At 51.2% G+C, this 57,671-nt stretch carries 50 protein-coding genes (1 of these 50 running past the window's edge); 16 read left to right on the top strand and 34 right to left on the bottom strand.

Annotated features, from left to right (window positions below):
* A protein-coding gene (locus B2067_RS04775; protein ID WP_301387635.1) for a DUF808 domain-containing protein crosses the window boundary here: on the top strand, positions 1-341 show its 3' end. 580 nt of this gene lie to the left of the window's left edge; 341 of the gene's 921 nt are visible here — the last part of the coding sequence; its start codon lies beyond the left edge, outside the window; it ends in the stop codon at positions 339-341.
* Between the two features lie 27 nt (positions 342-368).
* On the opposite strand, the gene B2067_RS04770 is transcribed toward B2067_RS04775, so the two are convergent.
* A complete protein-coding gene (locus B2067_RS04770; protein WP_301387634.1) occupies positions 369-1,130 on the bottom strand; it encodes a Nif3-like dinuclear metal center hexameric protein in 762 nt (253 codons plus the stop codon).
* Between the two features lie 69 nt (positions 1,131-1,199).
* On the opposite strand from B2067_RS04770, the gene B2067_RS04765 reads away from it, so the two are divergent.
* Entirely contained in the window at positions 1,200-2,369 is a 1,170-nt protein-coding gene (locus tag B2067_RS04765; protein WP_301387633.1) for a trypsin-like peptidase domain-containing protein, read from the top strand.
* A 26-nt stretch (positions 2,370-2,395) separates the two neighbouring features.
* Here the strand turns inward: B2067_RS04765 and hisC are convergent, their stop codons facing one another.
* The 6 genes from hisC to B2067_RS04735 form a co-directional block, all read right to left on the bottom strand.
* Positions 2,396-3,496: a histidinol-phosphate transaminase gene (hisC, locus tag B2067_RS04760; protein WP_301387632.1), complete on the bottom strand. Its 1,101-nt coding sequence runs from the start codon at positions 3,494-3,496 to the stop codon at positions 2,396-2,398.
* A 794-nt stretch (positions 3,497-4,290) separates the two neighbouring features.
* Positions 4,291-5,091, bottom strand: coding sequence for an indole-3-glycerol phosphate synthase TrpC (trpC, locus tag B2067_RS04755; RefSeq protein WP_301387631.1), 801 nt, complete (start codon positions 5,089-5,091; stop codon positions 4,291-4,293).
* 19 nt (positions 5,092-5,110) lie between these two features.
* Complete coding sequence (trpD, locus tag B2067_RS04750; RefSeq protein ID WP_301387630.1) at positions 5,111-6,157, bottom strand: anthranilate phosphoribosyltransferase; 1,047 nt, start codon at positions 6,155-6,157, stop codon at positions 5,111-5,113.
* A 12-nt stretch (positions 6,158-6,169) separates the two neighbouring features.
* Positions 6,170-6,763 (bottom strand): aminodeoxychorismate/anthranilate synthase component II, encoded by a 594-nt coding sequence (locus B2067_RS04745; RefSeq protein WP_076515397.1) that lies wholly within the window; start codon positions 6,761-6,763, stop codon positions 6,170-6,172.
* A 12-nt stretch (positions 6,764-6,775) separates the two neighbouring features.
* Complete coding sequence (trpE, locus tag B2067_RS04740) at positions 6,776-8,257, bottom strand: anthranilate synthase component I (RefSeq protein ID WP_297531210.1); 1,482 nt, start codon at positions 8,255-8,257, stop codon at positions 6,776-6,778.
* A gap of 206 nt (positions 8,258-8,463) precedes the next feature.
* Positions 8,464-9,141 (bottom strand): HAD family hydrolase, encoded by a 678-nt coding sequence (locus B2067_RS04735; protein ID WP_068439257.1) that lies wholly within the window; start codon positions 9,139-9,141, stop codon positions 8,464-8,466.
* A gap of 218 nt (positions 9,142-9,359) precedes the next feature.
* Here B2067_RS04735 and B2067_RS04730 point away from each other — a divergent pair, with 218 nt between their 5' ends.
* Entirely contained in the window at positions 9,360-9,701 is a 342-nt protein-coding gene (locus B2067_RS04730; protein WP_297531207.1) for an HPF/RaiA family ribosome-associated protein, read from the top strand.
* 86 nt (positions 9,702-9,787) lie between these two features.
* Here B2067_RS04730 and B2067_RS04725 read toward each other — a convergent pair whose 3' ends face one another.
* The 6 genes from B2067_RS04725 to bioB all read right to left on the bottom strand — a co-directional run bounded on the left by B2067_RS04725 (position 9,788) and on the right by bioB (position 16,696).
* Entirely contained in the window at positions 9,788-10,381 is a 594-nt protein-coding gene (locus B2067_RS04725) for a TetR/AcrR family transcriptional regulator (protein WP_297531205.1), read from the bottom strand.
* A gap of 155 nt (positions 10,382-10,536) precedes the next feature.
* Positions 10,537-12,327 carry an acyl-CoA dehydrogenase C-terminal domain-containing protein gene (locus B2067_RS04720; protein WP_076515407.1) on the bottom strand — a complete coding sequence of 597 codons (1,791 nt, stop codon included), beginning with the start codon at positions 12,325-12,327 and terminating at the stop codon, positions 10,537-10,539.
* Between the two features lie 122 nt (positions 12,328-12,449).
* Positions 12,450-14,255, bottom strand: coding sequence for an acyl-CoA dehydrogenase C-terminal domain-containing protein (locus B2067_RS04715; RefSeq protein ID WP_301387628.1), 1,806 nt, complete (start codon positions 14,253-14,255; stop codon positions 12,450-12,452).
* 230 nt (positions 14,256-14,485) lie between these two features.
* Complete coding sequence (locus tag B2067_RS04710) at positions 14,486-15,271, bottom strand: putative metalloprotease CJM1_0395 family protein (protein ID WP_301387627.1); 786 nt, start codon at positions 15,269-15,271, stop codon at positions 14,486-14,488.
* Between the two features lie 17 nt (positions 15,272-15,288).
* Entirely contained in the window at positions 15,289-15,540 is a 252-nt protein-coding gene (locus B2067_RS04705) for a flagellar basal body rod C-terminal domain-containing protein (RefSeq protein WP_068439164.1), read from the bottom strand.
* A 103-nt stretch (positions 15,541-15,643) separates the two neighbouring features.
* A complete protein-coding gene (bioB, locus tag B2067_RS04700) occupies positions 15,644-16,696 on the bottom strand; it encodes a biotin synthase BioB (protein ID WP_139325806.1) in 1,053 nt (350 codons plus the stop codon).
* Positions 16,697-16,735: 39 nt separating this feature from the next.
* Between bioB and B2067_RS04695 the strand changes: the two genes are divergently transcribed.
* From B2067_RS04695 to B2067_RS04685, 3 genes are read left to right on the top strand one after another with little or no spacing between them, the layout of a single operon-like run.
* Positions 16,736-17,467, top strand: coding sequence for a ComF family protein (locus tag B2067_RS04695; protein ID WP_297531196.1), 732 nt, complete (start codon positions 16,736-16,738; stop codon positions 17,465-17,467).
* Between the two features lie 54 nt (positions 17,468-17,521).
* Complete coding sequence (locus B2067_RS04690; protein WP_301387626.1) at positions 17,522-18,496, top strand: serine/threonine protein kinase; 975 nt, start codon at positions 17,522-17,524, stop codon at positions 18,494-18,496.
* A gap of 10 nt (positions 18,497-18,506) precedes the next feature.
* Positions 18,507-19,010 carry an outer membrane beta-barrel protein gene (locus B2067_RS04685; RefSeq protein ID WP_076515418.1) on the top strand — a complete coding sequence of 168 codons (504 nt, stop codon included), beginning with the start codon at positions 18,507-18,509 and terminating at the stop codon, positions 19,008-19,010.
* Positions 19,011-19,219: 209 nt separating this feature from the next.
* Here B2067_RS04685 and B2067_RS04680 read toward each other — a convergent pair whose 3' ends face one another.
* From B2067_RS04680 to B2067_RS04670, 3 genes are read right to left on the bottom strand one after another with little or no spacing between them, the layout of a single operon-like run.
* On the bottom strand, positions 19,220-20,581 hold the full coding sequence (locus tag B2067_RS04680) for a DUF1329 domain-containing protein (protein ID WP_301387625.1): 1,362 nt from the start codon (positions 20,579-20,581) through the stop codon (positions 19,220-19,222).
* 32 nt (positions 20,582-20,613) lie between these two features.
* Entirely contained in the window at positions 20,614-22,506 is a 1,893-nt protein-coding gene (locus B2067_RS04675) for a DUF1302 domain-containing protein (RefSeq protein WP_301387624.1), read from the bottom strand.
* 19 nt (positions 22,507-22,525) lie between these two features.
* Positions 22,526-25,390, bottom strand: coding sequence for a hypothetical protein (locus B2067_RS04670; RefSeq protein WP_301387623.1), 2,865 nt, complete (start codon positions 25,388-25,390; stop codon positions 22,526-22,528).
* 279 nt (positions 25,391-25,669) lie between these two features.
* On the opposite strand from B2067_RS04670, the gene B2067_RS04665 reads away from it, so the two are divergent.
* Positions 25,670-26,860, top strand: a complete 1,191-nt coding sequence (locus B2067_RS04665) for a thiolase family protein (RefSeq protein ID WP_068439179.1) — start codon at positions 25,670-25,672, stop codon at positions 26,858-26,860.
* Between the two features lie 325 nt (positions 26,861-27,185).
* Here the strand turns inward: B2067_RS04665 and purU are convergent, their stop codons facing one another.
* Positions 27,186-28,037 carry a formyltetrahydrofolate deformylase gene (gene purU / locus B2067_RS04660; RefSeq protein WP_068439192.1) on the bottom strand — a complete coding sequence of 284 codons (852 nt, stop codon included), beginning with the start codon at positions 28,035-28,037 and terminating at the stop codon, positions 27,186-27,188.
* Between the two features lie 111 nt (positions 28,038-28,148).
* Between purU and B2067_RS04655 the strand changes: the two genes are divergently transcribed.
* The 3 genes from B2067_RS04655 to ppnN all read left to right on the top strand — a co-directional run bounded on the left by B2067_RS04655 (position 28,149) and on the right by ppnN (position 30,980).
* Positions 28,149-28,919: a hypothetical protein gene (locus tag B2067_RS04655; protein ID WP_301387621.1), complete on the top strand. Its 771-nt coding sequence runs from the start codon at positions 28,149-28,151 to the stop codon at positions 28,917-28,919.
* Positions 28,920-28,988: 69 nt separating this feature from the next.
* Positions 28,989-29,585, top strand: coding sequence for an HPP family protein (locus tag B2067_RS04650; protein ID WP_068439182.1), 597 nt, complete (start codon positions 28,989-28,991; stop codon positions 29,583-29,585).
* Positions 29,586-29,618: 33 nt separating this feature from the next.
* Positions 29,619-30,980: a nucleotide 5'-monophosphate nucleosidase PpnN gene (ppnN, locus tag B2067_RS04645; RefSeq protein ID WP_273090218.1), complete on the top strand. Its 1,362-nt coding sequence runs from the start codon at positions 29,619-29,621 to the stop codon at positions 30,978-30,980.
* Positions 30,981-30,983: 3 nt separating this feature from the next.
* Here ppnN and B2067_RS04640 read toward each other — a convergent pair whose 3' ends face one another.
* Positions 30,984-32,606, bottom strand: a complete 1,623-nt coding sequence (locus B2067_RS04640) for an alkaline phosphatase (protein ID WP_301387620.1) — start codon at positions 32,604-32,606, stop codon at positions 30,984-30,986.
* Positions 32,607-32,792: 186 nt separating this feature from the next.
* On the opposite strand from B2067_RS04640, the gene B2067_RS04635 reads away from it, so the two are divergent.
* Together B2067_RS04635 and B2067_RS04630 are read left to right on the top strand one after the other, a co-directional pair.
* Positions 32,793-34,703 (top strand): alkaline phosphatase PhoX, encoded by a 1,911-nt coding sequence (locus tag B2067_RS04635; protein ID WP_301387619.1) that lies wholly within the window; start codon positions 32,793-32,795, stop codon positions 34,701-34,703.
* A gap of 77 nt (positions 34,704-34,780) precedes the next feature.
* Positions 34,781-36,487 (top strand): hypothetical protein, encoded by a 1,707-nt coding sequence (locus B2067_RS04630; RefSeq protein ID WP_297531178.1) that lies wholly within the window; start codon positions 34,781-34,783, stop codon positions 36,485-36,487.
* 72 nt (positions 36,488-36,559) lie between these two features.
* On the opposite strand, the gene B2067_RS04625 is transcribed toward B2067_RS04630, so the two are convergent.
* The 11 genes from B2067_RS04625 to B2067_RS04575 all read right to left on the bottom strand — a co-directional run bounded on the left by B2067_RS04625 (position 36,560) and on the right by B2067_RS04575 (position 49,354).
* Positions 36,560-37,249 carry a hypothetical protein gene (locus B2067_RS04625; protein ID WP_297531176.1) on the bottom strand — a complete coding sequence of 230 codons (690 nt, stop codon included), beginning with the start codon at positions 37,247-37,249 and terminating at the stop codon, positions 36,560-36,562.
* Between the two features lie 68 nt (positions 37,250-37,317).
* Positions 37,318-39,078, bottom strand: a complete 1,761-nt coding sequence (locus B2067_RS04620; RefSeq protein ID WP_297531174.1) for an alkaline phosphatase — start codon at positions 39,076-39,078, stop codon at positions 37,318-37,320.
* Between the two features lie 16 nt (positions 39,079-39,094).
* On the bottom strand, positions 39,095-40,681 hold the full coding sequence (locus B2067_RS04615) for an alkaline phosphatase (protein WP_297531173.1): 1,587 nt from the start codon (positions 40,679-40,681) through the stop codon (positions 39,095-39,097).
* 308 nt (positions 40,682-40,989) lie between these two features.
* Positions 40,990-41,664 (bottom strand): OmpA/MotB family protein, encoded by a 675-nt coding sequence (locus tag B2067_RS04610; RefSeq protein ID WP_301387616.1) that lies wholly within the window; start codon positions 41,662-41,664, stop codon positions 40,990-40,992.
* Positions 41,664-42,467, bottom strand: a complete 804-nt coding sequence (locus B2067_RS04605) for a motility protein A (protein ID WP_068444604.1) — start codon at positions 42,465-42,467, stop codon at positions 41,664-41,666. Before B2067_RS04605 ends, B2067_RS04610 begins: the two co-directional genes overlap by 1 nt.
* A gap of 48 nt (positions 42,468-42,515) precedes the next feature.
* Positions 42,516-44,435: a FliG C-terminal domain-containing protein gene (locus tag B2067_RS04600; RefSeq protein WP_301387615.1), complete on the bottom strand. Its 1,920-nt coding sequence runs from the start codon at positions 44,433-44,435 to the stop codon at positions 42,516-42,518.
* A gap of 14 nt (positions 44,436-44,449) precedes the next feature.
* Positions 44,450-45,139, bottom strand: a complete 690-nt coding sequence (locus B2067_RS04595) for a tetratricopeptide repeat protein (protein WP_297531167.1) — start codon at positions 45,137-45,139, stop codon at positions 44,450-44,452.
* A gap of 8 nt (positions 45,140-45,147) precedes the next feature.
* Positions 45,148-46,215 carry a hypothetical protein gene (locus B2067_RS04590; RefSeq protein WP_297531165.1) on the bottom strand — a complete coding sequence of 356 codons (1,068 nt, stop codon included), beginning with the start codon at positions 46,213-46,215 and terminating at the stop codon, positions 45,148-45,150.
* A 313-nt stretch (positions 46,216-46,528) separates the two neighbouring features.
* The gene (locus B2067_RS04585) at positions 46,529-46,825 is read right to left on the bottom strand and encodes a 4a-hydroxytetrahydrobiopterin dehydratase (RefSeq protein WP_068444612.1); all 297 of its coding nucleotides are present in this window, start codon (positions 46,823-46,825) and stop codon (positions 46,529-46,531) included.
* Positions 46,826-46,958: 133 nt separating this feature from the next.
* Entirely contained in the window at positions 46,959-48,467 is a 1,509-nt protein-coding gene (locus B2067_RS04580) for a fumarate hydratase (protein ID WP_068444614.1), read from the bottom strand.
* 116 nt (positions 48,468-48,583) lie between these two features.
* A complete protein-coding gene (locus B2067_RS04575) occupies positions 48,584-49,354 on the bottom strand; it encodes a DUF2846 domain-containing protein (protein WP_301387614.1) in 771 nt (256 codons plus the stop codon).
* Between the two features lie 173 nt (positions 49,355-49,527).
* Between B2067_RS04575 and B2067_RS04570 the strand changes: the two genes are divergently transcribed.
* Positions 49,528-50,040 (top strand): hypothetical protein, encoded by a 513-nt coding sequence (locus B2067_RS04570; protein ID WP_301387612.1) that lies wholly within the window; start codon positions 49,528-49,530, stop codon positions 50,038-50,040.
* An 11-nt stretch (positions 50,041-50,051) separates the two neighbouring features.
* The gene (locus B2067_RS04565) at positions 50,052-50,525 is read left to right on the top strand and encodes a hypothetical protein (RefSeq protein WP_301387611.1); all 474 of its coding nucleotides are present in this window, start codon (positions 50,052-50,054) and stop codon (positions 50,523-50,525) included.
* 22 nt (positions 50,526-50,547) lie between these two features.
* Here B2067_RS04565 and B2067_RS04560 read toward each other — a convergent pair whose 3' ends face one another.
* Positions 50,548-51,387: a hypothetical protein gene (locus B2067_RS04560; protein WP_068444627.1), complete on the bottom strand. Its 840-nt coding sequence runs from the start codon at positions 51,385-51,387 to the stop codon at positions 50,548-50,550.
* Between the two features lie 5 nt (positions 51,388-51,392).
* Entirely contained in the window at positions 51,393-52,187 is a 795-nt protein-coding gene (locus B2067_RS04555; RefSeq protein ID WP_301387610.1) for a hypothetical protein, read from the bottom strand.
* Between the two features lie 418 nt (positions 52,188-52,605).
* Between B2067_RS04555 and sodB the strand changes: the two genes are divergently transcribed.
* Positions 52,606-53,187, top strand: coding sequence for a superoxide dismutase [Fe] (gene sodB, locus B2067_RS04550; protein WP_068444633.1), 582 nt, complete (start codon positions 52,606-52,608; stop codon positions 53,185-53,187).
* A gap of 67 nt (positions 53,188-53,254) precedes the next feature.
* Positions 53,255-53,848, top strand: coding sequence for a Maf family protein (locus tag B2067_RS04545; protein ID WP_301387608.1), 594 nt, complete (start codon positions 53,255-53,257; stop codon positions 53,846-53,848).
* 21 nt (positions 53,849-53,869) lie between these two features.
* On the opposite strand, the gene gspD is transcribed toward B2067_RS04545, so the two are convergent.
* The 3 genes from gspD to gspN are packed head-to-tail and all read right to left on the bottom strand — an operon-like array spanning position 53,870 to position 57,458.
* Complete coding sequence (gene gspD, locus B2067_RS04540) at positions 53,870-55,765, bottom strand: type II secretion system secretin GspD (RefSeq protein ID WP_068444636.1); 1,896 nt, start codon at positions 55,763-55,765, stop codon at positions 53,870-53,872.
* Positions 55,765-56,646: a type II secretion system protein N gene (locus B2067_RS04535; RefSeq protein WP_301387607.1), complete on the bottom strand. Its 882-nt coding sequence runs from the start codon at positions 56,644-56,646 to the stop codon at positions 55,765-55,767. Before B2067_RS04535 ends, gspD begins: the two co-directional genes overlap by 1 nt.
* Positions 56,647-56,678: 32 nt before the next feature.
* Positions 56,679-57,458 carry a type II secretion system protein N gene (gspN, locus tag B2067_RS04530; RefSeq protein WP_068435107.1) on the bottom strand — a complete coding sequence of 260 codons (780 nt, stop codon included), beginning with the start codon at positions 57,456-57,458 and terminating at the stop codon, positions 56,679-56,681.
* Positions 57,459-57,671: the final 213 nt, after the last annotated feature.

The following is a 57,671-nucleotide window of genomic DNA, read 5'->3' as shown; positions in this document are numbered from 1 at the left end:
AGCTTGATGATGCTGGCCTCTGGCTAACCGAACAAAAAGAAGCCCGCCTGGGCATGTTCAAAGAAACCCTCGGACGATTCTTACTAGGACTGGCGCCCCGCCTGATGCGTTTTCTCTCAATTGCCGGCACCATCGCCATGTTTCTGGTCGGGGGTGGTATTATTGCCCATCATATCCCCGCGATTGAACACTTTACGCATGATATTGCTAAATCGGCGTCTTACCTGGCGATTCCCTCTGCTGAGCTGATCTCCGGGATGACGGTCAACCTGATCACTGGTATTGCTATCGGTGTCATACTGGTCATACCGGTACAGCTATTAAATAAACTGCGCGGTTAATCGACTGTATAAAAAGCTGGATGATATTTAAACCGGGTTATCGATATCGATAAATACAACATCCAGATCAAATTCATCGGCGAGATACTCACCCACCGCTTTGGCGCCATAGCGTTCAGTTGCGTGATGTCCGGCACTGAAAAAGTGCGTGCCTGTTTCTCGTGCCAGGTGAACCGCTGGTTCATTCACTTCACCAGTAATATAGGCATCAACACCCGCATCAATGGCCTTCTGAAGGTAGCCTTGCGCGCCTCCAGTACACCAGGCGACCGTTTCGATCGTATCGCCAGACTCTCCGATGTGCAGAGGCTCTCTCTGCAGACATTGTGCAATCCAAGCACTCAGTTCACCGCCCGTCATCGGTCTTGGCAAACGACCGATATTACCCGGCACGGATGGGTCAGACTCATCCAGAGGGCCGTCGACCTGAATCCCCAGAACATCCGCAAGCTGAATGTTATTGCCGTATATCGGGTGCATATCTAACGGAAGGTGGTAAGCAATCAGGTTTATATCATTAAGCAGAAGCGCTTTAATCCGCTCTTTCTTGATCCCAGTAATGCATTCGTCCTCACCTTTCCAGAAGTAGCCATGGTGCACAAAAATCGCATCTGCCTCTTCAGCGATAGCAGCTTCTATCAAGGCCTGATTTGCGGTCACTCCCGTCACGACTTTCTGGATGGTTTCGTTACCTGATACCTGCAATCCGTTCGGACAATAGTCGCGGATTTTGCGGCTTTGCAGAATATGATCAAGATGAGAAATAAGCTCTTTACGTGTAACCGCCATAGTCGTGCCATCCAAAAGTTTGTAACATGTCAGCTCATTGATCTTAGAGAGATTGCGGAGCGCTGACAAATGTCTCCAACGCAGACATTCGCATTGCGGATATTGTTCCCTGCAGCCATCGGAGGCCTTATTGCCACTCTGATACTGTTGATCGCACCCGAGTGGGTATTGCCTCAGGTCGCGACTCCTGTTCAGGAACCACAACCGCAGCAACATGTCGCATCAAATGTACCAGCGATGCAGGGCCCGGTAAGTTATGCGGATGCCGTTAATGCAGCCGCACCTGCCGTGGTGAATATCTATACCCGCAAGGTCGTGAAGCGACGCACAAATCCGCTATTGAATGACCCAGCTCTACGACGCTTCTTCGGCGAATCAGAACAACCCAGTGACCGCATGCAAAGCAGCCTCGGCTCGGGCGTGATTATGTCCAATGAAGGTCATATCATCACCAACTTCCACGTGATCGAAGGGGCGGATGAAATCACGGTTGCACTGTTCGATGGCAGGGATGAAGAAGCCACACTGGTCGGTAGCGACCCTGAGTCCGACCTCGCGGTTTTACAGATCAACCTTCCTGACGATATTGCCCCGGCAACCATTACCAACGTTGATGGTCATGACGTCGGTGACGTTGTACTGGCTATCGGCAACCCATTTGGTGTCGGCCAGACAGTTACGATGGGGATCATCTCGGCCAAAGGCCGTAACCGCCTCGGGCTCAACACTTACGAAGACTACATCCAGACCGATGCAGCCATTAACCCGGGTAATTCGGGCGGCGCGCTGATCAACGCCTACGGCGAACTCGTTGGCATCAATACCGCCATTTTCACCCAGTCTGGCGGCAGTGAAGGCATAGGCTTTGCGATACCTGCTGATATCGCCCACAGAACCATGGCTGACATTGCACGTTACGGTACAACGATCCGTGGTTGGCTGGGCATTGAAGTACAGGAAGCTTCGCCAGAATTGCTCAAATCACTGAAGCTTCCAGAGAAATTAACCGGACTTTTGGTCACGGGTGTATTTCCTGAAGGGCCAGCAGAACAGGCTGGGCTGGCAGCGGGTGATATTATCATCGGTCTAAATGGTGATAGTGCGAACAACGCCGTCGATGCCATGAACCGGATTGCCAGCCTCAGGCCCGGCGATAAAATATCTGTAGAATTTCTGCGCAGTGGAGAGCAGCTGTCGACCACAGCGTTTGCTGGTCTAAGAGACCAGCCAGAAAACTGATCTTGCGTAAACCTGAAGCTGCCTTCTCAAGCAGCCAGGACTTTCTCGAGCGCAGCATAAAGCGCAATATTCTCTTCAGGCGCTCCCACTGTAAAACGTAGCGTTTTCGCTAACAATGGGTGAGCACCATCGGTGCACTTGATCAGAATATTTTCCTGCTTTAATGCCTCAAATATATTGCGGGCTACTTTACCCTCGGGCACACGTGCCAGAGTAAAATTCGCCTCTGAATCAAACGCAGAAAAGCCAAGCTCTGAGAGCTTCCCGTGCATTTTTTCACGCTCTGATTTTAATACATCACACTGCTGCATCAGTACATCGTAATGTTTTAATGCGAATGCCGCAGACGCCTGCGTGAGCACATTAATGTTGTAAGGCATGCGAATTTTATCCAGCTCTGACAACCACTCTTTACGACCAAACAGCATGCCCAAACGCAGACCAGCCAGCCCGACTTTCGACAGCGTGCGCATGACCAGCACGTTATCAAAACGGTCCAGCCAGCTCAGATGATTGCGACTGGAAAAGGGTAGATACGCTTCATCCAATACGACCAGACCTTTATGATCCGCCGTATTACTCGCCTCAATAATGGCGACCAGATCGTCTTCTGCCCATAAATTACCGGTCGGATTATTCGGTTGCGCCAGAAAAATCAGCGCCGGTTTTTTCTCATTAATCGCCGCCAGCATGGCATCCCGATTCAGAGAAAAATTATCGTTTAATGGCACACCGCAATAATCAATACCCACAAAGGTCGCGATCATCTTATACATTACAAACCCGGGTTCAGGCGCCAGAACACAAGCCTCCGGCTGAGCAACCGCCATCGCCAGTAGCTGAATAATCTCATCCGAGCCATTACCCAAAAGCACCTCATATTTATCCGGCACCTGCATCGCCTCACGCAGACCAGCAACGACCTCAGGGGCGACGGGGTTTGGATAACGGTTGAGGGCGCAATCGGCGAGCAGTGACTGCCACTCAGAGATCATATCCTCCGGCCAGCGAAATGGATTCTCCATAGCGTCCAGCTTAATCATGCCCTCGGCCTTACCGACGGGGTACGCCTGTAAGGTGCGGATTTCAGGGCGGATGAGCTGTTCAACTAAAGCGTTGATGGACATATTGGTAGCCTTGCGTGAATCTGGAAAGTTGTGGCGGCATTATACATTTTTAGCTGCCTTCGGCAGGAGGCTCTTTTGGCTGCCGCCAAGCCTTTGTTTTTTCTGCAAGGGGCAAGCCCCTTCCGATCCTCAAGGTTTACAGCTGCCTTCGGCAGGAGGTCACTTCTAGCTGCCGCCGGGTCTATATGCCCTTGTTGGGGGACCTTGTCCCCCGGGCGGGCGGCCCATCCCCCTGCTTTCGCGCTTTCTGGGCCGTGAATCCGATATTTACTGGCTTTTCCGGCAACCGGCTCCGGCGGGCATCCATGCCCGTATGGAGCCTCGTTCGGCATCCTGCCTCACGTTACCTGCAAAGCTGGCGTAAATCCCGGCGCCCCCAGAGGCGCATTTAAATCCGCGAAACCGTGCTCTTCTCATGGTGCGCAATGCCCACCCTACCGTAGGGTGGGTACTACCCACCAAAAGGCCTACATAAATATTATTCAACCTCGCCGCGGAGCGCTGATGAAGCCCGGCTTGTGATGACCCCGCAGGATCGTAGATAACGATGGGTGCTAACCGGCAGGACGCCGGTTAAGCCTGCCCGCGGCCATGGATGGCCGCTGCAGGCGTGCCCCAATCGGTATCAAGAGACAAGGATCAGGGCATCACGCCGGAAAAGGGGATCGGAAGGGGCCTGCCCCTTGCAGAAAAAACAAAGGCCTGGCGGCAGCCAAAGAAGCCCACCCACCGAAGGTGGCTACAAAAAAGACAGCTACAAAAAAAGGCGGCTAATCAGCCGCCTCAACAAAACATCAGAAAAACAGCTTGGCGAGCTCCTCGCCCGGATCTTCCGCCCGCATAAAGGCTTCACCCACCAGAAACGCATGAACATCCCGCTCACGCATGGCAGCAACGTCTTCTGGCCCAAGAATACCGCTTTCAGTAACCAGCAGGCGATCAGATGGTACTTTGTCCAGCAGACCGAAGGTTGTTTCAAGCGTCAGGTCGAAGGTGTGAAGGTTACGGTTGTTAATGCCAACCAGAGGTGTCTGCATAGTCAGTGCCGTTTCCAGCTCTTCACCGTCGTGCACTTCTACCAATACATCCATACCCAGTTCGTGGGCAATGCCTTCAAGGTCCTGAAGCTGCATTTTGCTCAGAGCAGAAACGATCAACAGCACGCAATCGGCATTAATCGCGCGAGCTTCGTAGATCTGGTAAGGGTCAACGAGAAAGTCTTTACGGATCACCGGCAAGCTGCAGGCTTTGCGTGCCGCCTTCAGGAAGTCTTCGTGGCCCTGAAAATAATCGCGGTCAGTCAGTACAGACAAACACGCAGCGCCGGCTTTCTCGTAGGATTCTGCGATTTCCTGCGGAATAAAGTTCTCACGCAGTACGCCTTTCGATGGCGATGCTTTCTTAATCTCAGCGATCACTGCTGGCAGGCCAGCATCGACTTTCGCTTTCATCGAGTGGTAAAAACCACGCAGTGCGTCTTTGTCCATATCCAGCGTCTGAGCTTTGAGCTCATTCAGTGGAAGGTTCGCACGGCGCTGAGCCACTTCTACGGCTTTGGTATCGATGATCTTTTTCAGAATGGTCGGAGTATTCATAGCAATTCTTTCGTGCCGCTCAGCGGTCGTTGTCTTCCGCCAGCAGTCCGGAGAAGCTGACCAGTTCATTGAGTTTGCCCAGCGCAAGGCCTGAACAAATTGCGTCATCTGCCATGGCGACGCCCTCTTTCAGGCTTGTCGCCAGACCAGCCACGTAGATCGCGGCGCCAGCATTTAATGCGAGCATATCTGCAGCACGTTGGCCTTCGGCTGTTTCACGCTTTCCTAAGGCATCCTTAATTAAGGTCAGGGACGCCTCAGCACTTTCAACGTCCAGTCCTTTTAGTGGCTGAGACTCAATACCGAGCTCATCTGGAGTAATAACAAACTCACGCAACTCGCCATTCTTTAATTCACAGGCGTATGTCTCAGTGGCCAGACTGATTTCATCAAGTCCGTCTTTTGAATGCACGACTAATACATGACCACCGCCCATTCTCTGCAATACTTCCGCAACAGGGCGCACAAGCGCCTGTGAGAAAACACCAATGACCTGATTCGCAACACCCGCCGGGTTGGTCATTGGCCCAAGGATATTAAAAATGGTACGCATGCCCAGCGACTTTCTTGGGCCGATGGCGTGCTTCATTGCACTGTGGTGTGATGGCGCAAACATGAAGCCAACACCGAGCTCATCAATGCAGCGCGCAACCTGCTCTGCAGTAAGAGCCAGATTGACCCCTGCGGTTTCCAGCAGATCTGCACTACCGGATTTTGAAGAAACACCCCGGTTACCGTGTTTTGCAACGGTGCCGCCAGCAGCCGCGACAACAAATGATGACGCCGTTGATACATTGAAAAGATTCGCGCCATCACCGCCAGTGCCCACGATATCAACCGCATTTTCAGCCTTAACAGAAACGCCCGTAGCCAGTTCGCGCATGACGGTAACAGCACCCACGATTTCATCGATGCTCTCGCTCTTCATACGCAGCGCAACGAGAAAAGCGCCTATCTGAGCGTCGTCACACTGACCCGTCATAATCTGACGCATGACGTCGATCATTTCGTTGGTAGACAGGTCCTGACGCTCAACAACGCGAGCCAGTGCCTCTTTAATTTCCATGAGTTTCTCCTGTCAGTCGCGGTTAAGCGTCGTTTTTAGAAAGTTATCCAATAATTCGTGCCCATGCTCCGTCAAAATAGATTCCGGATGGAACTGAACACCTTCGACGGCCAGCTCTTTATGTCGGACACCCATAATTTCTTCCATACTGCCGTCAGGATTCTGAGTCCATGCAGTAATTTCCAGACAGTCCGGAAGATTCTGCTTATCTATCACCAGAGAATGGTAGCGGGTCGCCTTATAAGGATTGGGTAACCCTGAAAAAACACCCTGACCTGCGTGATAAACATCCGAGGTTTTGCCGTGCATAACTTGCCCGGCACGAATGATATCACCGCCATATACCTGGCCGATGCTCTGGTGCCCGAGGCAAATACCCAGCACTGGAATTTTTCCGGCAAAATAGCGGATCGCTTCCATAGATATGCCCGCTTCATTCGGCGTGCAGGGCCCCGGTGAAATAACCAGGCGCTCGGGTTTCAGCGCTTCGATTTCTTCGACGGTAATTTCATCATTGCGGAATACCTTTACTTCGGCTCCGAGCTCAGTGAAATACTGAACAACGTTGTAGGTAAAGGAGTCATAATTATCGATCATTACCAGCATGCTATTTCTCCTTTACTGATCCAGCCCTGCAGCCGCCATTGCGACTGCACGGAATACGGCACGGCCTTTGTTCATCGTCTCTTTCCATTCAAGTCGCGGCACAGAATCAGCAACAACACCGGCGCCAGCCTGAATGTTAAGGGTACCGTCTTTAATCACAGCCGTGCGGATAGCAATAGCGGTATCCATGTTGCCATTCCAGCTCAGATAGCCCACTGCTCCGCCGTAAACACCGCGTTTGGTGGATTCGAATTCATCGATGATTTCCATTGCACGAATTTTCGGAGCACCGCTCAAGGTACCGGCAGGATGGGCTGCCCGTAACACATCCATTGCCGTAATGCCGTCTTTTACTTTACCAGTCACATTAGACACGATGTGCATGACATGACTGTAACGCTCAACGACCATCTGATCAGTGACTTTCACCTGACCGGATTTTGCAATTCGGCCCACATCATTGCGGCCTAAATCGATCAGCATCAGGTGTTCGGCAATTTCTTTCGGGTCAGCAAGAAGCTCATCTTCGAAGGCCTTGTCTTCTTCCTCGGTATAACCCCGCTTGCGCGTGCCAGCGATCGGGCGCACGGTCACTTCACCATCTTCAAGTCGGGCGAGAATTTCTGGTGAAGATCCCACTACATGAAAATCACCAAGGTTCAGGCAATACATATATGGCGATGGATTTAACGTACGCAGAGCCCGGTATACATCAACAGGGTTACCGTCAAAAGGAATGCGCATGCGCTGAGAAATCACGCACTGCATGATGTCGCCAGACAGTACGTATTCTTTAATCTGATCGACGGCATCCATGAATTTCTGCTCACCAAAACACGAGCGAAAATCCTCTTCGGTAATTTCCGTTGCCGTACGAAGCTGACCAACTTCGCCCTGATAAGGCGCACGCAGAGTTTCGCGCAGTTCACCCAGGCGCTGTTCGGCTTTTTCGAAAGCCTGCTCCACAGACGGGTCGGCCATCACAATCAGGTGCAGTTTGCCGCTGAGGTTGTCGAAAACGACGACCTCTTCGGAGACCATCAGGAGTATGTCCGGCGTACCGATTTCATCTTCAGGACAACTGTCTTTCAGTCGCGGTTCGATATAGCGGATCGTGTCGTAGCCAAAGTACCCCACCAGACCACCGTCAAACTTCGGCAGGCCTTCCAGATCTGGCACCCGGAAGCGCCCCTGAAATTCCTCGATGAATGCCAGAGGATCATTAACCTCCTGCTCTTCAATGATTTCGCCATCCCGCAGGTGCTGCACGGTGTAACCACTTACCCGGATGACTTCACGGGCTGGGAGGCCGATCATGGAGTAACGCCCCCATTTCTCGCCGCCCTGCACCGACTCGAATAAGTAGGTATATGGCTGATCAGCCAGCTTGAGATAAGTAGACAGAGGAGTATCAAGATCAGCCAGTACCTGGCGTGCGACCGGAATACGGTTATAGCCCTGTTCAGCCAGAGCAGCAAAAGATTGCGGAGTCATATAAAACCTTCAGATTGTTAAGCGCGTAAAAAATAAAAGACGTAAGAAGTTCTGGCGCTTAACACCATCGACGGGTCAGGTGCTGACCCTGTTGTTGTGGGCGGCTGTATTGGAAGAACACCGCTTGCTCCGGAGAATAATTGAGAGATACGGCTGAATATAACGGCTGGTCGCCGCAGGAGCAAGACCTCTCCTGAATTTGCGTACTATGAAACGGTCTCACGCCAATCCAGTACCGGCCAGCTACGCTCCTGTGCGACATCGGCAAGAATTTGAGTCGGATTCAGAACCACCGGAAACCCGACCTGCTCAAGCAATGGCAGGTCAGCATGGCTGTCAGAATAGAAGGCTGCCTGATCCAGGCCATAGCCCGAACCACTCAAAAAACGTCGCGCCATATCTACTTTGCCAATCCCGTAACACAAGGGTTTCTGCAGCCCCTTGATCTGAGTTTCGGCGACATCCAGACGATTGCTGATGACATCTCCAATGCCCAGCTCGCGGCCGTAAGCCTCTGCGACAACCTCATCAGCGCCGGTGATCATCACGATCCGGGTTCCCTGACGTTGATAGGCAAATAACAGAGAGGCCGCCTGCGGGTAAATATGAAGCTGGCCGCGCTCATTGAAGAAACGTTCGACAGACGACTGGTAATCGGCAAGGGTCATTCCGCGGGTGCGGGTTCGGTAGTAATTGGACAAGCGGGTATGTGTGACGCGCCCTTTCTTATAGGCGCGGTACAATGACAACAATGCCTGAACGCCTTCCACCATGGCCCAGCGATCACGACGGAAACGCCAGCGAATCCACAAGCTGTTGGCGTCTTTATTTATCAGGCTGTCATCAAGGTCAAAGAATACGACCGGGACATCATAAACCTTCATTCCGTCCTCCTCTGACCTACAGACTACCATACGCCCGGGATGACCATAGTGTCCCGATTGTAAAGGTACAAACACAATCAGACTGCTGAAATGTGACAAATTACATTTTGCCACGTTTCCAGGATTGACCTGAATCACCACAGGCGTAGTGTGAATAGTCCATCCTTAATCAAGACGGCGCAGTAAAGCGCGTCTCGCCACTGTGAAAAGGAGCGACTATGAAAGGTTTGGAAATTTCTTTCCGTGATATCGAACACTCTGACGCTATTGAGTACCAGATCCGCGAAAAAGCCAGCAAACTGGCCTCCCGCTACGATGAAATAACAGGAATCCGAGCCGTTGTTGGCTTACCCCACAACCACAGCCACAAAGGGAACATTGCTCATATCTCTCTTGAGGTCGGACTTCCCGGCGAAACCGTTGCTATCACCCACGACCATCACGATAAATCAGAGCATGAAAATATGTACGTTGCTCTGCGTGACGCGTTCGATAAAGCACAGCGAAAGATAGGTAAAATTCACAATAAGCGCATCGACAGCAAGCGCAGAATGCACTGACCGACAGAGTTGAAAACGACAGTGCAAATAAAAAGGGGCCATCAGGCCCCTTTTTCTATCTGATCTTATTCAACCAGAGATTCAAACTACAGCTTGCCGCTGAGAAGCACCTGCAATAAGCCAGGACGGGAAAGATCAGCATACAGTGACGCCAACTCTTCGGGGCTTTCGTTAAAGTCTTCACGAATCCAGCGAACAATGACCGCAAATGACGCGCCAGCCAGATAATCAATCACATAGTGAATGCGACTGTTGCTGGCAATGTTGAGCTTGTGGGCTTCGATGTAGCGCTCAATCGTGCGCCCGACATAGGTCTTAAACTCATTTAACAGGATCGCTTCAACATCTTCGGCCACCAGCAACTTAGCCACGTCAGAATGCAACTGCCATTGACGGAACATCAGTACCGCAATCTCAGGATCGACGTTAGGTGACCGGGTGAGAATTGGGTCAATCTGCTCGGCAAACTCCAGGAACATCTGCTCGATGTAATAACGCAGCAGATCATCCTTCGACCGGAAGTGCAGATAGAATGTCGGACGGGCCACGCCTGAGTGCTCACAAATGTTCGCTACCGATAGCTTTGAGTATGGTTTCTCTGCCATCAGTTTGAGTAGTGTATTAACCAACAGGCGGCGAGATCGTTCTACCCGTTTATCCAGTTCCTTCGCAGCGGCCACAGCGCCCCCTACAGATTGATGAGTTTTTCTTATAAATATACAGATTGGCGCAAGTGTACATGAACTTATCACCAGGAAGAAGATGGCCTGACACTTCGGGCACAAAAAAACCGCCCGGAGGCGGTTTCTTTACGCTCATACTGACAATGTCAGTATCAGGCAGTCTCGAACATCTCGTCGTCCAGACCGTACAGTGACTCAGAGCCACCCTTAACGGTTGCTGACAAACCAATGTATCGAGGCAGCAGACGCTTAACGTAGAAACGTGCAGTCTCCACTTTCGCCTTGTAGAAGCTGTCATCCTGCTTAGGCAGAGCAACAACCGCCATCTTCGCCCACATATAAGCGTACGCCGCGTAGCCAAATACGTGCAGGTACTCAACAGACGCCGCACCGATCTCGTTCGGGTTGCTCTGAGCCTGATCGATAACCCACTGAGTCAGATCAGACAGATTCTCCATCGCTGCCTTCAGAGGCTCGATGAACTCAGCCGCAGCTTCGTTACCCGCCTGTGACGCGACAAAGTCGTTAACGTCCTGCTCAAATACTTTGTACAGAGAGCCGTTGGTACCAACAATCTTACGGCCCATCAGGTCGAGCGCCTGAATCCCGTTTGTGCCTTCGTAGATCTGAGTGATGCGCAGGTCACGAACGTGCTGTTCCTGACCCCACTCACGGATGAAGCCGTGACCACCAAAGATCTGCTGACCCGCGATCGCGCTTTCCAGAGCTACGTCAGTCATGAATGCTTTCGCAACCGGCGTCAGCAGAGCAACCATCTGCTCAGCGTGCTTCGCCTGATCTGCGTTGTCGCTGTACTTAGAAGTATCCAGCCACGCACCTACGTAGGTAGAGAACGCACGACCGGCTTCGTTGAACGCACGCATAGTCATCAGCATACGACGTACATCAGGGTGTACGATGATAGGGTCAGCTGCTTTGTCTTTCGCGACTGCACCAGTTGGCGCACGGCTCTGGATACGGTCACGAGCATAAGCAACAGCGTTCTGGTAAGAGTTCTCGGCAACGCCCAGCCCCTGGATACCCACACCCAGACGCTCATAGTTCATCATGGTGAACATGCACGCCAGACCTTTGTTTTCTTCACCTACGAGCCAGCCTTTTGCACCGTCGTAGTTCATTACACAGGTCGCCGAACCTTTGATACCCATCTTGTGCTCGATCGAACCACAAGAAGCTGCATTGCGCTCACCCAGAGAACCGTCTTCGTTCACCAGGAACTTAGGTACCAGGAACAGAGAAATACCCTTAGGGCCAGCTGGTGCATCCGGCAGTTTCGCCAGTACCAGGTGGATAATGTTCTCCGCCATGTCATGCTCGCCCCAAGTGATAAAGATCTTGGTGCCAGTGATATCGTAAGAACCGTCAGCGTTTGGCTCTGCCTTGGTACGGATGATACCCAGGTCAGTACCCGCGTGTGGTTCGGTCAGGTCCATTGCGCCAGACCATACACCTGAGTACATGTTCGGCAGGTACTTTTCTTTCAGTTCCTGTGAGCCGTGAGCATTCAGAGAAAGACACGCACCAGCGGTCAGCATAGGCGCCAGACCGAACGCCATGTTAGAGCCCTGAACCATCTCTTCAACCTGAGCAACCAGAGTCTTAGGCATGCCCATACCGCCAAAGTCAGGGTTACCACCCAGACCGTTCAGTCCCGCTTCAACGTAAGTCTGGTAGGCGTCTTTGAAGCCTGGAGCGGCAGTCACTTCACCGTTTTCCCAGGTAGATGAGTTCTCATCACCGTCACGGTTGATCGGTGCCAGAACCTGGCTTGCGATTTTCCCACACTCTTCCAGGATGGCTTCCGCGGTTTCCATGTCCACAGCACCCTGCAGACCAGCAAGGGATTCCCACATTGAACCCGCATCAAAAACTTCATTCAGAACAAAGCGCATATCGCGTAACGGAGCTTTATATTCTGGCATGACTCACCTCATTTATATTGGTACAGAACGCACATCAGGAACGTTCAGAAATTCAATCAAAATAGCTTTGTATATAACGCAGAAAAACCGCGCCGTGGCGCGGTTCTTCTTAGTCAGACACATCAGAACGCGAAGTGTTCAGCGTCCAGATCCATCATGCTGTCAGCGCCGGCAACCATGGCTGCAGCGTGACCTTTAGCGCGTGGCAGTACGCGTGCGAAGTAGAACTTAGCGGTCTGAATTTTCGCTTTATAGAAGTCTTCTTCACTGGTGCCTGCTGCGATTGCATCCTGAGCAACTTTCGCCATGCGAGCCCACAGGAAAGCCAGAGTCGCGTAGCCAGAGTACATCAGGTAATCAACCGATGCAGCACCCACTTCTTCGCGGTTCTTCATAGCGGTCATACCGATCTTCATGGTCAGGTCGCCCCACTCTTTGTTCACTTCAGCCAGAGGCGCTGCGAACTGAGCCATCTGTTCGTCACCTTCAACAGACTGACAGAACTTGTGAACGATCTTAGTGAAGTTACGCAGAGACGCACCCTGAGTCATCAGTACTTTACGGCCCAGCAGGTCGAGCTCCTGAATGCCAGTAGTACCTTCATAGATACAAGCGATCTTAGTATCACGTACCAGCTGCTCCATACCCCACTCAGCGATGAAGCCGTGACCACCGAATACCTGAACACCCAGGTTAGTCGCTTCGTAGCCAGCTTCAGTCAGGAAAGCTTTCGCAATTGGAGTCAGGAAGCCCAGCAGCTCGTCTGCAGCTTTACGCTCTTCTTCGCTTTCCGCTTTCTTAACGATGTCGTTCTGCTGTGCCGCCAGATAAACCAGCGCACGACCACCTTCTGCGAAACACTTCTGAGTCAGCAGCATGCGACGTACGTCTGGGTGAACGATGATTGGGTCAGCTGCTTTCTCAGGCGCTTTAGCACCAGTCAGAGAACGCATAGCCAGACGATCTTTCGCGTACGCCAGTGCGCCCTGGAAAGACGCTTCAGCCGCAGATGCACCCTGCAGAGCAGTACCGATACGGGCAGTGTTCATGAAGGTGAACATGCAGTTCAGACCTTTGTTTTCAGGTCCGATCAGCCAGCCTTTAGCACCGTCGAAGTTCATCACACAGGTCGCGTTGCCGTGGATACCCATTTTGTGTTCGATAGAACCACATACAACACCGTTGCGCTCGCCCGGAGTGCCATCTTCGTTTGGCAGGAACTTAGGAACGATGAACAGAGAGATACCCTTGGTACCTTCTGGAGCACCTGGGAGACGAGCCAGTACAATGTGTACGATGTTCTCTGCCATGTCGTGTTCGCCAGCAGAGATAAAGATTTTAGAACCAGTGATGGCGTAAGAACCGTCAGCGTTTGCTTCCGCTTTGGTCTTCAGGATACCGAGGTCAGAACCACAGTGTGATTCGGTCAGACACATGGTACCAGTCCACTCACCTGAAACCAGCTTGCTCAGGTAGGTGTGTTTCTGTTCTGGCGTACCGTGCAGGTCCAGAGTGTTCATCGCACCGTGAGACAGACCCGGGTACATGCCCCATGACCAGTTAGATGAACCCACCATCTCAGAGATAACAGTACCCAGAGATTCTGGCAGGCCCTGACCGCCATGGTCTTCTTCGTGCGCCAGTGAAGGCCAGCCGCCTTCAACGTACTTAGCGTAAGCTTCTTTAAAGCCAGTTGGCGTGGTTACGGAGCCGTCATCGTGGCGGGTACAACCTTCGATGTCACCAGTACGATTCAGAGGAGCCAGCTCCTGCTCACAGAATTTTGCACCTTCAGTCAGAATGGCGTCGATCATGTCAGGCGTTGCAACCTCAGCATAAGCTGGGATGTTTGCGTAATGACCTGGCATATCCAGCAGTTCGTTCATTACAAACTGAATGTCACGGAGGGGAGCTTTATACTCTGGCATAGGGATGACCTCGTTGCCGTTATTTGTTAGCGCAGCTAGGCTGCCTGATTATTTTCCCGCAGCCCAAAAGCCTGGCAGGACGCAATTTCGATCAGGATATACAATCCAGATTCAAACAAGTGTTTGAAACATACGTTCGCACAATGGAATTGTCAAGCCTGAGAGGGATGCAACATCGGGGATTGATCGCATAGAAATTGAAAAGAAAGGGTTATGACCGATTAAGCCAATCAGGCTTCTTCGTCGAAGAGAGTCCCGGAGGTTGGAAGGCTCGGAGAGCTTATGCGCAGCAATGTTTCGTTGATCTGACGAAGTCTGGCGTTATATTCAGCGAAGCGCTCAGCGACGGAGACGAAACCTTCGTCTTCGTCTTCATCGGAGCCTGACTGAGCCTGTCGCGCCGCTTCGATCTCTGCACGCATGTCATCGCGCTTCTGATCTCTCGATTCTGCTTCTGCGCTCAGGTCTTCGCGTTGCTGCTGAGCAATATCGGCCTGAGCTTCGGCCATTTTCTGTGCCGCCATGGCAGCGACCTGACGGTCCTGAGCAGATGGTTCCGCAGGTGCCAGCGCTGCCCGCCGGACACGCGCCATCTTCTCGTAAGTCGCGGAGGGATCTCCCGGCACGTCCGAGACATCAATACTGACTTCACCTGATACCGCGTACCTCTGACCATCAGGACCTTTGGTAAAGCTGTACGTCGGTGCACTCGCCAACTGCCCACCAATTGCCTGATGGGCTCTTTCATGGTTCCGAACTTCAATATCCCGGCTCTGTAGTTGCCGTACGAGGTCAGCATCCTCCTGCTGCTTACGCATGTCAGCGTCAGGCTGGCGGACGGATGAAGAGGCGCCATCAAGGGTCTTCCCCGCTTCGGGAGCGGCATTTACCGGGGAGTCGGCACCGACGTCTGTCGTTGCATCAGTGCCTATGTTGGTATTTTGGGGGCTTCTCTCAGCCCGCGAAGAATAAGCGGGCTCAGGAGCGGTGAAGAGTACACCTGACGCTATCTGCATATAACGCCCTCAGGGGATTACGCCTGCGTATCGATAAGAGAACCCAGCTGACGGTCGGCTGCCTGCAGTACTTTCGCGTTTGCGTCAGTAGCCTGCTGACCCTGCTTCATGTCTGTCATCGCAGACGCAAGATCTCCGGTCCCCTCAACGGGACGCTCGGTTGTAGTTTCAACGACGGTCTGGGCAGCCTTGGCAACCTGCTCGGTTCCCTGACTGACACCATATGCTGCGGTGGCGAACGTCGAACCTGCTGTTGATCCTATATTCATAACGACCTCTGCTGAACAAATGTTCCTGATCATTATTTAATCAAATCAAAAACAAAAACGCCATCCCGGACAGGATGGCGTTTAGACTGATTTCTTATATAAATCAGTGAGTTTGTGCTGACTGCTGAGAAGCGTCATAAAAAAGATCAGCATTCTGCTCAGGTTGCGCCAATATCTCGTCAAGCTCCTGTGGGGCCTTGGTAACCCGATGTTCTGAGTTGATTCCCAGTTTACGGAACAGATCCTGGTCCTTGTTAGCAGCCGGGTTAGGAGTCGTCAGTAAGCACTCACCATAGAAAATGGAATTAGCCCCGGCAAAGAAGCACATTGCCTGCATTTCTTCCGACATTTCCTCTCGCCCAGCACTCAGACGAACATGAGACGCTGGCATCATAATGCGGGCTGCTGCAATGGTGCGGATGAAATCCAGAGGATCAAGATCGCCCTGAGTCTCAAGCGGCGTGCCCGCCACTTTCACCAACTGGTTAATCGGTACTGAATCGGGATGTACCGGAAGATTAGCCAACTGAGCCAGAAGACCCGCACGGTCTTTATGGGACTCGCCCATCCCCAGAATGCCACCGGAGCATACTTTCATGCCGGCGTTACGCACATTAGCCAGAGTATTCAGGCGATCTGAATACGTGCGCGTCGTGATAATTTCACCATAAAACTCAGGCGACGTATCAAGATTGTGGTTGTAGTAATCGAGGCCCGCTTCAGCGAGGGCATCCGCCTTCTTATCATCCAGCATGCCGAGCGTCATGCAGGTTTCGAGGCCCAACTCTTTCACGCCCTTAACCATCGCGAGTACGTAAGGCATATCTTTGTCGCGCGGCGAACGCCACGCAGCGCCCATACAAAAACGATCCGAACCCGCAGCCTTAGCCGCCTTGGCCTTCTCAATAACCGCCTCAACTTCCATCAGGCGTTCACGCTCCAGTCCGGTGTCGTAGCGGGCACTCTGAGGGCAGTACGCACAATCTTCCGGGCATGCACCCGTCTTAATGGACAGTAAGGTACTTACCTGTACGGCGTTCGGGTCATGATACTCACGGTGCACGGTCTGAGCCTGAAAAAGCAGATCATTAAACGGCGTGTTCAGTAGCTGCTCGACTTCTTCAACAGTCCAGTCGTGGCGAACAGTGCTCATCATGGTACCCTCAGTTTGGTGTCAGTATCACGGATGATAAAGATGAGGCATAACTGGTCAACCCTGATGAAAATCCGGGGTAACCTCAGTACGTTTTTTGATCAACTCTTCGAGTGTGAGCTCTGCCTTGAGCCCGATGGCAGCAGTACAGGAATCTGCGAGGAGTGCCTGAACCGCTTACCCTACATGGGACTTGCCTGCCCGCAGTGCAGCGAAAGTGTTTCGACGGAGGGGTTGTGCGGTCGCTGCCAGCGAACGCCACCAGCGTACGACTACAGCTATTGCTCTCTCAGTTACGAACACCCGCTTCCTCACTGGCTGCATCGCTGTAAGGACAAACGCGATACCAGGCAAATCAGCCGGATGCAGACGCTCATGCTGATGGCACGTCCTGCCTTAGATGACCAGCCTGAAAACTACCCAGATATGGTTACCTGCATACCCACCAGCCACCGACGACGACTCTGGCGCGGTTTTAACCTGAGTGAAGAATTGGCCCGCGCAGTCGCCCATGATCTCGGCCTGCCATTCCATCGTCTTCTGAAGAAAACGAAACACCAGGAGCAACGTGGACGTTCCGCCAGACAGCGAGCCAGTAGTCAAACCGATATGCGCGTAGAAACCAATCTCAACCTTGCTGGCAAACACATTCTTATCGTTGATGATGTCATGACTACCGGCAGCACGCTTCACACCGCTGCAGCACTTCTGAAAGAATCCAATGCGCAGAAGGTCGGCGCCTGGTGTTTTGCCAGAACACCGAAAACCCGATAAACCCAGCTCACCTTCAGGCATAATGTCCACCACACTCATGTTCCGGATTCCGCTATGCACGCCTACGCCGATTTAAGCCACGACCTGGTCATGGACGCAATTGAATCGCTCGGATACCTCTGCGATGCCCGCGTAATGGCATTAAACAGCTATGAAAACCGTGTATTTCAGGTAGGCATTGAAGATGAACAACCTTTAATCGCCAAGTTCTATCGCCCGACTCGCTGGACTGATGAGAGCATCCGTGAGGAGCACCAGTTTCTGCTTTCGCTGGCCACAGAAGATGTGCCCGTCATTGCTCCGATAGAGATAAATAACGAAACTTTATTCACCTATGGCGGTTTCCGTTTTGCACTTTTTCCTCGCCGCGGTGGTCACGCTCCCGAACTGAGTAATGACGACGACCTGGAACTGATTGGGCGCTGGCTTGCTCGCCTGCATAACATTGGTGAGACCACACCGTTTATTCACCGGCCGCATATCAATGGCAGTGAAGATATTTCCGCAGCAGCAGATACCGTACTTGCCAGCGGTTTAATGCCTGAGGATTATCATGCGGCGTACACGTCACTCATCAGAGACATCTGCGCACATACAGATCAGATCAAGCTGTCGAATCATTCACAGATTCGTCTGCATGGTGACATGCACACGGGCAATCTGATTATCCGGGACGAGAACCTCTACCTCGTCGACTTCGATGACTGCGCTCAGGGTCCTGCAATGCAGGATATCTGGATGTTACTCAGTGGCAGCCGAGAGGAACATCGCCAACAAATCATGGTCATAGCAGAAGGCTACAGCATGTTTCGCAGATTTCCTGCAGAGGAACTCCCTCTGATAGAGATCCTGTGTACACGACGAATTGTTCGACATGCCGCCTGGCTGAGCCAGCGCTGGGACGACCCGGCATTTCCGGTGGCATTCCCGTGGTTTGCATCACACCGCTACTGGTCAGAACATTTACTGGCACTGCGTGAGCAACTGTCCGCACTGCAAGAAGAACCACTGGCATTACCTGTATTTTAAAGAGGATGTTATGAAAAAGTACCTGATCGCTACCGCCATTTCTGCCGCAACTATTACGACCGTTTCTGCGGAGGAAAATAACCTGCGTAATGCGCTTTATCTCGGCGGTGCCGTTAATCACAACGTCATTGATTCACCGTTCGGCGGCGACGAGTTGGACGCCAATGGCTACTCGCTGTTTGGGGGGTATAAGTTCGACAACTCGGTTGCCGACCTGATGACAGCAGTTGAGTTTGGATACAGTGACACGGGCGATTTTTACAACAGCAATGGTAACGGTGACGAGGATATCAATGGTGTCTGGGTCGCTGCGGTTGCAGAAAAGTACCTGCCGGAAATTGACCCACGCTTAAGCGTTATTGGTCGCGGTGGCCTGGACCTGGGTGACGACGACGGTATTTTTCTCGGCGCAGGTGCCGGATTTAAAGTAAACGAACAGGTCGGGCTTCGCGCAGAATTTATTAATAAAGATGCATCCTCTGTTTATCAGGTTGGCGCCTTGTTTCATTTCTAAGTTCATTACCTGACTAGTAATCTGATCCTGACTAATGACCTGATTAATAATCTGAGTCAGGATAAATAAAAATGCCCGGCCTGAAATACAACTCAGTGCCGGGCATTTTTATGCATAAAGTGGATTAAAAAAGCTCCCCACCCTAAATGGATGAGGAGCTCTCTTAGATCAGGGAGATAAACCTCCCCATCAGGTTCGCAGTCAGAGTATCAGCGAACACCGCCACGGCGCAGGGCCGCTGGAGTGTAGTCAGAATAAGTACGCTCAAATTCGTACTGGTAACCTGACTCTTCTTCGTTATCCAGACCCAGAGCCAGGTAGCGTCCTGAGTTCAGGTCGTACAGTGTCTCGATGGCATACCAAGGCACTTTACGGTCGAAGTAGAACATGTTGTGTGATTCAGCCACACGCCACAGTTCGCCACGGCCGTCGTAATGATCGATCTCAGTCGCCTGCCAGGTATCTTCATCGATGTAGAAAACACGCTTAGCGTATACATGACGCTGACCATCTTTCAGAGTCGCAGTTACTTTCCACACACGGTGCAGTTCGTAACGGGTCAGGTCCTGGTTGATGTGACCCGCCTTGACGATATCGTCATACTTCAGGCTGGTGTCTTTCAGCTTATATGAGTTGTATGGAATGTAGACTTCCTGCTTACCTTCTAACTTCCACTCATAACGGTCCGGAGAACCGTTGAACATGTCGAAGTTATCCGCAGTACGCAGGCCGTCAGACGCGGTACCCGGGCCGTCGTAGGCAACCTGAGGCGCACGACGTACACGACGCTGACCAGCGTTGTATACCCAGGCTTTACGAGGCTCTTTCACCTGGTCCAGTGTTTCGTGAACCAGCAGTACGTTACCGGCCAGACGCGCTGGAGACAGAACGTCCTGCTTGAAGTAGAACAGCACGTTGTCATCTTTATCTGCCTGGAAATCGACCAGATTATTACGGTAGGTGAATTCGTCTTTAAAACGAACCACCGTGTAATCACCGTTCACCTGAGGGGTTACCTGACCGATGATACGGCTGACCGACCCACCGCGATAGCGGGTGATGTGGTTCCAGATAACCTCAACACCTGTCTGAGGGAATGGAAAAGGCACGCCAAAGGTAAAGTTGGCGATACCGTTACCGTCGTTCAGCAGTGAGGTATTTACAGCATTCTTCTTGGTCTCGTCGTATACCTCCTGTGGATAAGCAGCCGAACGAACGGTCTTGTAAACCGGCATTTTGTAGGTGTCGGGATACTTCTCGAACATGGCCTTCTGACCGTCTGTCAGATTCGCCGCATAGTCCTTATAATTCGCTGCGGTAATCACAAATTCAGGCTTGTCACCAGCGAACGGATTACCAAGACGACCGTTCTTGTCGACGCTCGCGGCGTCAGTAGCCAGACCGCCAGTCCACGCTGGAATATTGCCCTGCGCTTCTTTAATTGCACCTACTGGAGTCAGCTCTGTACCCAGTTTGGCCGCCTGATCAGCACTCACACCCGCGTGTGCAGAACCCATCAGCATGGAGAGGGCCGCAGCCGCTCCCCAGATTTTAAATTGTTTCTTCAACATATTCGGAACCTCTGTGTAACTTGTTTAACTGCTCAGAATGAATATTTAGCAGAAAGACTGATGTTGTCGCGGTCTTTCAACTGGTTATATTTGCCACCCGAGAAGTTAGTGTAGGACACGTCAACGGATGTCTGGTTCAGATACAGGAATGACACACCCAGACCAACGGTCAGACGATCATCAATAAACTGTGAACCTGGCTCTGGGCCATAACCTTTGTCATAAGCAACCGACAGATTAGGCGTCATGTTCACACCCGCGAAGGCGTTGTTATACGTCAGGCCAGAACGCAGACGGATACCACCTGATAGCTTGGTGGTGTAACCATCATCAGTACAGTAGTCAGTATTTACGTTCGCAGACGTACCGCCATCGAAACAGTAGTTAGTATCACCACCCGCTGCGAAGACGCCGTCGTTGTTACCAATGCCGTAAGCACCTGAGCGGCCATAACGGGCATCATCAGTATCCGGAAGGTCAGGGATATAGGTCGCACCAATTTCACCAACAAGCGCTAGACGGTCAGCACCTAATACACGATCAAAGAACATGATATAGGTCGACTGTGCCTGCCAGATGTCAAACTCGTCGTAGCCCTTACCAACTTCACCGTAGAGGTCAGAAGCACTACCTGCTTCTTGAGCACGTTGCTGATACAGACGGCTCCATGGCGCACCGTTACCTGCCAGAATCAGCTCAAATGCGTTCCACTGTATTGGCATATCCGGCTTGTAACTGATTTCACCTGAGATAGACGCACCACTTGCAGTACTACGCGCAAACGAGATACCAGCAATCTTGATGTCTTCAGGGTAAGCGATCTGATACAACGGACGATACGTGTTATAGGACGCATCAGGGTTAACTTCCAAATTCGGTGTACCGGTCAGAACGCCAAGACGATCCTGGTTGGTGATCACACCGTTGATGTATGGAAGGCGGCTATGAATGTTCATGTAGTAGAAACCGAATTCGGTGTCACCCAACGCTTCTGAATACCAACGTACGGCCATACCATACTGGCCACTGTCGCTCGGTTCTTCATCTTCGATTCGCTCTGTTACTGGTGCTACGCGGTTTGCAAGCGGAACCCCCGTGTCTATCTCCAGATCACGAAAAGCGAGAATATCGCGTTCATCGGCTTCGCCACCGAGGATCACAGGCCCACAACCGTCGGCTACGAAATCAACTGTTGAGAAGAACGTGCCGCACGGGTCACTGCGCGTATGATCCCACTCCAGCTGATAGAAAGCTTCCAGAGTGATTTCACCCGTCAGACCAATCGAGGTATAGAACATGTTGACTGGCAGCAGGCCCTCTTTCAGCTCGGCACCCGGCTTACGGAATGCTGAAGCATCCACTGGGTTAACGCTGTTGATACCACCCTGAATGAAGGTACTTTCACCCCAGCTGATAACCTGGCGACCAAGACGGAAGGTCACTGGTACATAGTTGATGTCATAGTCTGCCCAGACGAAAGCATCTAACAGTTCGGCACCACGACCGGCGGCGTTTTCAGTATCTTCGTTCAACTGTTTGAACTCAGTGTCCTGATCCATGATCGCATGATCATAGTAAGCGCGGGCACGGAAGAAACCACCGTAGTTGCGGTAGCTCATTTCGAGATCACCGCTCCACTTGAAGACATTTGTATAAATGTCTCCCTGATCGTAATTCAGCGTACCGTCGTCGTAGTTGTATGACGCACCGTAAGTGGTTTCATCAATAGCAGAACCATTGCCTACCATAATCTGGCCACGATCACGTTCTTCTACACGCCAGCCAATACCGTACGACACTGTGTTTGCCAGTTGAATATTCAACTCGCCAACGTTGTACTCAATTGCTTGAGCTGACGTGACTGCTCCCGCCATGGCCAGAGCCAGCGGAGTCTTTTTAAACATCTGATAAATTGCTTTATTCATGATTTTTATTCTCCGCAACTCAATTGCTTTCTAAAACGGCAGTGTTAGTAACGGTGTAACTACCCAGAATCAGGCTCACTGACTGACCAAGCATTTCAAGGAACACTGCACTGTCGTCAGAATTTGCGAACGTACTATGAGTACCAGACGCAAAGCGAACTTCCGCACGCAAAGGTGTAGCCAGATCACCAACAGTCGTTGCGCTCGTTACAGCCTCAGTATTCAGCACAGTAGTCAAACCTTGAGTACCCGCAAGAGGAGCAAAGGCCGTATCGATTCCTGCTGGCAATCCGAGCGCAGATGCAAAGGCAGCGTATGGGTTGGTGCCTGCATCGGCGAAGTAATCGCTGTTAGGAACGGTATGATCAGGCAAATAGACGCCAGCGGCTTTAAAACCATCTGGGTATGAGATGCCTGAAGCATCACTTGGTAACGCATTACCACCCACCATATTAAAGGCAACGACAGGCGTGTCTGTTGCAGCGAGCATGCTTCCAGAGTTGGCTGGATCTGCAACATCTACTGCTGACTGGAATACGTACATAAACTTCTCGAAGTTCTCAGTACCCTGAGTCACACCAGAAGCGGCGAGACCACCGACTACCACCGGTCCAAAGGATGGCGAATTTTCAAGAAGCTTAGTCAGGTTCGCACCACCATTAGCGAGAATTACGCCCTGAACTTCATTCAGGCTATCGTTGGCTGCAAGCACAGCTGGTGAGTTGTTCACTGCTGCGTAGGTCGTCGCAACAATCGCTCCCAGAGAGTGTCCAGCGACAAACACCTTAGTCTCATCCAGCTCTAACGCAGCACCCGCTGCAACAACAGCATCACTGACGTTACCAATACTGGCATTCAGGTTAAGCAGGTCTACAACCGCCTGTCTGAGGTTGTCGCGAGTACGAGTGAAATTAGACAGGTTGATAAAAGTCGAACCTGAGGTACCGGCATCCTCAGCACCAAACTCCATAGCAACCCGAGCGTTCACACTGTTCTGGTAAACATTGCCGTGACGCTCCTTAATGCTGGCAAAAGTGGTGTTACCACCGCCAACCTGAGCTGCAATAACGCCTGCCCATGGTGAGGACGTATCTGCACCCAGAGCGACTTCCATATTGAATGGGAGCAATGCATTAGCTATCGGGTCACCATTACTATCGCTGGTGATTGGGGCAATGCCATGCAATGGCAAGTCAATTGCTACCGTTGCAATACAGTTAGCTGCCAGCCCCGCCGCATAAGGTAGAGCATTGCCTCGGCTACCAGTAATGCCATGCACATACATCACAACCGGAACGGAAGTCAGACCGGAACAGTCACGAGCACCCTGAACAAGTCCACCTGCGGAGTAATCAACCTGATCAGGCATAGTGATAAGCAGTGGCGCAACATTATCGCTTTCCTGAGGCTCAGGGAACGGGTAGCGATAGGTTACGTTGGTCGACTCATCGTCATCTTTAGGAGGCGTTGTACCCGCTTCGTTACCCAGCGCTCCGTCAAGTACAGCACCAACCGTCGTATTGGCAGACCAGTCAGGATCGGCCGCCATCGCGGCACTGATACCAGCTGCAGTAAGCTCGGTAGTCAAGGTGACATCGCCCAGGAAATCCGGCAGCTCAATCTGCCCCTGATAGTAGCGAGTCGCAGTATCTGCCGAACCCAAGAATGTCGCAGGTGATGCGCCATTGCCACCAATCGCACCATCTACTGATGCTCCATTCACAACGGCAACATTGCGTGCAGTAGGCCGATCAACAAGCTCGTTAAGCGTGACCGCTGATTGCGCACCGATCAAACTACTGATATCGGCAGAGGCAATTGATCCGTATACCTGGCCAGGATAAATATCCAAAGCCTTCACCCCAGCAACCTGCTCATCCGTAACTGCAGCAAGTTGTGCTGGGTCATTGGGGTTACCCATAGCGCTGGCAACAGCGATAGAGCGAGCGACAATATCTTCAAGCTGACCACCGGCGAATTCGTCAGTCAGATCTTCTGCTGCCTCCAACGTCAGATTGGCTGCGATGAACTGCGCAGGGTTAGCGTAAGAAGTAAGAACGTCTAAAGAGCCGTCAGTAGTAAATGCATAGTTCAGGACGATATTATCCTGGGAGAGAGCTCCGCCGGATGCAGCTGCCAGAAACTGTCCTGACAGTGCTTCCCAACCCTGTACTGCATCACGAACCGGTTGCAAAGCCGGTGATGGAAGACCCAGATTCCCGCTCACCAGTTCATATTCGGCAGAGGTTGCGACCGCCTCTCCTGAAACGGACTGGATTCCGTCGGTAAGTACTACGAGGTACTTGGTCTTAGCACTAAGCGGCGTCATGGGCGTAATAGCCACAGAAGGTGTTGAGCCATCACCGAGCTCAACATAGCGTGCCATGTAGTCAGTACCCGCTACCGGCTGATCGTCCGAGAATGGGGAGGAAGGAGTATCCGCGTAAGCAGTGTTCGCAAGAATCGTCTTAATATCCAGCGCATCAATATTTGCATTGTCATCACTGTTCTTCAGCGCGATAAGGAAAACACTTTGCCCAGCAACTACGGTATCCGCGTCAAGCAGGCCGTTAAAAGGAATGTAGAAAGTAGCCGTTGTAGAGAAGCCAGGCAGATCATTCAGTGCGGTAGTTACGGGCGGCGTCGTATCTGCGGTGGCCGCAGTGCCATCAGTTGCCGAAGCTGAAGCAAAAACCAGATCGGTATTCAGTGGTAATTGGGAGTTTGCGGCAGAAAAAATCGGAGTAATCCGCGATGGAGTGCTCCCATCAGAACCGGCAGTCACCGCCCCGGTATCAACTTTATAATCACCGCCAGTCTTACAGCCCGCAAGACCTGCGGCTGTGGCTGCGATGGCCAGACTGAGTAAAGTCTTCTTCACCATACATGTACCTGTAATGTGTTGTTATGGTTATTCAAATGCGCTGGTACACACATCCCTTGCGGATATCAGCAATCACCTGACTATAATCCCGTCGACTCATACCCTCATCACTCGAAAGTATGATTCGCCTCCTTAAACCGGGGCATTTTGTATCTGATCGTAATCAACCATAGTCCAGATCGGCCAACCTACCAAACCGGGGGATAGGATTTACGCACCCCTTTGTCATAGAATAGGCGCCCTTTTAAACCAACCCTCATTCCCGAACAGGAGATCCCTATGTCGTCCAATCAGGATTCCGTTGTAATTGTTGCTGGTGCCCGTACCCCAATGGGCGGCTTTATGGGCAGCCTCAGTTCAGTCTCTGCACCCGAGCTTGGTGCTATCGCAATTGAAGAAGCAGTGAAGCGCTCTGGCCTGCAACCAGCTGATGTTCAGGAAGTTATCATGGGTAACGTACTGTCTGCTGGTCTGCGTCAGGGTCCTGCACGTCAGGCGATGCGCAAGGCAGGTCTGCCGGATAACACTGGCGCAACCACCATCAACAAACTTTGTGGCTCTGGCATGAAAGCCACCATGATGGCTCATGATGCAATCAAAGCCGGTTCTGTTGATATCGCGGTATCCGGCGGCATGGAGTCCATGTCAAAAGCCCCTTACATCCTGGAAAACGCACGCGGTGGCTATCGCATGGGCCACGGCGATCAGGCCAAAGACCACATGTTCTTCGATGGTCTTGAAGATGCAGAGACTGGCAAACTGATGGGTGCTTTCGCTCAGGACATGTCAGATAAGAAGGAATACACCCGCGAGCAGATGGACGAATACGCGATCCGCTCCCTGAATCGTGCTAAAGACGCGATTGAGAAAGGTCTGAACACCGCTGAAATCGTACCGGTTACTGTAAAGAGCCGCCGTGGTGAGACTGTCGTTGAACAGGACGAGCAACCATTCAACGCCAACATCGAAAAAATCCCATCTCTGCGCCCGGCATTTGCGAAAGACGGCACTATCACAGCTGCTAACGCTTCATCTATCTCTGATGGCGCTTCGGCACTGGTACTGGCACGCGAATCCGTTGCCGCTGAAAAAGGTCTGACGCCGGTTGCCCGTATCGTGGCACACAGCACTCACTCTCAACACCCTTCTGAGTTCACGGCCGCACCTTGTGGTGCTATCGAAACCCTACTGGCAAAAACCGGCTGGAACAAAGACGACGTTGATCTGTGGGAAATCAACGAAGCTTTCGCCATGGTCGCTATGATGCCTATCGACGCATTCGGACTGGATGCTGAGAAAGTAAACATCTATGGCGGCGCCTGCGCACAGGGCCACCCGGTTGGCTCTACTGGCTCGCGTCTGATTGTGACTCTGATGAACGCCCTGAAAAACACCGGCGGCAAGAAAGGTATTGCTGCTCTGTGTATCGGTGGTGGTGAAGCAGTTGCCGTTGCAATCGAGATGATCTGATTGCAGCGCTAACGAAAGAAGCCGGCTTAACGCCGGCTTTTTTGTGCCTCGCACATAGCGAGCTTACTTAGAGAGTTAAAGCGTCTGTGAAGTCGTCACAGCAAGGCAAAAATCTTCGAGAAAGCGGAGCTAGTTATAAAACTGAGCCGTCGGCGAAGAAGTCATAGCGCGGCAAACATCGGCCAAAGATACGGAGCGTTTATATCAGTTAAAGCGTCAGCGAGGCGGTCACAGCAAGGCAAAAACATTCGAGAAAGCGGAGTTTACTTTAGTAAATGAGCATTTCGAGAAGGTTTTTAACAACGCTGTGACAACGCAGCTAGCTTTAAAACACGATTGTTTTGTTACCGTGGAGCAACACCCTATCTTCCAAATGACTCCGCACCCCTCTCGCCAGCACTGACTTCTCAACGTCTTTGCCTAAACGCACCATGTCTTCGACCGTATCGTTATGACTGATGCGGATTACGTCCTGATCAATGATAGGCCCGGCATCCAGCTCCTGGGTCACGTAGTGGCAGGTAGCACCGATCAGTTTTACACCGCGTTCTGCGGCCTGGTGATATGGCTTGGCCCCTACAAACGATGGCAGGAAGCTGTGATGAATATTGATCACTTGCCCAACGTATTGCTCACAGATTTCTGGCGGCAGAATCTGCATATAGCGCGCGAGTACGATGGTATCGGCCTTGTGTTCTTCGACAATCTCTGTCACCCGGCGGAAGTGTTCGGCCTTGTTATCTTTATCAACCGGTACATGAAAGTACGGAATACCGTGCCATTCCACCAGCGAGCGCAAGTCGTCGTGATTTGAGATCACGCATGGGATATCACACTCAAGCTCCCCACTGTGCCAGCGGTGCAGAAGATCAACCAGGCAGTGGCTCTGCTTACTCGCCATCAGGATGACCTTCTTAGGTGAACCACTGTCGCTGAGCTGCCAGTCCATCTCGAATTCGTCGGCAATCGGCGCAAAAGCTGCCTTCAGCCCATCAGCATCAAATGGCAGGGAGTCTGCGCGGATACAATGACGCATAAAAAAGCGTCCGCTAACCGGGTCTGAATAGTGGTTTGCCTGAACAATCCAGCCACCGTGCCCCGAAAAAAACTGGCCAATTTTAGCCACGATGCCGACCCTGTCAGGACAGGAGATAGTCAGCCTGAATACTCTTTCCATAATGTGATACATCACTCAATAACGATAGCCACCAGCTTGCATCCAGAAACCTTTCATGGTCAACTCTTTGACGCTCTAATGACTGTTCAGAACTAAAACAGAGACGGATCTATGTTACTCCTAAGGACACTCTTACTCAGCCTTTTTTTCAGCTTGCCTGCGCATGCATCAACTCTGGCAGAAGAGCTTAGCGTTTTTAAGCTGAGTACCAGTGTTAAGATTTTGCTTCTAAAGTACTACCACGTCCAGGCGGATGAGGGAAATCCTCAACTCGTCGAGGAAGTTCTGCGCCATCGCGAAGAAGTCAGTCTTCAGAAAAGTCTTCTGCTCGAGGATCTTGGAGCTAATTTTCCTGCGAGAACTCAAGGGATCCAGACCCACTGGGACGAATTTAATAGCCTGCTCGATGAGAACATCGCTGAAATCCGCGAAAGCAATTACCCTGAACTGCAAGTCGTCACTCTGATGCGCAAAGCGCAGCGAGCTATGTTGCAGGAATTAGAATTACTTTCTGACCAGATACTGGCAGAAAACGAGCTTACTCTGTCAGAACTCACTGTCTGGCAGCGTCAGCAGAAAAACCTGCTCCTTGAAGTGGTTGAACGTTACATCGAACGTGCGGCGTCCTCTATGGGAGCTCCCCTGACCATTGATAACGTCGACATCCGAGTACTATGCCAGCAGTTTGAGCGCGGTATTGCCGATATGAAGAGCCGCGTCACGGCAAGTGAAGCTCAGCGCCAGCTCAGCAAGATTCATAGCCAGTGGCTGTTTATCGAAACAGCGGCAACCGATACCAACGCCCGACTGGTTCCGTTTCTCGTCATGCGTTATGCGGACGGTATTCTTGGTCGTCTTGATGACGTTGCTCACCACATCTGAGACCTGAGTAAGAGGTTTTAGCCATCGGACGCGCTATACTTTAAGTTCAGAAGCCAGAAAAAGTAGCCGATGGGTTTAATTGTTTTCGACATGGGGCGCAGAGTAGAAACGCCCGTAAACAGCCCACGCCGGCGCGTGTCGCCGGTAGAGCGAACTTCTGCGGTTTCCAATATCGAAAACGAGCCTGATCAGGCACTATCATCCGACGATCTGATTTACTCCCCAGAAGGTACCACCGAACGTCAGGAGCATGCTCCACAGACGGTTGCCTTCGCCGCCGACATCATGACCCGTAATGTCATTACCATTCGCCAGGAAACAACAATCCGGGACGCCTACCAGCTCATGCGGGAGCACGACATTCACCATCTGCCGATCATCGACGAACACGATAATCTTCAGGCGTTAATTTCAGACCGGCGCATATTAAGAGCACTGGCCGAGCAACGTTCTATAGAACATGACTCCGTCATGACGGTTGCCGTCAGACCAGTCTATTGCACAGCAGAGAGCACCGACATACGACAGACAGCAAGACTACTTACGGAATATCACATCGGTGCCCTCCCTGTGCTTAATAACAAAGAACAACTGACAGGTATCATCACCCGCAGTGATTTACTGCACCTGCTCAGTGAATATGGCCCGCTGGAATTGTGGGCCTGACATGCCCTTAGGTGGGCATTAAGGAGAATGATTTTGGCTAAACAATATGAGTTAATTCACCCGAAGACACATCTACGCGTGCTTTCGCAGTATGAAATTCAGCAGCTTAAAGATGTCAGCAGCGGTGCTCACGAGCTGCTCCGTCGCTGCTCATTCGCAGTCCTCTCTGCCGGAAGCCTGGAGGATGACTACACCCGACTGGAAGAGAGCTACAAGAACTTCAATATCACTGTCGAGCAGGAAGAGCGCGGCATTGTATTGCAACTCAGCGGTGCGCCAAGCGGTGCATTTGTTGACGATGAAATTATCCGGGGTGTACGCGAGCAGCTTTTTTCTGTGCTGCGGGACATCCTCTATGCGGAAGAAAATATCCTGAAAGCCCATCGTTTTGATTTAGATAAAAGCGAAGATATTACCAATGCGGTATTCCATATTCTGCGCAATGCAAACCTGCTAAAGCCAGACGTAGAACCTAAACTAGTCGTCTGTTGGGGTGGGCATTCCATTCCGCCTAACGAATATCAATACACCAAGGAAGTCGGCTATGAACTGGGGCTTCGAGGCCTTGATATCGGTACGGGCTGTGGTCCAGGTGCCATGAAAGGACCGATGAAAGGTGCGACCATTGGCCATGCTAAGCAGCATATCCGAAACGGTCGCTACATCGGTATTACCGAGCCCGGTATTATTGCTGCCGAATCACCCAACCCAATCGTCAACGAGTTGGTGATCCTGCCGGATATCGAAAAGAGGCTGGAAGCCTTCGTTCGCATGGCGCACGGAATTATTATTTTCCCTGGTGGCCCGGGTACCGCCGAAGAGATCTTATATATCCTCGGTGTTTTGTCGCACCCGGCAAATAAGGATATTCCCTTCCCTCTGATAATTACCGGCCCAGAAGAAACCCGGGCATATCTCGAAGACATTAATCGCTTCATCGGCGATACGCTCGGAAAAGAAGCTCAGGCGCGTTATGAACTGGTGATTAATGATCCGGTGACGGTTGCGAGAAAAATGAAAGCCGGTATGGAAGCCGTTCGACAGTATCGCCGTGATAACAACGACGCCTACTTTTTCAACTGGACCTTAAAAATCGATCATGATTTTCAGGTGCCTTTTGAACCGACCCACGCCAACATGAAAACCCTTCGTTTAACGCACGATGCTCCGTTCCATGAGCTGGCCGCAGATCTGCGCAGAGCATTTTCAGGTATCGTGGCCGGTAACGTGAAGGCCGATGGCGTTAAGCTGGTGCGTAAGCATGGGCCTTATGAAATTCACGGCGACGCAGATATTCTCGACGGTATGGACCGTTTACTGCGAGCCATGGTTGACCATGGCCGAATGAAAATCAGTGGAAAATATGATCCGTGCTACCGGATCGTAAAATCCTGAAGGTTATTGTTTTGCGCTGAGGCGTGCTGCTGCCTTTCCGGATAGGTTGGCAGCACGATCCATGACATGGAAAATGACGTTCTGCTCGTTCACGCCAGACACCATTGCGGCCCCCGGACCTGTTGCATAAATCGCCACATCTTCACCGCCATGCGTTTCTGAATCACGTGGAATCAGAGCCTCCTGATGATAACCAGCGGCCTCCGTATTCATACCGGTAATATCTTTACGTCCTGCATTAATTGGCTCTTCGTATACAAGTTCGGCGTCTGTTTCACCACCCAGGTGATGATGTCCGCGACCGTTCATATAACCCAACGTAGTATACGGCAGGCCATCACCGGCCATGGTGGGTTCTGTCTCACCGGGCGCAACGACTTTACCAAGAATAGGATTACCGCGCTTAGGATACCCTGCAATGGTAAATACATGACTGTGATCAGCAGTAACGATAATCAAAGTATCTTCCGGAGAAGTCATAGACTCGGCGAGAGCAACAGCATCAGAAAACTCTCGGGTCTCATTGAGCGCATTAAACGCATTTCCGGCGTGGTGCGCATGGTCAATACGACCGGATTCCACCATGAGAAAGAACCCCTCCTCACTGCCTGACAACAACTTAATCGCTTTTTCTGTCATCTGGCTAAGTGATGGCTCCCCTAATGTGTCCTGGTTGCGATCTGCCTCAAACCGCATATGCGCCTCTTCAAACAAGCCCAGCACAGGAGTGCTCGTCACCCTATTAAACCCTTGCCCATCAATCACCAGATGGCCTTGCGGATTCTGGGCTTTCCATTCTTCCATCAGATTACGGCCATCAGTACGATCACCTTCTACCGTACTTCTGGCATCGGGGGTATTAGACTGAACATCATCAGGAAGAAAATGTCGACGACCGCCACCAAAAGCGAGTTCGATGCCATCTACCGCGACACCATAGTCTTGCAAAGTACGTTGCCTGAAACTCAGAAACTGCGAAGCAATATCCTCGCAGCCTGCTTCAACTGCAGCTTCCGGCATATCCGAAATATCTTCCCAGTTGCGTTCAGAAGAATATGCGTAAGTAGCCGCCGGAGTCGCATGGGTTAAGCGAGCTGTCGTGACTATCCCAGTTTTCTTACCGGCTAACTCAGCGAGAAGCAGAGCCGAAGGGACTTCATCCTCCACACGGTGACAAAGACCACGTTCTGCGCTCTCAGCCAGACCAATAACACCGGCGTCCGTCTTAACACCAGACATCATTGCGGTCATAGTGCCTGCTGAATCAGGAGTCTGAGCATCAACATTGTAGGTTTTACTTAAACCAGTAAAAGGAAATTTCTCAAAACTGAGCAGATTCTCCTCACCACTCATGCCCTGCTGCTGTCCGGCGTAGATTCGGGCGGCTGTGACTGTTGATATTCCCATGCCGTCACCAACAAACAAGATCACGTTCTTGGCAGGTGTAGTCTCTCGTAAAACTTCGCGTTTACTTTTTATGGCAGACCGCCCCTCGACAAACCAGGCGTTATCCTGAGGTAAGAAGTCCAGTGGTGCTTCGTTTTTAGTCTCATAGAGACACCCAGTCATTGAAATAACAAGAGAGATTAGAGTACCAACGTAAACACTGCGCATCGTTATTTCCATTACTAAAAACCTTAGAACATTAACCTTTGGATTTTACATATTTATTAATACCCATGCCTTTTTATCCGCATTTTTTGTAATAAATAATTCACCACCTGGGTTACAGAAGTTAAACATTTCTGTCACAGACCACACTTAGCCAGAGCGCTCCTGAAACCTATAACGAAGCAATATTGGGGAACCGTGATGAAACTGAAATTATTAGCAATCGCTGTAGCATCAGCGTCACTGCTGACTGCTTGTGGTGGAGAAGATGGTGACGATGGTCGCGACGGTCTGAATGGACTGAATGGCCAGAACGGAGTTTCGCCTGACGCAGCTCCGGGCGCACCAGGCTCAGATGGTGCCAACGGTGAAGATGGCCAGGATGGCGCCGACGGTAAAGATGGTGCGAATGCTGACGCCGGTGCAGGTACTCTGACGCGCATCGCGACTGTACCTTCCGGTGCTGAAGTAACGGGGCTGTTTCTGACCGAAGACGGTGATCTGTTCTTCAATGCGCAACACCCAGCAGGTAGCAACATGGAAACTGATAACAACGGTGTCGCTTACAACACAGGTACCGTTGGTGTGATAGAGGGTGTTAGCTTTAATAATCTGCCAAACACACTGATTTCAGTAGCGGTTCCTGAGTCTGACTACGAGCGCCAGACTATTCAGACAGCGTATGGCCAATACCGGGTCATCGGTCAGACCGGCGATCAGTATGAAGGCGAGCTTCCAGAAGGCCTGGGTCATATCTATAACCTCGATGGTGACACCCTGATTCTCGAAAACGACATGCCAGACTTCAACGGCTTCGTTTCTACAGGTGAAAATACTGGTTACCTCTTCACTAACTGGGAAGAGTACCCAGGCGGTATGAGCCGTATCGGTCTGAGCAAATCTGCATCTGGCGATTGGTCTGTAGAAGATGCCATGATGGTGAATTTTGCAAATGTTAAAGGTACCGGTGCAAACTGTTTCGGTTCTGTTTCACCTTGGAATACACCACTGACATCTGAAGAGTGGATCGTGAACTCTGATGTTAACTCGACCACTTACGCTAGCTGGAACGACCCTGAAGAAGTGGCCAACAACGATCGTCTGAATCGCTTCTGGCAGCTGATGGATGAGCCTGTTAACCCGTACGATTACGGCTACATCGTTGAGATCACCAACGCTGTTTCACCAACGCCTGTACCGGTTAAACACTTCACCATTGGCCGCTACGAGCATGAAAACTCGGTCGTTATGCCAGACCGTCGCACTGTTTACTCTTCACAGGATGACACGGGTGGCGTTCTGTTTAAGTTCGTTGCTGACACAGCTGAAGACTTGAGCTCTGGTACGCTATACGGCGCTAAGCTGACTCAGGATGCGGGCGTAAATGATCCAGCGGTTACAGGCTTTGATGTTGACTGGGTAGAGCTTGCGACTTCTGACAACTCAACCATCGAAGCTTGGGTTGATGAGTTTGATGGTATCAGCACTGAAGACTATGTCGATGGCGAAACCAGCTATATGACGGTTGCAGACGTTGAAGCCTGGGCAGCCTGGGTAGTTTCAGGTCGCCCTGCGAACACTACTTACCCAACCGTAGAAAACGGTGGCGGCAAAGTCACTGCGGGTCAGCCAATGGATGACCGTGCAGCCTTCCTCGAATCACGTCAGGCCGCTAAGCAATTGGGTGCAACGGCAGAATGGCGCAAGCTGGAAGGTATCAGCATTCATGCTGGTCGAGTTCAGGAAGCCATTGAAGGCATCGACCTGATTCCGGGTGAAGAAGTCGAGAACGCATACATGTACATGGGTATCGCTGATATTGATAACACCATGATCGACGGAGAAGGCGACATCCAACTTTCTGGTCGCGTGAAAGATTGTGGTGGTGTATTCCGTGCATTGATCGATTCAGATTACAGCCTGAGCCGTATTGAACCAGTTGTGATGGGTGCGACCTACCGCAGTTCACTGGATGGTGCAGAGCGTTGTGATGTGGACAACCTGTCTCAACCTGACAACGTTATCGTTATGCAGGACGGTCGTATTCTGATCGGTGAAGATGGCTTCCAGGAAAACAACACTCTGTGGATGTACGAGCCACACCATAAGTAAGACAAAGTATTAGTACAAATATGTAAGACCTTTCAGGGGGAGAGCTTTCTCCCCCTATTTTCTTTCCGGATGTAAGTATGAAAAACCTGATTAGAATCCTGGTACTACTGCCATTACTAAGCGCGTGTAATCAAGACGTAGATACTCATTTCAAAGCCCATTCAGATACCAAAACAATAAAAAAATCTGAAACAGCTTTATCAGACGAAGTTCAGCCTGCCTATCAGCCTGGGGATGACATCCCTGCAACGGCGTACATTGAGCACGATGAAATTTATAACCCTGAGGCCGTCATCCCACCTCAGTGCTATACCCGTACCGATGGTAAGAATAACCCTTGTTATGTCTGTCACCAGACGTACACCGATGATCGTCCGAATGTAATGAAAGACGTTTATCTGCAAGGCCTTTACGATTTCTCAGATGCGGGGATGACAAACAGCTGGAAGAATCTCTTTAAAGACAGAAGCGAAGAAATCAAAAATATTCCCGATGATCAGATTCTCAATTGGGTAAATACAGACAACTACTCTGATTGGATAGAGCGCGAGAGTCAGCGCGAAGAGTCTGCTGCTCCCCCTATGTTCCTGGAGAACCTGGCAGATCCGGTGAAAGCATTTGATGAACGAGGGGTCGCTCGCGACGGTAGTCACTGGATCGCATTTAACTACAAACCATTCCCTAGCGCCTTCTGGCCAACAAATGGTTCTACTGACGATGTCATGATTCGTTTACCCGCAGAATTCCGCGAAATAGACGGAAAATACTCTGAGGCTCTGTACTTCGCGAACCTATCACTTCTGGAGCTGACAATGAAACGGCTCAGTGGTATTTCAATTCCTACGGTGAACGAACGTGACATCGGCTCTGATGTTAATGGCGACGGTGTTCTGACCGAGAATGTCTCTGAGTTGGTTCGTTCAGGTAACTATCTCGGTGATGCCTCAGATATTCCGGTCGAAGATATGCTTTACCCTGAAGGAACAGAGTTTCTGCACACTGTTCGTTATGTCGGTGTAAACAATGATGGTGATATCTTCGTACCCAAGCGTATGAAAGAAGTACGCTACATGAAGAAGCATCAACTCAAGTCTGCTGTTGCGCTCCGCAGTGCTTACTTTCTCGAAGCCAAGGAAAAGCACCTGGGTAACCTTCCGCTGACCGTTCACATTGGTGAACGAGGCATAGATAACCGCTTTGGCTGGACACTGAATGCCTACATCGAAGATCAACATGGTGAACTCCGTAAGCAGAACAAACAGGAAATGGCATTCTGCAATGGCTGCCATAAAACGGTCGGTAGTACGATTGATCAGACATTCTCTTTTGCCCGTAAAGTGGAAGGCGAAGACGGCTGGGGTTACATCGACCTGAAAGCGATGAAAGATGTCCCTACCATCAATGAAACTCAGGGTGAGTACCTGACCTACTTTGAACGTGTGGGCGGTGGTGATGAATTCCGACAGAACAAAGAGATGCAGAAGAAATACTTTGAGAACGGAACGGTTAACAAGGAAAAAGTTAAGTCGGCAGATTCAGTGTATGAGCTGATCACTCCGAGTCGCGACCGGGCGCTGGCTCTGAATAAAGCCTATAAGCGTATTGTTGAAGAACAGAGCTACATCTTTGGTCGCGATGTTGTGCTCTCACCGGCCAGCAACGTTATCGAGAATATTGATGCCGAAATAGCTCCGCTCGAAAATGATTTCCGGTATAGCTATGACATACGTCTGAATTGGGGAGCGTCTTCAGATATGAATGAGCTCGTCAGTAATCATTACTGAGTTCTCGTAATCAGTTTGCGTGCTGTAGCGTATCCGGACGCTACAGCACGCCTTTTCTTCTCTCCAGTATAATCAGTGAGCGTGACCATGCCCTTCAATTGCATGACCGTGCTCGTCGTAGAACCCACTGGCACCATGTTCCACAAAGCCCCAATTGATCATCTTCTTCACAAATGGATTCTCCTCAGAGTCACCGATATCAGCAAAATCTATGAGAGTGTAATCGTCTCTCGAAACCAAACGCTGCTGAAGCCCAGAATCACCTTGCTCAGTCAACGACCATGCGAGAACCGGATTTTCATAGCTTACAACGATCTGCTGGGCAGGTAGCCAGACAAGCTTTTCTTTCTGCGCCTCTGATTCCCAAGTTTCTACCAGCTCACAACCGCTGCCCTGCTTGGATACCAGTGTCATGCTGTCACGAACATCCGCAGGTACTGCCAGAGATATTTCCTGCCAGACCCGATCCTCATTCCCTCTGAAGTCTTCGGCCTGATATTCAATACCATGCTTTTCAGAATCAACGTAGCGAATCAACTTAAGGCGGCCTGCAGGGGAGTGATACCAATACTCAACAACGCCGGTTGTCAGATCTTCACGGACAACTTCCCTGCCAGCTCTGTGAATAGCGATCTCTTTAGTATTTCCTTGTGACGTTACCTGATATTCCAACGAAACTGGAGAAACACAGTCGCTTGCACTAACTGCAGCTGAAGCCGAAGCGGCTATGGCCGCGAGACTCAAAGTAATAAGTGTTTTCATAATCTTCAATCTGTATTTATTTAAACGGAAAAAGGGGCCAGTAAGGCCCCTTGAACTATCGAGCAGTATTAAGGCTGATTTACAACAGCATCGGCACGATTGGCCAGATCTCCAGCGAAGTTCATCACGTGAAAAATAATGCTCTGCTCATTCGTACCTGAAACCAGGTGAGCACCAGGTCCTTTCGCATAGATACCGACATCTTCACCTGAATGCGTTTCTGAACTCATTGGAATCAGAGCTTCCTGGTGGAAGCCTGGAGCAGTTGTGTCGACACCAGACAGATCGACACGACCTGTGTTAATGGCAGCACCGTACCCCGCATCTGCATCCGTTTCAGATGGATCGACAGCAACATGGCCGCGACCATTCATGTAGTTCAGAGTGGTATATGGCATGTCGTCAGATGCCAGGCTTGGCTCGTCAGCACCAACGGCAACTACTTTGCCCAGAATTGGGTTTCCACGCTTCGGATAGCCTGCAATAGTGAATACATGGCCGTGGTCGGCAGTGACAATAATCAGCGTATCGCGATTACTGGTCAGCTCATCTGCGATAGCAACCGCTTCAGACAGCTCAATCGTATCCTGCAATGCGTTATAGGCGTTGCCGGCGTGATGAGCGTGGTCAATACGACCCGATTCGACCATAAGGAAGAATCCCTCTTCGTTATTGTCGAGGATCTTAATGGCTTTCTCTGTCATCTCTGCCAGAGATGGCTCACCAGCGACATCATTTGCACGGTCTGCTTCATACTGCATATGCGACTCGTTGAACAAACCAAAAAGGTGAGTCGTCAGTTCAGGATCGATAGCGTCAAAGCCCGCCTGATCATAAACGTAGAAATCCCCCGGAGCGTTATACTGAGCAGACCACTCATTCGTCAGGTTGCGACCATCAGTACGATCGCCTTCAACTGCGCTGACTGCATCCGGGCTGTTAGCCTCGGCTTGTTTTGGTAGGAAGTGACGACGACCACCACCCATTACAACTTCGATACCATCAATATCGAGCATAGAATCAGCGTGACGCGTTTCCAGGTTTTCTTCAAACTCGACCAGCTGCAGAGCGATATCGGCGCAACCCTCTGCGCCCGTCTCTGGCATATCAGAGTTATCTTCCCAATTGCGGTCTGCAGACTTTGCGTATGTCGCAGCAGGTGTTGCATGCGTAATACGAGCGGTAGAAATAATCCCGGTCGACATACCTGCAATCTCGGCCAGCTCAAGTGCCGTCGCCAGCTCATTACCTGCAACAGATGAGCAATCACCACGTGCGATATCTTCGTCTACACCGATGGTACCAACATCCGTTTTTGCACCCGACATCATTGCAGTCATCGTACCTGCGGAGTCTGGAGTCTGAGCGTCGACGTTATAAGTTTTGGACAAACCACTGAACGGAAAATTACCGAAGCTCAGGCTGTTTTCTTCACCCGACATTCCTTTCATCTGTCCTTCCAGAATCCGGGATGCAGTGACGGTTGAAACGCCCATACCGTCACCAACGAAGAGAATAATATTTTTCGCTTCACCCGCCTCTTCGATAATTGTATTCACCGCACTCTGAGTGCTTGCTACTTTCTGAGACGCCTGAATATACCAGTCATTATTTTTGGTATTTGCAAGAACATCGGAAAGTTTAAATGGCAAATCTTCCACCAGACCAGGGGCTCCATCTGCACCCGGTGCACCATCAACACCATTTGAACCATTCACGCCATTCTGACCGTCGACACCATCACGACCGTCATTTCCATCTTCACCGGCACAACCAACAAGCGTCATTACTGCGGCAACGATCGCTGTATGTAATAAATTAAGTTTCATCATTTTCTCCTCAGTCTCAGTCAGCCAGCAGATTCAAAGAGCGGCCAATAATCTGGAAGACCAGATTCTGTTCAACAACGCCCTGCACCAGATGAGAGCCTGGGCCTGTCGCGTGCAATGTAATATCTTCACCAGCGTGAGTCTCAGAAGACATTGGAACCAGAGCTTCCTGGTGATAACCCGGCGTTGTTGTATCGATTGCGCTCAGATCCTGACGACCCGCATTGATCGCTTCGCTGTAACCCGCGTCCGAATCAGTTTCCTGCCCCAGATCCATCATGCCGCGACCATTGGTGTAGCCGAGCGTTGTGTATGGGAGTCCATCAGATGCCAGCGCGGGGGATTCACCACCTACCGGTACGACTTTGCCCAGAATTGGGTTACCGCGTTTTGGATAGCCTGCAATAGTGAATACATGGCTGTGGTCAGCAGTAACGAGAATCAAAGTTTCTTCTGGATCAGTGCTGTCAACCGCGGCCTGAACAGCATCAGCGAACGCCAGCGTATCTTCGAGAGCACCAGCCGCATTTCCTGCGTGGTGTGCATGGTCAATGCGACCAGACTCAACCATCAGGAAGAATCCTTTATCGTTGTTATCTAAAATATTGATAGCAGCTTCTGTCATCTCAGCAATTGATGGTTCACCAGCAATATCGTTCTCGCGGTCTGCTTCGTATTGCATGTGAGATTCATTGAACAAGCCAAGAACACGCTCTGTAGATTCAGTATCAAGCGCGTCAAAACCGGACTGATCGATTACGTATGTACCGTTCGGGTAAGCATCCTGCCATTCAGCTGTCAGATCACGACCATCAGTACGATCACCTTCCGTCGAACTGACTGCGTCAGCTGAATTGAATGCAGCATCTTTGGGCAAGAAGTGGCGACGTCCACCGCCCATGGCGACTTCGATACCATCGACATCGACGCCCGGGTAGCGCTCTTCGAGGTTGTCTTCAAAATTCACCAGCTGCGATGCAATATCCTCGCAGGCGAAAGCCGCAGATGGCATATCTGAATTATCTTCCCAATTTCGATCCGCCGCGTGAGCATAGGTCGCCGCTGGAGTGGCGTGTGTAATGCGGGCTGTTGAGACAACGCCGGTAGACAGACCTTTAATTTCAGCAAGTTCCAGCGCGGTCACAACTTCGTTTCCAGCAACGCTGTAGCAATCGCTGCGGATGACGTCTTCGTCAACACCAATTGTGCCGACGTCAGTCTTAACACCGGACACCATAGCCGTCATGGTTCCGGCAGAATCAGGCGTTTGTGCATCGACGTTGTAGGTTTTAACAAGCGCAGAATATGGGAAACTTTCAAACGAGAGGTAGCCTTCCTCTCCGTCCTGACCTTGTTTCTGACCCTTAAGAATACGGGCAGCAGTCAGTGTAGAAATACCCATGCCGTCACCCACGAAAAGGATCACGTTCTTGGCGTTGGCAGCGGGCAGCTCCATGGCAGATTTATTCATTACAGAGGTTTCTGCATCGGTGAACCAGGCATTTTCAGCCTGATGCGCAGGCACTGCGGGCGCCGCCTGGGCTACTGAGCTGACTGCGGAAGCAGCAATTACAGCAGCAAGTAGTTTCATTTTAGTGGTCATAACTCACCTGTTCTCAAGTTCAAATCGGGCTATCCGAAAATTAAAAGCGAGGTGAGCTTAGGGAGCGTAAATGACGTTTTTTTTACGAATAAATGTCATTCACAAGTAGGAATGTTATACCATTACAGTAACCATAACAGATAAAGACTACAGATTTCTTACGCTGTCATAATCAGTTACATGGTCAGACTTTTTTCAACCAGGCCAGAGATCACGGGGCTCGCAGCAAACAACCTGAAACGCCTCGACTGTTCTTGACGGTCCATGACCCCAGCTGAACGACAAACAGGACATTAATAAGTAATTGGTCAATAGCGTCTTATTGAGACCACCACACGCCGGTTGGCCTTCCGCTGTTCGTTCAGTGGCAGGTCATCCAGCCCCTCCTTTGGGCGACTGTCAGCATATCCGGATGCTTTCAGTCGCTCCTTTTCGATACCGCTCTCAAGCAGGTACTTCACAACTCCGGTCGCACGGGCGGAGGATAGCTCCCAGTTAGAGGGAAACTGCTCATTCGAGATAGGCAAATCGTCGGTGTGCCCTTCGACTTCGATCATGTGTGAACCATGGCTGACATCACGGATTACACGACTCAGCTCCTGCAGCAGTGGTGTTGCCGCAGGCTTTAATGATGCTGCGCCGGAGTCGTATAACGCAACATTCGCAAACTCTACCTGCACACCACGAGGGTCGAGCGTAACCGACACCTGATCCTGTAGACCATTCTGCTCAATATAATCATCAATGCCTTGGCGAATGTCGGTAAAGGGAGTCGTGGTAGTTTCTGATGAGATAACTTCGGCTAATCCTTCTTTAAGGGATTCGATCTTTCCTTCATTAAGATCGGATACCGCCAGAATCATGACGAAGAACGCCAGCAACAAGGTAATCGCATCGGAATAGGTCACCAGCCAGGAGCTGGATGAATCGTCAAAGTTAGGGCGGCGCCGGCGCAACCCCCGCTGGCGGCTGGCGTGATTCATTACAGCTCTCCCGAGAGCGCCTGATCACGCACGGAAGGTTTGATAAAGGCGTTCAGACGATCCTGCATATAGAGCGCAGTGCGCTTCTCACTCAGCAGGACAAAGCCCTCAGAAATCAGCTGATGACGGAAGTACATGGTCTCCTGCTTTTCAGTGACCTGATTCGCTGCGGGCTTAAAGAATAAATTCGACAACAGCACACCATACAAGGTCGTAATCAACGCAAGCGCTAAGCCTTTGCCCAGCCCCGCCATATCGCCGTTCAGGTTATCGAGCATAATAATCAGGCCGACAATCGTACCGACCATCCCAAAACCGGGAGAGTAAACAGCCATGGTATTGAGCACTTTGCCTTCCAGGGTGTGACGCTGCCAGGTTGCGTCCATCTGGTCAGTCAGCATGGTCCGGACGTCGTGGTTCGCGTATCCGGCTCCCATCAGATCAATACCCGCACGAATAAATTCGTCGTTGTTCTCCTGCTTAGTAAGCGATTGTTCGAGCGCAACAATGCCTCCCTGGCGGTAGATACTGCTCCACTCAACGAATCGTCTGGTCACTTGTTTCAGGTGCTTCTGCGAGGTCGGCGGATGAAAGAAGGTATAGAGCATACTGCGCATCGCATGCAGCACATCGGCAGTGGAGTAACTGATCAGTGCGGCCGCCATGGTGCTACCAAACACAAGCCCGAAGCTCGACAGGCTGATGAAAATAACGTGATTGTCGGTGGCACTGGCAACCGCAAATGCCAACAGGCCGATACCTGCGCAGAAACCAATGAGCGTACTGAATGAAAATCGAAACACTGACTTTGCCCCTGTTGTTGTCTCTTAATCTGCAGACTTCTGAATCGATTATTGTGCTGGCTTCACATCCGCCAGCTCGTCCATAGAGAAACGACCTTCACGGATGATTTCCCGCATTTTCTGAACTACCTGGCGACGCGCTGACTCTATCTGTTCCTGTGAGGTGTCAGACTCAGATACTTTCAGTTCGTTAATAATCCCCGCCCGTAATTTCGCTGGCAGCGCAGCCAATACGTGACGCTTAAACTCAATGGATGTATTGCATAAGGAGGCGGTCAGAACGCCTGCATCGATAGATCGTAACTCGTTCGAGATAATACGATCTGGCGTGCGCGACAGGTCAGCGTAGGTAAAGTACACCTGACGCAGTCTGTAATAGGTTTCGGGCTTCTCGGACTTCAGTGTTTTGAGCATCCGCGTCTCTTCACTGGTCGTCATACGATCAAGCATACCGATAAGAACAGACAGGCCGTCGGCGGTGATATTCTCGAACGAAGGCACAGTGAGTGAGGCTTTAGCCAAACGATCGGCAACATCTTTAAACGCCGATACAGGCAAGCTTTCAAACTGCCCAAGCTCGAAAGCAATGGCAGCGAGTTCCCGCTCGTCGAGACGTAGAATAATATCTGCAGAGCGTTGCGCAGGTAGCTGTGACATCACCAGAGCTTTAATACGTATATCTTCATCCTTGATGAGGTACAGTACCTGCGAGTCGTTCAGTTTATTCAGGAACGCAAACGGCTGGGTATTAGACGCATCATCCTGCTGGCGCTCAAGCCGCTGAGAAAACTGCTCCATGCCTTCAGAAAGTTGCTCTTCACTCCACTCTCCTTCCTGCAGCAATTCGTCAATCTGCTTCCAATCCGCAGGCGTCAAATGCGGCGCCAGACTGGCAAAAAGACTTTTCCCCATCGTGGCCGACAAGGAGGCAACTTCAAAGGCCTGGGCACTGCCAAGCGCCTGGGACACCGCCTGCTGAAAACGATGCGGCTGAGACAATCCCTGGCTAACTAAGCGCTGGCGAGATTCGTTAATCCGGTATCTGAGTGCCGCCGCCTCACCCTCTGACTGACGTGCTACAGAATGTTGGCTCACAGATTCGGTTCCGCTGGCTGCATTTACCGGTGCTGTGGACACAGGCTGATTAAGCCGACGCCACAGTGCCGCAAACGCCAGCACTAACAACAAGCCAACAACCAGCAAGGTCACCAGCCAGATCCAGGGGCTGTAAGACTCCCAGAACGTGAGTGGCGTTTCTTCTTTCTTCAGATGACTGAACGCCGTTTTGACGATGTTCAGCGTATCGCCACGGAGTTCATTAATCTGAGCTTTACGCGTGACCAGATTTTTAAGAAATTCTATCTGTTCATCTTTCAGTGCATTGTCGACGACCAGTGTAATTTCAAGCTTCTTGATGATATTGCGATAGCCAATCGTCTTTTCTGAAGGCTTACCACCGCTAGACTGGCTCTGACTTTGCTGCGCTACGTTCTTCAACTTGTCAGCGTAAGTGATTATCTCCTGACGCTCTTTCTCAAGTTGTTGTAGCTGACTACGCAGCGCCCTTAGCTTTTCATTATTTTCTTTAAGCAACGGCATTTCGCTGACGGGCAGGCCCGGCAGTTCTTCAAGCTCATCCATGCCAGTAGCGTCAATATCAGGAAGAGAGAGAGTGCCGCTTACCCGAGGCTCTGCGGGCAACTGTGGCGCTGCTGCTTGCTGTTGACCTTCAGAGTTCTCACGAACGACGGTGCGCGCTCGTTCGATGACTGCATCGACCTGAATGATAAACCGGTTATTGCCGAGATAAGATTCAATATCCTGACGAAGGCGCGCCTCCAGGTCACTTCGGAAACGTGCTTCTTCTACCTCGTCCTTTTTAACCGGAACCTCAAACGTGTCCTGAGCAAGAACAGGTAAAGCCGCAAAAAGAGCAATGGTTACCAGCCACGTCATTAATTCTTTCATCGTCACAGCCCCTTTCATCGCACACGAGCCAGACTAGCGCGTACCTGATCCAGCTCAGGATCAAGTTCTAATGCCTGCTCCCAGCTCGCTCTGGCCTCGGGTATCAGCCCCATCTTGTAGTAGATACTGCCTTTCAAGGCGTGCGCCTGGGCTGAATCAGGAATCACTTCTAACGCTGCATTCGTCTGATCCAGGGCTTCCCAATATTCTTTTTTATAGAAAAGACTCTGAGCCGAGAGAATGTGTTTCGTCATTGTTTCGCTGCGGCGCAGTTTTTCAGACTCCTGCTCGCTGATTTTTCCGTCGACATCAGTGTGGTTTTCAGCGGCACGATCTTCGGCAGCTTCATCCGATAGTCCATCGCTACCGGCAGATTTTTCTTCAGCGCTTTGCGGTAATTCCATGATGAATTTAACGTCAGAGTCGCCAGCATCAATGGTCATAAGAACATCGTACCCTGCGCCATAACGATGAATATGCATCAGACCATGTTGTTTCTTTGCCTTGTCAGAGATTTTTTCAAGTTGAGAAATTTCCTCAACAATGACTTCCTCTTCTGTTTTCTTCTCGGCCTCAACCGGTTTGCCCGGATCAACCCATGGGCTTGGGTTAAACCCTTTCACCAGACGGTTAGAGCGTTCGTGAGAGCACCCCTGAAGCCCCAGAGAGACCAGAAGCACTGCTGCAATAATTCCTGCTTTCATACTGACTCCTAAAATCTCAGGCCAAGAGAAAGGTCGTAGCTTGCGCCACCGATTTTCCCGGTATCTTCAAGACCCGAGACTTCACTCCACTTCGCCGTGCTTTCAGGAATGTAGGTCACGCCATAATCGATGAACCCATCTTTAAAGAACGGAAATTCAAAACCAAAACGGAAGACGATGGCATTGGTATCATTAAAGAATGCCTGCCCCATACCCAGGTACACTTTGGTATCAATCAGATCGTCCATGCTTGGAATATCGGCAATAATCCGTCCTTCCAGATTGATCCCCGAAATATCGAAGTTTTCGCGGTTAGAGAAGTTGCGGAAATATTCAAAGGCCAGGGTGTATTGAAGCTGGTCATCCAGACTGGTGGTTTCACGACGGCGAATACCAAAGACAGTCAGACCTTTCACATCTTCAGAGTCTGCACTGGAGAGATGATCACGTTCTGCGGAGATACCCCAGGCGCCGACAAGCAGTTCGTAGTTTACGCTATCGAAGCCCTGCACTTCCTCTTCGAGTGTGGTTTTCTTGGAGTATTCTTTCAGCCACAGAAGCTTGTTATCGCGGGCATCCACCATGCGTAAATTAATGGTGAACTTGTTGTCCTGAACGGAAGCGTTCCAGAAAAGAAATGCGTCTGCCCGGACATGCTGCCCGAGCTTACGTAATGCCTGATTGTCTGTAGCAGCATGGCTGATCTCAAGACGGTCTGCACGCATAGCGACTTGCGTAGTGCGGCATTCAAGGCACTGAATAATCTCGAAGCGCCCGCTGTCCAGCATACGCTTCATCAGTTTATTTTCGATCATCAGGTGCACTTGCTTCGGCACCTTACGATGCATCCTGTCACCATTGTGGTACAGGGCTACACGATTGATCTCTTCGGGCAGATCAATCAGCTCTTCTTTAACGAGTGTCTTATCGTCATCAAGTAACTGGGTAAAGCCGGTATACAGTGATGAGCGCATTTCAGGTGGCTCAAGCCCCGGAAGTGACTCCTGAGCCGACACCATAAATGGCAGGCAGAATATCAATACAGATATCAGTGGAGAAAGTGACCGTCGGAACATCAGATGCGTCCTGTATAAGTAGCGTAAAGCGAATACAGTCAGCTTAGTTCAGATCCCTTTTTTCACATGAAATGTAACTTATCCAAGTGTTTGATAAACAAATGTTTTTCTAAAAAGGAAAATGAGTACGACCAGAATATGACGGAGATAACCGACTTTTCCGCCAGTGCCCCGACTTTTGTAAACCGTTACGGCTCAGTTTCCCGACAAACTGATGTGGATGTCAGAACAATCACAGTGATCAGAGTGGCTAAGGTCAGAACTCCGTCACCCTGTTTTCATTGGTAACAAATTGTTGGGCGGATGACGCAGCTCAGGTAGACAGATGGTCACAAAGCGCGACCATTTCCAGATCGGCCTGCGTTACGCCGCCAGCATCATGACTCCACCAGGCCACAGCAAGCTCCCCCCAGGAAACCGTTATTTGGGGGTGGTGATTATATTTCTCTGCGAGATCAGCAACGCGCCCGGCAAACCGGAAAGCATCGATAAAATTATCGAAGGTCCAGATCCTGCGGACACAGGCAACACCGCCGACAGATTCACGGTGCCATTCCGGATAGCGAATAAGGTGAGACTTAAGTTCTTCTTCAGTGAGGACATCGGTCATACGAACTCCTTTGACGTATCGATTGTGTTAACTCACTGAGACAAAAAAAGGGAGCAATTGCTCCCTTCTTTACGCACGAATTTGCCAGTCAGTGGCCGCTGACACACAAGTGTCAGCTTTGACTGGAATCAAATCAGACTTCAGTGGCGTTAATGCGCGCAAACCACTCTTTTGGTCCGGTGTTGTGTACCGATTCGCCTTTGCTATCGACCGCAACAGTCACTGGCATATCTTCCACTTCGAACTCGTAGATTGCTTCCATACCCAGGTCATCAAAGCCGACAACTTTCGCGCCTTTAATCGCCTGAGACACCAGATAAGCAGCGCCACCCACGGCCATCAGGTAAACGGCTTCGTTGTCTTTAATCGCTTCAATCGCAATTGGACCACGTTCGGCTTTACCGATCATGCCCAGCAGACCGGTTTCTTCCAGAACGGTACGGGTGAACTTATCCATACGGGTTGCTGTGGTCGGGCCAGCAGGGCCAACAACCTCTTCGCGCACCGGATCAACCGGGCCCACGTAGTAGATAAAGCGACCTTTCAGATCAACCGGCAGTTCTTCACCTTTGGAGATCATGTCGACCATGCGCTTGTGCGCAGCGTCACGACCAGTGAGCATCTTGCCAGACAGCAGTACGGTTTCACCCGGCTGCCACTCTTTCACATCTTCTGGAGTGACGGTGTCGAGGTTGACGCGACGAACGCTGTCACCGACTTCCCAGCTGATTTCTGGCCAGTCTTCCAGTTTCGGCGCCTTCAGAGAAGCAGGGCCAGAACCGTCCAGTTCAAAATGGGTGTGACGGGTCGCTGCACAGTTAGGAATGATAGCCACTGGTTTATTCGCAGCGTGCGTTGGGTAGTCAGCTACTTTGATGTCGAGCACAGTGGTCAGACCGCCGAGGCCCTGAGCGCCAATACCCAGCTTGTTCACTTTCTCATACAGTTCAAGACGCAGCTCTTCAGAACGGGTCTGGGCACCGCGCTCCTGCAGTTCCTGAATATTTACCGGCTCAAGCAGGGCTTCTTTCGCAATCTGCATCGCTTTCTCTGCAGTACCGCCAATACCAATCCCCAGCATACCCGGTGGGCACCAACCTGCGCCCATCTTCGGCACCTGCTCCAGCACCCAGTCAACAATAGAGTCAGAGGGGTTGAGCATGGCAAACTTAGACTTCGCTTCAGAACCACCACCTTTCGCAGCCACGTGCACATCCACCGTGTTACCCGGTACTAACTTCATGTGGATGATGGCTGGTGTGTTGTCTTTGGTGTTTGCACGCTTACCGTCCGGATCAGCCAGAACAGAAGCACGCAGAACGTTGTCAGGGTGGGTGTATGCGCGACGAACACCTTCGTTACACATATCTTCGACACTCATGTCGCCTTCGAACTTAACGTCCATACCGATGGTCAGGAAAACCGTCACGATACCTGTGTCCTGACAGATCGGGCGCTTACCCATGGCACACATACGCGAGTTAATCAGAATCTGAGCCATCGCATCTTTTGCGGCTTTTGATTCTTCGCGCTCATACGCCTGGTGTACAGCATCGATAAAGTCTTTCGGGTGGTAGTAAGAAATGTATTGCAGAGCATCAGCAACGCTCTGAATCAGATCTTCTTGCTTGATCACAGTCATCGGGAGGTCTCTCTCTGGAGTTGCAAACGGCAGTCGTAAAAACGCCCACTGGTCAGTGGGCGTTTACTGATGGGCTTATTGTAGCCTAAGCCGGGCCACTCTTGAATCCGCGGCGCTTAAAACGGCCACCATTCTTCTTCAGTTGAACGGGGCTTCGCGCGAATACCTTCGGGGGCATCCGTCTCGTTGTTATCTTCTTCGATAAAGAAAGTCTGTGGCTCTTCCTGTTGTTCAGTTTCCTGAACTTTAGGAGCTGACTTGCTGGCTACGACCGTTTCATCCTGCGCGTCTTCATCACGTGCTTTTGCACGGATCAACTCACGACCATGGTGGTGCAGGCGTGTGTCGTTCATTTCACTGACTGCGAGGTCATGACCAACCAGCTGCAGGGGACCATCGCCGCCCAATGAGCCATCTTCCAGCATCACCATGTTCTGAGGATCAACTTCTGAATAACGCAGGTAATACACCTTACCCGCCTCAAGGTTCAGGTCGAAATCACTGTAGGTACGGAATACCAGATTACCGACGCCTTCGAAGCCGAAAATACCGCGGCGAACAACAAAGTCGTAGGTGCCCGGTTCCATTTCGTACCAGGTGTAGCCGCCGCCTTTGAAGTTAAACAGGCGTTCGCCATTCACGTTGAGGCTCGGCGCTTCGACTTCATCCATCGACCACTCAGTCGCTGGGCGATAGATATACACAAGCGCGTACTTTTCATAATCCCAACGATAACCAACGGATTTGTAGTACTGCCCTTTCGGCGAAAAAAGCCACTTAGGGTATGAACCAAAGTTGTCGAAGGTTGTAATGTGAACACTGCTGCAGCCGGCGATCATTGCGCTTACGGCGGCGGCAGAAAGAATTCTGATTGCTGTTTTTATCATTATTATGCCCTGTTACCGGCTATTGCATCTGCATCGGGTCGGGAGGTTTAACATCTGACAGCCACCCTACACCTATGGCGTAGTGTTACCAACTGTACAGAAAGTAAACCGTCGTGCTATATTGCATTCTACACATAATAACAAAAAGAAACAGCCACAAAGGGAAAGCAAACATGAAGAGTAGTCTGTACACACTTCCCCTCCTGTCGCTTCTGGCGGCGATGCCAGCCATGGCCGCTGACAGCCCGGAACAGGAAAGCGCCAAACAAGCCTACACCTCTCCAGAGATCGAAGTGGCGGTAGAAGCTGCACGTCGTTTTCCGGTGCAGACCGAATATGTGGGTTATGAATGGTATAACCGCACCACAAGCAAAAGTTTTCCTCTGCCGAAAATGCTCAATACTGAAATGAACGAGCTGATCGTTGAAGGCGCGATGGGGCCAACTGCTGCCGGTGTTGCAGCGGCTGAAGATGCGACCCGCCCTGTCAGACGTGTCGCACTTGGGCAGAGCAATGAAGACGAAGAAATTATCGAAACCGATGGCAATCTCCAGCCTTCACCCCGGGCAGACGTTAAGTTGCCACGTGAAGTCTTGATCAATGAATCGCGTGCCGTTAACCGCACCGGCGAGATGATCACGCGCCAGACCCGCTCCGTCGGGACAGTGACCGCGACAGCCCGCTGAGGAAACGTCTCGTGTCGATGCGTCTCTCTATTACAGCACTTATGTTGTCTGTGATTGCATGTCATGTATCTGCAGGTGGCAAATCAGCCACCTCGGAAGACTTCCGCAAAGCCCAGGATGACTACTACGCGAACGACCTCGATGCTGCAATCACCGAGGCTCGCGAGCGCACTCATCACTATGATTACAGCAGCGAGTTTCGTTACGAGCGGACAACCTCTCAAAGTATCCGTTTTTCGCGAATGCTGAATAACGAGCTGGAACAACAGCGCATAGAGACAGCGTCGCTCGCACCTACCAGTGCAGGCAACACGACAGAAGCCGGGCAGATAGATGCTGCAGACGGAGCTCAGGACGATGTCCGAGCCGTAGATTTCATCAGTCAGAACGAAAAACTGCCGAGCGCAGCTCCAATCAATGCCGCTCCCGCGGCAGCAGTCTCTCTACCATCATCAGGCATCTCTGTGCGGGTTAACCAGCGCTAGTCGCGGAGTCGCCGGCCTTCAGTCAGGCCAGGCGACTACGAATGATATCTCTTGCCTTCTTACCCATGAGCAACAACTGACGATCTCTGTGCCAGGTCTGCTGAAATTTGGCCGGAAGGGAAATTTGCAATAGTTCTTCAATAAGCGCATCAAACGCATCCAGCTGAGACCTATCATACCCCGTCGCGCCCGTACGATAGCCGTCCGCTAAAACCTTCATGCACTGAATCAGACTCTGGTGATCATGATGAGCTTCAGATACCCGCAAAACCCAGCCCGCAAAGGCAAGCAATACCATGACGTCTTCGTGGTAGCGAAAGGGTTTGTTAATGCACTGGTGGGCATCCTCTGCAAGGTACCCTGAATCTACCGGACTCGCGGTAAAATCGACCACATGGTGAGGCAGTTCAGGAATGACCGGCTGACCCGGTTTAGCAGGATGAGGAGAAACCCCATCTGCTTTCGCAGAGACGCGCTGACAAATGAGGCCTGACGCGGATCGCGCAATCACATACAGCCAGTCGATACCGTCCATTGCGAGCATGGCATGACTTTTCCGACCGCTGACAGCACCCGCCTCTATAGAAGTTTCCATTTCGGAAAGTGAGCGCAATCCTTTTTCTGACACACAAAGGCAGGCCCACTGCTCCGGTGGCAAGGCAGGGTCTACGGCCCTCATGGCAATCTGATAGGCAGAGAGAAACGCCGAAGCTGGAATGTCGGAGCGTAGTCCGGCAATAATGGCTGCCTCAGCAGGTGAGGCAGTACGAAGTAACCGAGCCAGGTTGATCCTCAACGTATATGGCGTCGTCACTGAGAGTGCGGGCATTTCTAAAGCCCGCACCCAGAGCTCAGGCAACATACAGATTAACCACCACTCATCGCGTTCTGAATACGATCGAGGCGAATCTGAATATCCTCAATCTCGAGTTTCATATTGGTCAGGTCATCATAACCAACAGAGCCGCCAGATGAAGGTCTGCTCTCCATATTCGCAACATCGCTGCGCAGGCTTTTGATACTGGAACCCAGCATTTCGATGTTCTCTTTATTCTGAGCTATGGAAATTTCCAGACCGGATGGCAAGGCTGCCACAGCATTCTCAAGTTCAGTCACTTTAGAACGGAGAGCTTTCAGATCCGAAGCACTGGCGCCAGATGCGCTGTTCATTGCAGTATTCAGGTTGCCCAGTTTTGCCGTATTGGCATCGATGTCAGCCCGGTTCCGCTTACTGGCGAGGTCCCAGAGTTTACGAATTTCATTATCCTGTTCGCGCAGTACAACCTTAAGGGCATCCACCGACAAATTGGCATTCTCACCCGATGCTGAGAGACGGTTTTCCAATGCCTCAATCTTACTGCCCTGCTGGAGAAGAATTTCCTGAGCGGCTGCGTACTTCTGATCAGACTTCTGCAGAAGCGTGTACATATAACCCGCGGCGCCTAGTGCACCCAGTGCAATCACAAGACCTGCCGCAGCCAGCCCGGAGGAGGCTGATGAGCCCGATGCTTTTGACGCGGCCGCAGGTGGAGGTGGCGGTGTCGCTGCTGCAGCATCTGCCGGAGTGCTTCGCTTCGTAGCTCCCGCTTGCGCAAGGCGTTGCTGAGCCTGGCGCCGCAACTGTTGTTGGCGCAGCGCGATTTCTTCCTCAGTCGGTTTCATTTTTTCTACCTTTATTGTTATTGGCTTACTACTGCTTCCCCACAGCACCATCGAAGCCGGACAAACATGCGCCCGGCTAACCGGAAAAGTTTGCTCAGTTTGTGCAACAGATATTTCCATCGCCCTGGCAACGGCTCCCTGTTTCCGGCGCACTTGCGCGCCTCAACATACCTCAAACCCACGCCAGCTGGGAACATGTAGTGTCCATGAATGTCTACCAGTTGGCAATTTGTAAAGAATTGATCAAGAAGACCTCTATAAACAAGGGGTTATAACGACGTAGCCGGTAATAAGGGCCGGTGTTATTATTTTGAGGAATATAAAAGACGGGCTATTGAAAAGATACTTTTCGACCCCATGTAGGTCGTAACGGACATTTCAAGAGATCCGGCAATCAACCTGAAAATGGAGAGAGACCATGGCGTTCGAACTTCCTGCACTGCCTTACGAAAAAAATGCACTGGAGCCACACATTTCATCTGAGACTCTGGACTTCCACTACGGCAAGCACCACAACACCTACGTTCAGAAGCTGAACGGTCTGGTTGAAGGTACTGATCTCGAAGGCAAAAGCCTGGAAGACATCATCAAGACTTCTTCAGGTGGCGTTTTCAACAACGCAGCTCAAATCTGGAACCACACTTTCTACTGGAACAGCCTGAGCCCTAACGGTGGCGGCGAGCCAACTGGCGCAGTTGCTGATGCCATCAATGCAGCTTTCGGTTCTTTCGAAGACTTCAAAGCTAAATTCAACGATATGGCTGTGAACAACTTCGGTTCAAGCTGGACTTGGCTGGTGAAGAAAGCTGACGGTTCTCTGGACATCGTAAACACCTCTAACGCTGGCACGCCGATCACTGAAGGCCTGACTCCACTGATCACTGTTGACCTGTGGGAACACGCTTACTACATCGACTACCGCAACGTTCGTCCTGATTACCTGAAAGGTTTCTGGGCGCTGGTTAACTGGGACTTCGCGAACGAAAACTTCGCTAAGTAATTCAGTGCCAGAATAAAAAGGGAGCTATGCTCCCTTTTTTTGTGTCTGCCCTCCAAGGAAACTAATCATGTCTTTTAATCTGCTGCTAGCTTCCAGCTCACCGTATCGGGCAGAGCTTCTTAAGCGTCTGCGTATTCCATTCAGTCAAGCATCGCCAGACATTGATGAGACGCCACTTGCAGACGAAACACCTCAGGAGTATGTGTTGCGTCTGGCTAAGGAAAAAGCACGAGCATTACACACCCGTCATCCAGACAGCTGGATTATCGGCAGCGATCAGACCTGTGTAATCGACGGCCAGCCGGTGGGCAAGGCAGGTACAGAAGAAAAAGCACTTGGGCAGTTAAAGCGTGTTAAAGGCCAGAAGATCACTTTTCTGACAGGCCTCTGCCTGCTGTCACCAGCGGGCGATGAATACACGCTGACGGAGCCTTTTCACGTGCACTTCAATGATCTTTCGGATGAAGCCCTGAAACGCTACATCAGTATCGAACAGCCGTTAGACTGTGCCGGTAGTTTCAAAGTCGAAGGGTTAGGGATCACGCTCTTTTCAGCGCTGGAAGGACGGGATATGAACGCCCTGATCGGGCTGCCTATGATAGGCCTGTGTGAATTAATGCGTCAGGCAGGTTTAGAGCCACTGGCATTAGCGGAGGCCTGAGCCTCCACCCGCCAGCATGGATCACTTGTTCTGCATCGGCAGGCCTTTAAACAGGCGCTGCAGTTGCATGTCGGCTTCATCGATACCGAGTTCTTCAGAAACGGTAAACTCCCAGATGCCGTTAAATTTCTCGCGAGTAAGGTCTTTCGCTTTACCGCCATCACCAACGATCGTTGGGCGCAGGAACACCATCAGATTACTCTTCACCTGATTCACGCTCTTCGAGCGGAACAACCAACCCAGCAAAGGAATATCTCCCAGCAGCGGCACCTTGCTGACAACTTCGCGTACGTCATCACGAATCAACCCACCCAGCACGATGGTTTCGCCATCATCAGACAGAATCATGGTTTTGATTGAGCGCTTATTCGTGATCAGGTCGGCACTGCCCGCGACGGTCGTGTTTGAAACCGATTCCGCAGTTGCTTCAACTTCCAGGCGAATCGCTTCACCATCATGAATGTGAGGAATCACTTTCAACGTCACACCCACATCCTGGCGGTCAATGGTCGTGAACGGGTTCGTGTTGGTGCTTGATGCCGTCTGGCCAGTCACGAACGGAACGTTCTGACCAACAACAATCTCAGCTTCCTGGTTATCCAGTGTCATGATGCTCGGCGTTGAGAGCAGATTGGTTGAAGAGTTACTCTTCAGAGCCTGAATAATCACACCAAAATCAATATCACCACCCGACTCTTTAAAGCCACCAATGGTCAGGCCTTGCCCAACGGCAGAAGCATAGTCACCTGTGGCCACACCGGTAGCAATGGTCGCAAGGCCCGGTCCAGCGTTGTTGAAATTCGTGCCTGCAACCGGAGAATCCAGATCACCACGTACCCACTGAACACCAAGAGCATCGCTGGTATCGCCAGTTACTTCAATAATTGCCGATTCGATCAGCACTTGTGCACGACGCACATCAAGGGAATTTACCAGCTCCTGTACTTCTTTCAGGATGGAAGGCTCAGCACGGACAACCAGAGCGTTCAGGTCTTCGTCGGCATGAATACCAATATCACCTTTAACTTTCGCTTCGTCACCAGAACCTGACGCTTCACCCATCAGGTTCTTCAGCATTTCCGCCAGCTTGGTTGCGTCGGCATATTGCAGGCGGATCACCTGAGCGCTGCCGCTGAAATATGACGGCTGGTCAAGCTGTTCGATCAGACCACGAATACGTTCACGCGCCGTTTTCTCGCCCTTGATAATCAGGCGGTTACTGCGCTCATCGGCAACAACACGAATGCTGCCTGCTGTATTGTTGTTATCCGTCGTGCCCTGCGACACCTTAGAAGGATCAAGGCTCTGCAGCATGGTAACGACATTGCCCACCCAGGCTTCTTTCAACTGAACCACTTCCAGTTCTTCTGAGCCGGAACGGTCCAGTCGGTCAATAATTTCTTCGATGCGGTTAATGTTGATCGCATGGTCAGAGATGATCAGTGCATTCGCGGATTTCACGCCAGCAAGGTGACCGTACTTGGCCACCAATGGACGCAGAATAGGCACCAGATCCAGCGCCGGCGTATTCTTGATCATAATGACTTTGGTCAGCAGCTCCTGACTGTCGACCGCCGCACGTTCTTCAAGGCTGCGGCCGGCCTGCTTCACATCATTCTGCTGAATGACCAGAGTGACATCGCCCGCAGGAACAGCAGCGAGGCCATGGATCTGCAACACGGATAAGAAAAGCTCATACACGCCTTCCTGATTCATTGGCTCGCTGGAGAGCACACTGACTTTGCCCTTAACCCGTGGATCAAGAACAAAGCTCTTACCAGTAATATCAGCAACCTGACTGATGAATGCCTCAATATCGGCATCCTTCAGGTTAATCTGCCAGCTTTCCTCTGCTTGCAGCGGCATAGCCATGCCTGCCATCAGCAACACGGCTATCAGCCAACGTCTGAGCAACATCAGTTCCGAGCTCCAAAACTCTGATTAATCATAAAACGACTATTACCGCGCTGAACTTCAATCTGCGCACGGCCTTCCTGCATCACCTGATCAAGTAACGCCTGATCAGACGACGCGTCTCCCAACTGCTGCCCGTTAATAGAGAGCAGCACATCGCCGGGTTTCATACCGGCTTTCAATAATATTGAGCTGTTATCAACGCGATAACCTTCACCAACGCCCACAGATTCAAGCCCCAGCCCCTCAATAACGGCTTCTGGTGACTCCGTTGCCGCTTCGCTGGCGATACCCATAAAGTCTGATGGGCGACGGATACGGCTGAAACGATCACGAAGCTGAGATGCGCGTTCTTCACGGACCTGACGCGGCGCTGGTTCCGGTGCACGGGCAGAAACACCAACACCACGCGGTGAGAATTCTTCGAACTTGAGAGTCTCCAGCTTACCCGCGGTATCAAGAATCACTTTATCGGGATACACACCTGCCAGTTTGGTTCGGCCCTGAACCACATCACCCACACGGTAGAAGTCACCCTTCCCGCCTTTCTGAGCAATGATCGCACTCGACATTTCGGCCGTGCTCGATTGCATGACACCCAGAAGTTCGAGGCGTAGGCGGGTATCCGGTGCATCCACTTCTTTTACCGCCACGACGGGCTCGGCACCGACTTCACCAAATAAGTGGTATTGCGCAGCACTCACCTGAGGAGTTTTAGCGGCAGAGGACTGCCCTGCCACAGGTGCCTTCAGTATAAGTGGCTCGGGCGCCAGCACCATCCAGAAGATCTTCGCCAGTAGCCAGGCCGTCAACAAGGTGAGCACAACGTACGCAAGGCGCTTCGCCCAGCGTTGCCACGGGGTCAATTCAACTGACTGATTCACTACAGCGACCATCGTTTATCAAAGCGCTCAGGTTATAGAAACTTCTGCGACACTTCAAAAATAACCGTGTCTGCATCTGCTTGTTTGTCAGGCCAGCTCTGACCTGCAATATCCACGGCACGACGCAGTACTGTCATGCCCCCCCAACCGTCTTCCTGAAGAAATAGCTGCCCAAGAGGTTCACCATCGGCTGTCGCCACAGGCACAGTCACTTTAGGCCCGTCCATAACGATGTTCGCCACCAGCATCGGGAGTTCAGTATCAATTGACTGGCGCTCTACGCGTGCACGAAGCTGACCGCCCGAATACACCAGCTGTCCGGAAATATCGTTGATGCCCTGATCGGCAATGGAGATATCTGCATTGAGGCGGCTCAATTCAAAGCTGCCATCAAGATTCGCCCGTGCCTGCATTAACAGAGGCGCCAGTGCCGACGAATCCAGATAACCATTCAGATCTTCAATAATGACGCGTTCAGGCAAGCCTGCGTATAACCCTGTTGCCAGTGCTGCACCTGTCAGGCGAATGTTTTCGCCTTCGGCGTTGATAGCCAGGTCTGCGTTGCCGAGCAGCAGCGACAGCGGGCTTAATTCCCAGTCAGCGGCAATCGTGCCAGCTTGAGGAACACCAACGTCTGCCCGCCCCTGCCACAATGTGCCAGTCGGATTCTGAATCCGCACAGGCAAGTCCCGGGCGTAGGGCTCGGCGTATTTCCAAAGGAAGTGGATAGGTGTGGTAGCAACCACTATCAGGATGAAAGCCAGCAAACCAAGCAGTATGTACCACTTTGCTGACCATACGGCACGCAGCATAATTTTTATTCTGTCCTTGTTTCCGGTCGGACATTCTACCAGCAGGGGATGTAAATTTAACCTGACTTCAAACAGATGGCGTAAATAATGGTCAACCAGCCTGTGTATTCAGACACAATAAGAGCAGGTTAACAGGGTTTTATGACAGCCGTGTAACAAAAATGTCTTTTTTGATCCGGCTTCAGGAGCCCCCGATCAGTTCAGCCTCGGGGG

The sequence above is a fragment of the Thalassolituus sp. UBA2590 genome, from assembly GCF_002339775.1.
In the GTDB taxonomy this organism is placed as follows: Bacteria; Pseudomonadota; Gammaproteobacteria; order Pseudomonadales; family Oceanobacteraceae; genus Thalassolituus.
This window is presented reverse-complemented; position numbering and strand designations above follow the sequence as displayed.

What these genes read in the sequence shown, in the direction of transcription:
- B2067_RS04620 (WP_297531174.1), bottom strand. Translation starts at nt 39,078, where the DNA reads ATGAAACTTAATTTATTACATACAGCGATCGTTGCCGCAGTAATGACG.
- B2067_RS04615 (WP_297531173.1), bottom strand. Translation starts at nt 40,681, where the DNA reads ATGACCACTAAAATGAAACTACTTGCTGCTGTAATTGCTGCTTCCGCA.
- trpC (WP_301387631.1), bottom strand. Translation starts at nt 5,091, where the DNA reads ATGAATACTCCGACCATTCTGAAAAAGATCATCGATACCAAAGCCGTA.
- hisC (WP_301387632.1), bottom strand. Translation starts at nt 3,496, where the DNA reads ATGTCCATCAACGCTTTAGTTGAACAGCTCATCCGCCCTGAAATCCGC.
- B2067_RS04705 (WP_068439164.1), bottom strand. Translation starts at nt 15,540, where the DNA reads ATGAATATAGGATCAACAGCAGGTTCGACGTTCGCCACCGCAGCATAT.
- B2067_RS04560 (WP_068444627.1), bottom strand. Translation starts at nt 51,387, where the DNA reads ATGTTGCCTGAGCTCTGGGTGCGGGCTTTAGAAATGCCCGCACTCTCA.
- B2067_RS04690 (WP_301387626.1), top strand. Translation starts at nt 17,522, where the DNA reads ATGCACGCCTACGCCGATTTAAGCCACGACCTGGTCATGGACGCAATT.
- B2067_RS04735 (WP_068439257.1), bottom strand. Translation starts at nt 9,141, where the DNA reads ATGAAGGTTTATGATGTCCCGGTCGTATTCTTTGACCTTGATGACAGC.
- B2067_RS04745 (WP_076515397.1), bottom strand. Translation starts at nt 6,763, where the DNA reads ATGCTGGTAATGATCGATAATTATGACTCCTTTACCTACAACGTTGTT.
- B2067_RS04545 (WP_301387608.1), top strand. Translation starts at nt 53,255, where the DNA reads ATGTCTTTTAATCTGCTGCTAGCTTCCAGCTCACCGTATCGGGCAGAG.
- bioB (WP_139325806.1), bottom strand. Translation starts at nt 16,696, where the DNA reads ATGATGAGCACTGTTCGCCACGACTGGACTGTTGAAGAAGTCGAGCAG.
- B2067_RS04580 (WP_068444614.1), bottom strand. Translation starts at nt 48,467, where the DNA reads ATGACTGTGATCAAGCAAGAAGATCTGATTCAGAGCGTTGCTGATGCT.
- B2067_RS04695 (WP_297531196.1), top strand. Translation starts at nt 16,736, where the DNA reads ATGAGGCATAACTGGTCAACCCTGATGAAAATCCGGGGTAACCTCAGT.
- B2067_RS04655 (WP_301387621.1), top strand. Translation starts at nt 28,149, where the DNA reads ATGTTACTCCTAAGGACACTCTTACTCAGCCTTTTTTTCAGCTTGCCT.
- B2067_RS04680 (WP_301387625.1), bottom strand. Translation starts at nt 20,581, where the DNA reads ATGTTGAAGAAACAATTTAAAATCTGGGGAGCGGCTGCGGCCCTCTCC.
- gspN (WP_068435107.1), bottom strand. Translation starts at nt 57,458, where the DNA reads ATGCTGCGTGCCGTATGGTCAGCAAAGTGGTACATACTGCTTGGTTTG.
- B2067_RS04670 (WP_301387623.1), bottom strand. Translation starts at nt 25,390, where the DNA reads ATGGTGAAGAAGACTTTACTCAGTCTGGCCATCGCAGCCACAGCCGCA.
- trpD (WP_301387630.1), bottom strand. Translation starts at nt 6,157, where the DNA reads ATGGAAATTAAAGAGGCACTGGCTCGCGTTGTTGAGCGTCAGGACCTG.
- B2067_RS04555 (WP_301387610.1), bottom strand. Translation starts at nt 52,187, where the DNA reads ATGAAACCGACTGAGGAAGAAATCGCGCTGCGCCAACAACAGTTGCGG.
- B2067_RS04720 (WP_076515407.1), bottom strand. Translation starts at nt 12,327, where the DNA reads ATGCCAGAATATAAAGCTCCGTTACGCGATATGCGCTTTGTTCTGAAT.
- B2067_RS04675 (WP_301387624.1), bottom strand. Translation starts at nt 22,506, where the DNA reads ATGAATAAAGCAATTTATCAGATGTTTAAAAAGACTCCGCTGGCTCTG.
- B2067_RS04715 (WP_301387628.1), bottom strand. Translation starts at nt 14,255, where the DNA reads ATGCCAGAGTATAAAGCTCCCCTCCGTGACATTCAGTTTGTAATGAAC.
- B2067_RS04665 (WP_068439179.1), top strand. Translation starts at nt 25,670, where the DNA reads ATGTCGTCCAATCAGGATTCCGTTGTAATTGTTGCTGGTGCCCGTACC.
- B2067_RS04570 (WP_301387612.1), top strand. Translation starts at nt 49,528, where the DNA reads ATGAAGAGTAGTCTGTACACACTTCCCCTCCTGTCGCTTCTGGCGGCG.
- purU (WP_068439192.1), bottom strand. Translation starts at nt 28,037, where the DNA reads ATGGAAAGAGTATTCAGGCTGACTATCTCCTGTCCTGACAGGGTCGGC.
- B2067_RS04640 (WP_301387620.1), bottom strand. Translation starts at nt 32,606, where the DNA reads ATGGAAATAACGATGCGCAGTGTTTACGTTGGTACTCTAATCTCTCTT.
- B2067_RS04650 (WP_068439182.1), top strand. Translation starts at nt 28,989, where the DNA reads ATGGGTTTAATTGTTTTCGACATGGGGCGCAGAGTAGAAACGCCCGTA.
- B2067_RS04575 (WP_301387614.1), bottom strand. Translation starts at nt 49,354, where the DNA reads ATGATAAAAACAGCAATCAGAATTCTTTCTGCCGCCGCCGTAAGCGCA.
- B2067_RS04625 (WP_297531176.1), bottom strand. Translation starts at nt 37,249, where the DNA reads ATGAAAACACTTATTACTTTGAGTCTCGCGGCCATAGCCGCTTCGGCT.
- B2067_RS04590 (WP_297531165.1), bottom strand. Translation starts at nt 46,215, where the DNA reads ATGTTCCGACGGTCACTTTCTCCACTGATATCTGTATTGATATTCTGC.
- B2067_RS04730 (WP_297531207.1), top strand. Translation starts at nt 9,360, where the DNA reads ATGAAAGGTTTGGAAATTTCTTTCCGTGATATCGAACACTCTGACGCT.
- B2067_RS04585 (WP_068444612.1), bottom strand. Translation starts at nt 46,825, where the DNA reads ATGACCGATGTCCTCACTGAAGAAGAACTTAAGTCTCACCTTATTCGC.
- B2067_RS04770 (WP_301387634.1), bottom strand. Translation starts at nt 1,130, where the DNA reads ATGGCGGTTACACGTAAAGAGCTTATTTCTCATCTTGATCATATTCTG.
- gspD (WP_068444636.1), bottom strand. Translation starts at nt 55,765, where the DNA reads ATGTTGCTCAGACGTTGGCTGATAGCCGTGTTGCTGATGGCAGGCATG.
- B2067_RS04595 (WP_297531167.1), bottom strand. Translation starts at nt 45,139, where the DNA reads ATGAAAGCAGGAATTATTGCAGCAGTGCTTCTGGTCTCTCTGGGGCTT.
- B2067_RS04710 (WP_301387627.1), bottom strand. Translation starts at nt 15,271, where the DNA reads ATGCAGATAGCGTCAGGTGTACTCTTCACCGCTCCTGAGCCCGCTTAT.
- sodB (WP_068444633.1), top strand. Translation starts at nt 52,606, where the DNA reads ATGGCGTTCGAACTTCCTGCACTGCCTTACGAAAAAAATGCACTGGAG.
- B2067_RS04630 (WP_297531178.1), top strand. Translation starts at nt 34,781, where the DNA reads ATGAAAAACCTGATTAGAATCCTGGTACTACTGCCATTACTAAGCGCG.
- B2067_RS04600 (WP_301387615.1), bottom strand. Translation starts at nt 44,435, where the DNA reads ATGAAAGAATTAATGACGTGGCTGGTAACCATTGCTCTTTTTGCGGCT.
- B2067_RS04610 (WP_301387616.1), bottom strand. Translation starts at nt 41,664, where the DNA reads ATGAATCACGCCAGCCGCCAGCGGGGGTTGCGCCGGCGCCGCCCTAAC.
- B2067_RS04635 (WP_301387619.1), top strand. Translation starts at nt 32,793, where the DNA reads ATGAAACTGAAATTATTAGCAATCGCTGTAGCATCAGCGTCACTGCTG.
- trpE (WP_297531210.1), bottom strand. Translation starts at nt 8,257, where the DNA reads ATGACTCCGCAATCTTTTGCTGCTCTGGCTGAACAGGGCTATAACCGT.
- B2067_RS04685 (WP_076515418.1), top strand. Translation starts at nt 18,507, where the DNA reads ATGAAAAAGTACCTGATCGCTACCGCCATTTCTGCCGCAACTATTACG.
- B2067_RS04765 (WP_301387633.1), top strand. Translation starts at nt 1,200, where the DNA reads ATGTCTCCAACGCAGACATTCGCATTGCGGATATTGTTCCCTGCAGCC.